Source organism: Streptomyces gelaticus (assembly GCF_014649535.1).
In the GTDB taxonomy this organism is placed as follows: Bacteria; Actinomycetota; Actinomycetes; order Streptomycetales; family Streptomycetaceae; genus Streptomyces; species Streptomyces gelaticus.
This window is the reverse complement of sequence record NZ_BMTF01000011.1, coordinates 115,343-173,013: the sequence shown is the minus strand read 5'-3', so window position 1 is coordinate 173,013 and position 57,671 is coordinate 115,343. Positions and strand designations below refer to the sequence as shown.

At 70.0% G+C, this 57,671-nt stretch carries 44 protein-coding genes (1 of these 44 cut by a window edge); 25 read left to right on the top strand and 19 right to left on the bottom strand.

Going from position 1 to position 57,671, the window contains the following annotated elements; genetic code table 11:
• Nucleotides 1-246 precede the first annotated feature (246 nt).
• The 4 genes from kdpF to IE107_RS18185 are packed head-to-tail and all read left to right on the top strand — an operon-like array spanning nt 247 to nt 4,823.
• Nucleotides 247-336, top strand: coding sequence for a K(+)-transporting ATPase subunit F (kdpF, locus tag IE107_RS18200; protein ID WP_078075662.1), 90 nt, complete (start codon nt 247-249; stop codon nt 334-336).
• Between the two features lie 7 nt (nt 337-343).
• On the top strand, nt 344-2,008 hold the full coding sequence (gene kdpA, locus IE107_RS18195; RefSeq protein ID WP_189544846.1) for a potassium-transporting ATPase subunit KdpA: 1,665 nt from the start codon (nt 344-346) through the stop codon (nt 2,006-2,008).
• Nucleotides 2,005-4,131 (top strand): potassium-transporting ATPase subunit KdpB, encoded by a 2,127-nt coding sequence (gene kdpB, locus IE107_RS18190; RefSeq protein ID WP_189544845.1) that lies wholly within the window; start codon nt 2,005-2,007, stop codon nt 4,129-4,131. The genes kdpA and kdpB overlap by 4 nt, the downstream gene beginning before the upstream one ends.
• A 23-nt stretch (nt 4,132-4,154) precedes the next feature.
• A complete protein-coding gene (locus IE107_RS18185) occupies nt 4,155-4,823 on the top strand; it encodes a potassium-transporting ATPase subunit C (RefSeq protein WP_189544844.1) in 669 nt (222 codons plus the stop codon).
• 52 nt (nt 4,824-4,875) lie between these two features.
• Here IE107_RS18185 and IE107_RS18180 read toward each other — a convergent pair whose 3' ends face one another.
• Nucleotides 4,876-6,306, bottom strand: a complete 1,431-nt coding sequence (locus IE107_RS18180; RefSeq protein WP_189544843.1) for a M1 family metallopeptidase — start codon at nt 6,304-6,306, stop codon at nt 4,876-4,878.
• Nucleotides 6,307-6,329: 23 nt separating this feature from the next.
• Nucleotides 6,330-7,232 carry a M20/M25/M40 family metallo-hydrolase gene (locus tag IE107_RS18175; protein ID WP_189544842.1) on the bottom strand — a complete coding sequence of 301 codons (903 nt, stop codon included), beginning with the start codon at nt 7,230-7,232 and terminating at the stop codon, nt 6,330-6,332.
• Between the two features lie 396 nt (nt 7,233-7,628).
• On the opposite strand from IE107_RS18175, the gene IE107_RS18170 reads away from it, so the two are divergent.
• The 5 genes from IE107_RS18170 (at nt 7,629) to IE107_RS18150 (ending at nt 13,158) form a co-directional block, all read left to right on the top strand.
• Nucleotides 7,629-8,357: an ABC transporter ATP-binding protein gene (locus IE107_RS18170; RefSeq protein WP_189544885.1), complete on the top strand. Its 729-nt coding sequence runs from the start codon at nt 7,629-7,631 to the stop codon at nt 8,355-8,357.
• Between the two features lie 180 nt (nt 8,358-8,537).
• Nucleotides 8,538-11,081, top strand: a complete 2,544-nt coding sequence (locus tag IE107_RS18165) for a DUF4118 domain-containing protein (RefSeq protein WP_189544841.1) — start codon at nt 8,538-8,540, stop codon at nt 11,079-11,081.
• A 111-nt stretch (nt 11,082-11,192) separates the two neighbouring features.
• Nucleotides 11,193-11,885: a response regulator gene (locus IE107_RS18160; RefSeq protein WP_189544840.1), complete on the top strand. Its 693-nt coding sequence runs from the start codon at nt 11,193-11,195 to the stop codon at nt 11,883-11,885.
• Nucleotides 11,886-11,982: 97 nt separating this feature from the next.
• Nucleotides 11,983-12,399 carry an OB-fold nucleic acid binding domain-containing protein gene (locus IE107_RS18155; protein WP_189544839.1) on the top strand — a complete coding sequence of 139 codons (417 nt, stop codon included), beginning with the start codon at nt 11,983-11,985 and terminating at the stop codon, nt 12,397-12,399.
• A 3-nt stretch (nt 12,400-12,402) separates the two neighbouring features.
• On the top strand, nt 12,403-13,158 hold the full coding sequence (locus IE107_RS18150) for a DUF3159 domain-containing protein (protein WP_189544838.1): 756 nt from the start codon (nt 12,403-12,405) through the stop codon (nt 13,156-13,158).
• 101 nt (nt 13,159-13,259) lie between these two features.
• Here the strand turns inward: IE107_RS18150 and IE107_RS18145 are convergent, their stop codons facing one another.
• Complete coding sequence (locus IE107_RS18145) at nt 13,260-13,937, bottom strand: potassium channel family protein (protein WP_189544837.1); 678 nt, start codon at nt 13,935-13,937, stop codon at nt 13,260-13,262.
• Nucleotides 13,937-14,605, bottom strand: a complete 669-nt coding sequence (locus IE107_RS18140; protein WP_189544836.1) for a potassium channel family protein — start codon at nt 14,603-14,605, stop codon at nt 13,937-13,939. Before IE107_RS18140 ends, IE107_RS18145 begins: the two co-directional genes overlap by 1 nt.
• A gap of 319 nt (nt 14,606-14,924) precedes the next feature.
• Here IE107_RS18140 and IE107_RS18135 point away from each other — a divergent pair, with 319 nt between their 5' ends.
• The 4 genes from IE107_RS18135 (at nt 14,925) to IE107_RS18120 (ending at nt 20,317) form a co-directional block, all read left to right on the top strand.
• Nucleotides 14,925-15,581, top strand: coding sequence for a GntR family transcriptional regulator (locus IE107_RS18135; protein WP_189544835.1), 657 nt, complete (start codon nt 14,925-14,927; stop codon nt 15,579-15,581).
• A gap of 89 nt (nt 15,582-15,670) precedes the next feature.
• Nucleotides 15,671-16,720: a 1-aminocyclopropane-1-carboxylate deaminase gene (locus tag IE107_RS18130; RefSeq protein ID WP_189544834.1), complete on the top strand. Its 1,050-nt coding sequence runs from the start codon at nt 15,671-15,673 to the stop codon at nt 16,718-16,720.
• Nucleotides 16,721-16,833: 113 nt separating this feature from the next.
• The gene (locus IE107_RS18125) at nt 16,834-18,882 is read left to right on the top strand and encodes an APC family permease (protein ID WP_189544833.1); all 2,049 of its coding nucleotides are present in this window, start codon (nt 16,834-16,836) and stop codon (nt 18,880-18,882) included.
• 106 nt (nt 18,883-18,988) lie between these two features.
• Nucleotides 18,989-20,317 (top strand): class I SAM-dependent RNA methyltransferase, encoded by a 1,329-nt coding sequence (locus tag IE107_RS18120; RefSeq protein ID WP_189544832.1) that lies wholly within the window; start codon nt 18,989-18,991, stop codon nt 20,315-20,317.
• 545 nt (nt 20,318-20,862) lie between these two features.
• Here the strand turns inward: IE107_RS18120 and IE107_RS18115 are convergent.
• The 3 genes from IE107_RS18115 to IE107_RS34985 all read right to left on the bottom strand — a co-directional run bounded on the left by IE107_RS18115 (nt 20,863) and on the right by IE107_RS34985 (nt 24,649).
• Nucleotides 20,863-21,930 carry a WD40 repeat domain-containing protein gene (locus IE107_RS18115; protein ID WP_189544831.1) on the bottom strand — a complete coding sequence of 356 codons (1,068 nt, stop codon included), beginning with the start codon at nt 21,928-21,930 and terminating at the stop codon, nt 20,863-20,865.
• A 794-nt stretch (nt 21,931-22,724) separates the two neighbouring features.
• Nucleotides 22,725-23,567: an IS5 family transposase gene (locus IE107_RS18110; protein WP_189544830.1), complete on the bottom strand. Its 843-nt coding sequence runs from the start codon at nt 23,565-23,567 to the stop codon at nt 22,725-22,727.
• Between the two features lie 158 nt (nt 23,568-23,725).
• Nucleotides 23,726-24,649 (bottom strand): hypothetical protein, encoded by a 924-nt coding sequence (locus IE107_RS34985; RefSeq protein ID WP_229867055.1) that lies wholly within the window; start codon nt 24,647-24,649, stop codon nt 23,726-23,728.
• Nucleotides 24,650-24,923: 274 nt separating this feature from the next.
• Here IE107_RS34985 and IE107_RS18100 point away from each other — a divergent pair, with 274 nt between their 5' ends.
• The 5 genes from IE107_RS18100 to IE107_RS18080 all read left to right on the top strand — a co-directional run bounded on the left by IE107_RS18100 (nt 24,924) and on the right by IE107_RS18080 (nt 33,690).
• The gene (locus tag IE107_RS18100; RefSeq protein WP_229867054.1) at nt 24,924-25,364 is read left to right on the top strand and encodes a GNAT family N-acetyltransferase; all 441 of its coding nucleotides are present in this window, start codon (nt 24,924-24,926) and stop codon (nt 25,362-25,364) included.
• Nucleotides 25,365-25,488: 124 nt separating this feature from the next.
• Entirely contained in the window at nt 25,489-27,099 is a 1,611-nt protein-coding gene (locus IE107_RS18095; protein ID WP_189544829.1) for a TIGR02677 family protein, read from the top strand.
• Entirely contained in the window at nt 27,096-28,328 is a 1,233-nt protein-coding gene (locus IE107_RS18090) for a TIGR02678 family protein (protein ID WP_189544828.1), read from the top strand. Before IE107_RS18095 ends, IE107_RS18090 begins: the two co-directional genes overlap by 4 nt.
• A complete protein-coding gene (locus IE107_RS18085; RefSeq protein ID WP_189544827.1) occupies nt 28,325-32,440 on the top strand; it encodes a TIGR02680 family protein in 4,116 nt (1,371 codons plus the stop codon). The genes IE107_RS18090 and IE107_RS18085 overlap by 4 nt, the downstream gene beginning before the upstream one ends.
• The gene (locus IE107_RS18080; protein ID WP_229867051.1) at nt 32,431-33,690 is read left to right on the top strand and encodes a TIGR02679 family protein; all 1,260 of its coding nucleotides are present in this window, start codon (nt 32,431-32,433) and stop codon (nt 33,688-33,690) included. Before IE107_RS18085 ends, IE107_RS18080 begins: the two co-directional genes overlap by 10 nt.
• A gap of 148 nt (nt 33,691-33,838) precedes the next feature.
• On the opposite strand, the gene IE107_RS18075 is transcribed toward IE107_RS18080, so the two are convergent.
• A complete protein-coding gene (locus IE107_RS18075; protein WP_229867049.1) occupies nt 33,839-35,365 on the bottom strand; it encodes an MFS transporter in 1,527 nt (508 codons plus the stop codon).
• A gap of 92 nt (nt 35,366-35,457) precedes the next feature.
• Between IE107_RS18075 and IE107_RS18070 the strand changes: the two genes are divergently transcribed.
• The 3 genes from IE107_RS18070 to IE107_RS18060 all read left to right on the top strand — a co-directional run bounded on the left by IE107_RS18070 (nt 35,458) and on the right by IE107_RS18060 (nt 37,557).
• Nucleotides 35,458-36,450, top strand: a complete 993-nt coding sequence (locus IE107_RS18070; protein WP_189544825.1) for a helix-turn-helix transcriptional regulator — start codon at nt 35,458-35,460, stop codon at nt 36,448-36,450.
• Nucleotides 36,451-36,810: 360 nt separating this feature from the next.
• The gene (locus tag IE107_RS18065) at nt 36,811-37,116 is read left to right on the top strand and encodes a hypothetical protein (RefSeq protein ID WP_189544824.1); all 306 of its coding nucleotides are present in this window, start codon (nt 36,811-36,813) and stop codon (nt 37,114-37,116) included.
• 21 nt (nt 37,117-37,137) lie between these two features.
• Nucleotides 37,138-37,557 carry an ankyrin repeat domain-containing protein gene (locus IE107_RS18060; protein WP_189544823.1) on the top strand — a complete coding sequence of 140 codons (420 nt, stop codon included), beginning with the start codon at nt 37,138-37,140 and terminating at the stop codon, nt 37,555-37,557.
• A gap of 217 nt (nt 37,558-37,774) precedes the next feature.
• On the opposite strand, the gene IE107_RS18055 is transcribed toward IE107_RS18060, so the two are convergent.
• From IE107_RS18055 to IE107_RS18025, 7 genes are all read right to left on the bottom strand, one after another.
• Entirely contained in the window at nt 37,775-39,457 is a 1,683-nt protein-coding gene (locus IE107_RS18055) for an SWIM zinc finger family protein (protein WP_189544822.1), read from the bottom strand.
• 275 nt (nt 39,458-39,732) lie between these two features.
• Nucleotides 39,733-41,613 carry a phosphocholine-specific phospholipase C gene (locus IE107_RS18050; protein WP_189544821.1) on the bottom strand — a complete coding sequence of 627 codons (1,881 nt, stop codon included), beginning with the start codon at nt 41,611-41,613 and terminating at the stop codon, nt 39,733-39,735.
• A gap of 4 nt (nt 41,614-41,617) precedes the next feature.
• Nucleotides 41,618-42,307: an HAD family hydrolase gene (locus tag IE107_RS18045; protein WP_268246604.1), complete on the bottom strand. Its 690-nt coding sequence runs from the start codon at nt 42,305-42,307 to the stop codon at nt 41,618-41,620.
• Between the two features lie 133 nt (nt 42,308-42,440).
• Nucleotides 42,441-43,574: an ABC transporter ATP-binding protein gene (locus tag IE107_RS18040; protein WP_229867048.1), complete on the bottom strand. Its 1,134-nt coding sequence runs from the start codon at nt 43,572-43,574 to the stop codon at nt 42,441-42,443.
• Nucleotides 43,571-44,398, bottom strand: coding sequence for an ABC transporter permease (locus tag IE107_RS18035; RefSeq protein WP_189544819.1), 828 nt, complete (start codon nt 44,396-44,398; stop codon nt 43,571-43,573). The genes IE107_RS18040 and IE107_RS18035 overlap by 4 nt, the downstream gene beginning before the upstream one ends.
• Nucleotides 44,386-45,312 (bottom strand): ABC transporter permease, encoded by a 927-nt coding sequence (locus tag IE107_RS18030; protein WP_189544818.1) that lies wholly within the window; start codon nt 45,310-45,312, stop codon nt 44,386-44,388. The genes IE107_RS18035 and IE107_RS18030 overlap by 13 nt, the downstream gene beginning before the upstream one ends.
• A complete protein-coding gene (locus IE107_RS18025) occupies nt 45,309-46,418 on the bottom strand; it encodes an ABC transporter substrate-binding protein (protein ID WP_189544817.1) in 1,110 nt (369 codons plus the stop codon). The genes IE107_RS18030 and IE107_RS18025 overlap by 4 nt, the downstream gene beginning before the upstream one ends.
• A gap of 264 nt (nt 46,419-46,682) precedes the next feature.
• Between IE107_RS18025 and IE107_RS18020 the strand changes: the two genes are divergently transcribed.
• From IE107_RS18020 to IE107_RS18005, 4 genes are all read left to right on the top strand, one after another.
• Nucleotides 46,683-47,441 (top strand): GntR family transcriptional regulator, encoded by a 759-nt coding sequence (locus IE107_RS18020; protein ID WP_189544816.1) that lies wholly within the window; start codon nt 46,683-46,685, stop codon nt 47,439-47,441.
• 478 nt (nt 47,442-47,919) lie between these two features.
• Nucleotides 47,920-52,035, top strand: a complete 4,116-nt coding sequence (locus IE107_RS18015; RefSeq protein WP_189544815.1) for an nSTAND1 domain-containing NTPase — start codon at nt 47,920-47,922, stop codon at nt 52,033-52,035.
• Nucleotides 52,036-52,315: 280 nt separating this feature from the next.
• Nucleotides 52,316-52,600, top strand: coding sequence for an LppP/LprE family lipoprotein (locus tag IE107_RS18010; RefSeq protein WP_189544814.1), 285 nt, complete (start codon nt 52,316-52,318; stop codon nt 52,598-52,600).
• Between the two features lie 38 nt (nt 52,601-52,638).
• On the top strand, nt 52,639-53,049 hold the full coding sequence (locus IE107_RS18005) for a CU044_2847 family protein (RefSeq protein ID WP_189544813.1): 411 nt from the start codon (nt 52,639-52,641) through the stop codon (nt 53,047-53,049).
• A 908-nt stretch (nt 53,050-53,957) separates the two neighbouring features.
• Here IE107_RS18005 and IE107_RS18000 read toward each other — a convergent pair.
• The 4 genes from IE107_RS18000 to IE107_RS17985 form a co-directional block, all read right to left on the bottom strand.
• Nucleotides 53,958-55,229, bottom strand: a complete 1,272-nt coding sequence (locus IE107_RS18000) for an ATP-grasp domain-containing protein (protein ID WP_189544812.1) — start codon at nt 55,227-55,229, stop codon at nt 53,958-53,960.
• Nucleotides 55,229-56,233 carry a prephenate dehydrogenase dimerization domain-containing protein gene (locus IE107_RS17995; RefSeq protein ID WP_189544811.1) on the bottom strand — a complete coding sequence of 335 codons (1,005 nt, stop codon included), beginning with the start codon at nt 56,231-56,233 and terminating at the stop codon, nt 55,229-55,231. The genes IE107_RS18000 and IE107_RS17995 overlap by 1 nt, the downstream gene beginning before the upstream one ends.
• A gap of 99 nt (nt 56,234-56,332) precedes the next feature.
• On the bottom strand, nt 56,333-57,604 hold the full coding sequence (locus IE107_RS17990) for an AMP-binding protein (protein ID WP_189544810.1): 1,272 nt from the start codon (nt 57,602-57,604) through the stop codon (nt 56,333-56,335).
• Nucleotides 57,601-57,671 carry the 3' end of an ATP-grasp domain-containing protein gene (locus tag IE107_RS17985; RefSeq protein WP_189544809.1) on the bottom strand. The gene runs 1,168 nt beyond the window's last position, so the window shows 71 of its 1,239 coding nt (coding positions 1,169-1,239); the start codon falls outside the window, past its right edge — the gene reads right to left on this strand; the stop codon is at nt 57,601-57,603. The genes IE107_RS17990 and IE107_RS17985 overlap by 4 nt, the downstream gene beginning before the upstream one ends.

Below are 57,671 nucleotides of genomic sequence, written 5' to 3'. Positions count from 1 at the left end.
GGACAGCGCACACAAGGGGCGCGTATGGGGCGCGTATAGGGCACGTATGTGCGCCGTCAAGGGGCCGTCGTTCCCCGTAAGGAAGCCATCAACGCAGGCCAGGACGACCGTCGCAAGAGGTTTGCTCAAGAGGTCAGACAATCCGTACCTCATCTAGGAGCACACGATGGCCGATGTGGCCTTCGTCGTCACCACGATCGCGGTGTTCGCGCTGGTGGCTCTTGTCGCCAAGGGGGTGGCGAAGCTGTGACCGCCGAGAACATCGTCGGCCTGGTCGTGGCCGTCGCCCTGCTGGGCTACCTGGTCCTCGCCCTTCTGTACCCGGAGAGGTTCTGAGCGCGATATGAGCCCCGTCCTCGCTGGTGTGCTCCAGGTTCTCGCGCTCGTCGTGGCGCTGGGGCTGGCGTACCGTCCGCTCGGCGACTACATGGCCGGCGTCTACTCCTCGAACAAGCACCTGCGCGTCGAGAAGTGGATGTACAAGGCCGTCGGCGCCGACCCGAACACGCAGATGCGCTGGCCCGCGTATCTGCGGGGGGTGCTCGCCTTCTCCGTGGTGAGCGTCCTCTTCCTCTATCTGCTGCAGCGGCTCCAGGGAGCGCTGCCCGGTTCGCTCGGCTTCGCCTCGATCGATCCGGACCAGGCGTTCAACACGGCGGCGTCGTTCGTCGCCAACACCAACTGGCAGTCGTACTCCGGCGAACAGGCCATGGGCCACGTCGTGCAGACCGGTGGCCTGGCGGTGCAGAACTTCGTCTCGGCCGCCGTCGGCATGGCCGTCGCGGTGGCCCTCGTACGCGGCTTCGCCCGCTCCGGCACCGGTGAACTCGGCAACTTCTGGTCCGACCTGGTGCGCGGCACCGTGCGGATCCTGCTGCCGATCGCCGCCGTCGGCGCGCTGGCGCTGGTGGCCTGCGGCGCGATCCAGAACTTCGCCGGCATCCACGAGGTCGGGCAGTTCATGGGCGGCTCGCAGCAGTGGAACGGTGGCGCCGTGGCCTCCCAGGAGGCCATCAAGGAGCTGGGCACGAACGGTGGTGGTTACTTCAACGCCAACTCGTCCCACCCGTTCGAGAACCCCAACGGGCTGTCCAACCTTCTCGAGATCTTCCTGATCCTGGTCATTCCGTTCGCGATGACCCGGACGTTCGGCCGGATGGTCGGCTCGCTCAAGCAGGGTTACGCCATTCTCGCGACGATGGGCGTCATCTGGCTGGGCTTCACCACCCTGATGATGTGGACCGAATTTGCCCACCACGGACCCGCGTTCGAGATCGCGGGCGGGGCGATGGAGGGCAAGGAGACCCGGTTCGGGATCGCCGGCTCGTCGATCTTCGCGGTGGCCACGACCCTCACCTCCACCGGTGCGGTGAACTCGTTCCACTCCTCGTACACGGGCTTCGGCGGCGGGATCACGATGCTGGGCATGCAGCTCGGCGAGATCGCGCCCGGAGGCGTGGGTTCCGGCCTCTACGGCATGCTCGTCATGGCGATCATCGCGGTGTTCATCGCCGGGCTGATGGTCGGCCGTACGCCGGAGTACCTCGGCAAGAAGATCGGCACCCGCGAGATCAAGCTCGCCGCCTGCTACATCCTGATCACCCCGGCGCTGGTGCTCTGCTTCACCGCCGCGGCGATGGCGCTGCCCACTCCGCCCCACTCCATGACCAACACCGGGGCCCACGGATTCTCCGAGGTCCTCTACGCCTACACCTCGGGTGCGAACAACAATGGTTCGGCGTTCGCCGGGCTCAACGCGGACACGCAGTGGTTCAACACCACGATCGGCCTCGCGATGCTGCTCGGCCGGTTCCTGCCGATGGTGTTCATCCTCGCGCTGGCCGGCTCGCTCGCCGAGCAGAAGCCGGTACCGGCGACCGTGGGCACCCTGGGCACGCACAAGCCGCTCTTCAGCGGACTGCTGGTCGGCACGATCCTGATCATCACCGGGCTGACCTTCTTCCCGGCCCTGGCTCTGGGGCCGCTGGCCGAAGGGCTGGCGTCATGACCACTCGTACGGAGCAAGAGGACTCGATGTCCACTGTCACCCCGACCCGGGCACCGCACCAGGACGCGCCCACGGGTCACCAGAGCGAAGGACGCGTCGGCGGGGGCCTGTTCGACCCCGCGCAGCTGATCCGCTCCTTCCCCGACGCCCTGCGCAAGCTCGACCCCCGGGTGATGGTCAAGTCCCCGGTGATGTTCGTGGTGCTGATCGGTTCGGTGTTCACGACCGTGCTGGCGTGCCTGGACCCGGGCGAGTGGTTCGGCTGGGCGATCGCGGCCTGGCTGTGGCTGACCACGATCTTCGCCAACCTGGCGGAGGCGGTCGCCGAGGGTCGCGGCAAGGCGCAGGCCGACACCCTGCGCAAGGCCAAGACCGACACCGTCGCCCGGCGGCTGCTCGGCAGGAACGAGGAGCGGGTGGCCGGCATCGAGCTGCGCATCGGTGATCTGGTGGTCTGCGAGGCCGGTGACGTCATCCCCGGTGACGGCGATGTCGTCGAGGGCGTCGCGAGCGTCGACGAGTCCGCGATCACGGGCGAGTCGGCGCCGGTCATCCGGGAGTCCGGCGGTGACCGGAGCGCCGTCACCGGGGGGACGAAGGTGCTCTCCGACCGCATCGTCGTCAAGATCACCACCAAGCCCGGTGAGACGTTCATCGACCGGATGATCGCCCTGGTCGAGGGCGCCGCCCGGCAGAAGACGCCCAACGAGATCGCGCTGAACATCCTCCTCGCGTCCCTCACCATCGTCTTCCTGCTCGCCGTCGTCACCCTCCAGCCCTTCGCGATCTACGCCGGGCAGCGGCAGTCGATGATCGTGCTGACCGCGCTGCTGGTCTGCCTGATCCCGACGACCATCGGCGCGCTGCTCTCCGCGATCGGCATCGCCGGCATGGACCGCCTCGTCCAGCGCAATGTCCTCGCCATGTCCGGGCGTGCCGTAGAGGCCGCCGGGGACGTGTCGACCCTGCTGCTCGACAAGACCGGCACCATCACCCTCGGCAACCGGCAGGCCGCCGAGTTCGTACCCGTGAAGGGCACGACCGAGGCCGAACTGGCGGACGCGGCCCAGCTCTCCTCGCTGGCCGACGAGACGCCGGAGGGCCGCTCGATCGTCGTGCTCGCCAAGGAGAAGTACGGGCTGCGCGAGCGCCACCAGGGCGAGCTGGCCGGTGCCGAATGGGTCGCGTTCACCGCCCAGACCCGCATGTCCGGCGTCGACGTGGACGGCCGCAAGGTCCGCAAGGGGGCCACCGGTTCGGTCGTCGCCTGGGTCGAGGAGCGCGGCGGCACCGTCGCTCAGGACGCGCAGGCGCTCACCGACACGATCTCCGGAGCGGGCGGCACGCCGCTGCTGGTGGCCCTGGAGGACGAGCACGGCGCCCGGGTCCTCGGCGTCATCCACCTCAAGGACGTCGTCAAGGAGGGCATGCGGGAGCGGTTCGACGAGCTGCGCCGGATGGGGATCAAGACCATCATGATCACCGGCGACAACCCGCTGACCGCGAAGGCCATCGCCGAGGAGGCGGGCGTCGACGACTTCCTCGCCGAGGCCACGCCCGAGGACAAGATGGCCCTCATCAAGCGCGAGCAGGCGGGCGGCAAGCTCGTCGCGATGACCGGCGACGGCACGAACGACGCGCCGGCGCTCGCCCAGGCCGATGTCGGCGTGGCCATGAACACCGGCACCTCGGCCGCCAAGGAGGCCGGGAACATGGTGGACCTGGACTCCAACCCCACCAAGCTGATCGAGATCGTCGAGATCGGCAAGCAGCTGCTCATCACCCGCGGTGCGCTGACCACGTTCTCGATCGCCAACGACGTCGCGAAGTACTTCGCGATCATCCCCGCGATGTTCGCCGTGGTCTATCCCGGCCTGGACAAGCTGAACATCATGCAGCTGTCCTCGCCCCAGTCCGCGATCCTGTCGGCCGTGATCTTCAACGCGCTGATCATCGTCGCGCTGGTGCCGCTCGCCCTGAAGGGCGTGCGCTACCGGCCCAGCAGCGCCGACTCGATGCTCCGGCGCAACCTCGGGATCTACGGACTCGGCGGTCTGGTCGCCCCGTTCATCGGCATCAAGATCATCGACATGGTCATCTCCCTCGTACCCGGGCTGCACTGAATTTAGGAATCGGCTGACCTGCCATGAACAACTCCGTAGCAAACACCGCCCGGTTGCTCTGGGCCGGGCTGCGCGCCCTGCTCGTCCTCACCGTCGTCTGCGGCGTGCTCTACCCGCTCGCCGTCACGGGCGTCGCCCAGGGTGTCTTCCCCGACAAGGCCAATGGCTCCGAGATCACCGCGAACGGCAAGGTCGTCGGTTCCGAACTCATCGGCCAGCGCTACGACCTGCCGCTGAAGGAGGGGCAGGAGACCGCGGCCCCGGACCTCAAGTGGTTCCAGCCGCGCCCCTCCAACGGCCTGGGCACCAACAGCGTCAACACCCAGTACAAGCTGATCCTCTCCGGCGCGACCAACCGCTCCGGCGACAACAAGGAACTCATCGACTGGGTCACCGCCGCCAAGGCCGCAGTGGTCAAGGACAACTCCGTCCCCGGCCACCCCGTCAGCCCCTCGGACGTGCCGGCCGACGCCGTCACCTCCTCCGGCTCCGGCCTCGACCCGGCCATCTCCCCGGCCTACGCACAGCTCCAGGTGCGCCGGGTGGCTGAGCGCAACCACCTTCCCGTCGACCAGGTGGAGAAGCTCGTCGAGCAGCACACCGACGGCCGGATCCTCGGCTTCGTCGGAGAGCCGAGGGTCAACGTCCTCCAGCTCAACATCGCCCTCAAGCAGCTGGTGGACGGGGCCTGAGGAAGGACGGGAAGCGTGGCGCGGGGCCGGACCCCGCGCCACGCACACCCGTTCACCGGGCCGACGTGCCCAGGGTGCCCGGGTAGAGGTACCCCTGCGGCGGGAGGACCGTGCCGTCCACCCATGCCGCGAAGAAGCCCTTGAGGTCCTTGCCCGAGACCTTCGCCGCCAGCGCCTCGAACTGCCGGAACGAGGCGTTGCCGTACGCGTGGTCGCGGGTCCAGGTCCGCAGCGTCCGGAAGAACGCCTCGTCGCCCACCGTGCGGCGCAGGGCGTGCAGCATCAGCGAGCCCTTGGAGTACAGTGCCGGGTCCAACTCCCTGCCCGGTCCCGGGTCGTAGAGCCTGACGGACCAGAACGACGGGTCGTTCCGGTACTCCTCCACCTCGGACCGGTAGTAGTCCCGGTCCAGGTCGGCACCCTTGTGCTCCTCCCACAACTGCCCCGCGTACTGGGCGAAGCACTCGGCGACGCAGCCGTCCCGCCAGTCCTTGAACGAGACGCTGTCACCGAACCACTGGTGGGCGTTCTCGTGGACCATCGAGGCGTCGAAGAGCATGGAGCCGTAGGTGGGGCGGCTCTGCGTCTCCAGGGCGAGGGGGCCGCCGGAGGGCTCCTTCGCGGCCCCGACGACGATCGCGCCCGCGGAGGAGAAGGGATACGGGCCGAACTTCGCGGCCAGGAAGTCCAGGATCTCCGTCTGCTGGGCCTCCGCCTCGGGGTCGATGACGGCGTCCGGGCTGTAGGCCGTGATGACCGGTGTTCCGGCGGACGTCCGGCCGCGGTGGACGGCGAACCGGTCGATGGCGACCGTGCTGAGGTACGTGGCCATCGGCCGGTCCTCGAACCAGCGGAAGGTCCTTCTGCCTTCCTTGAGGCTTTCCGGGCCGGGCAGACCGTTGCCGACGGCCGTCCAGCCGTCGGGGACCGTCGCGGTGAGGGCGAAGGTGGCCTTGTCGGACGGGTGGTCGTTGGCGGGGTACCAGGAGGTCGCGGAGTGCGGTTCGCCCGTCACGCTCGCGCCGCCGTTCCGCAGGGTGTGCCAGCCCTCGGGATCGGGCCTGCCCGCGTACTTCACCCGGACCTCGAACGTCGCGCCCTTCGCGACCGGGCGGGCCGGGGTGATGACCAGCTCATGGGTGCCGGCCCGGGAGAACGTCTCCGCCGGAACGCCGTCCACTTTCACCGAAGCGACGGTGAAGCCCTTGAGGTCCAGGCTGAACCGGTCCAGGCCGGTCAGGGCGCGGGCGGTGACGGTGGTGTCGCCGTCCAGGCGGTCGGTGTGCGCCGGGTCGTAGGAGATGCGGACGTCGTAGTGGGAGACGTCGTAGCCGGAGTTGCCGTCGTCGGGGAAGTACGGGTCGCCGAGGCCCGGTCCGCCGAAGGCGGCCGAGGCGGGGACAGCGGCCAGTACGGTGCCGCCCACGACCGCGGCCATCAGGGTGGCGACGGTGCTGCGGCGCCGGTTCAGGAGTCTGCGCATGTCTCGTTCCTGGGGATCGGGGGTCAGTGCCGGGGCTTGGTGGCGGCGAGCTTGTGCAGCACGCCGGCGATGGCGTCGGCGCTGGTCGTCTCCGTCTTCGGATCCACGTTGGCGAGGTTGTCGCAGGCCTCGTGGATGCAGTCCGAGATGCCGGTGCTGAAGCCGGACGACGGGATGCCGGCGTTGCCGAACGACTCGTGGTCCGAACCGCCGACGCCGATGTCGAAGGTGGGGATGGACCGCTCGGCGAACCACGCCTCGAAGGCCTGCTGGGCCTCGGTCTCGCCGTGCTCGTCGTCGTGGACCACGAGCCACTGCCGGGTGTTTCGGCTGCCGGCCTGGTCGAAGTTGAGATAGACGTCGATCCTGCTGCGCTCGGCCCCGGAAAGCCCGCTGACATAGCTCTTTGAGCCGATCAGGCCCTGCTCCTCCGCGCCCCACCACGCGAACCGCAGATGCCGCTCGGGCTTCGTGCCGGACGCGGCCACCTGGAGGGCGGCGGCCAGGACGGCGGCCGAACCCGAGCCGTTGTCGTTGATCCCCGGGCCCTCCTTCACGCTGTCGAGATGGGCTCCGGTCAGCAGCACATGGTCCGGGTCGCCGCCCGGCCAGTCGGCGATCAGGTTGTGGGCGGTGGCGCCGTCATGGGTGAAGGGGACCAGTCTCGTACGGAATCCGGCCCGGTCCAGGGCGCGTTTCACGTACGCCACCGAATCCGCGTAGCCCTTCGTGCCGTGTGCGCGGTTGCCGCCGTTGCGGTCCGCGATGCGCTGCAGGGCCTGCAGATGGGGCATCACCTGCTGCTCGGAGACGGTGGGCGCGGTGGGAGGCCGCGCGTCCGCGGTGGCGGCGGGGACCGCGGACAGGGTCAGGGAGATCCCGAGAACTCCGGCTGCCAGCCGGGGAAGGCTTCTGCGTGATGTCATGCGCACCTTTTCGAGGACGGGGCAGTTCGGGGTCGGGGCGCTCGCCCCGGTGGACCTGGACCAGGCTGGTCCGGCGGTGTCAGAAAGTTGTCGGGAAGTTGTCGGGGAGTGGTGTTGCTCCGCGACCGGCCGAGCTCACATGGGAGCTGACGGAGCGTCATAAAGATCCCTGGGGGGAAGATGCCCACCCTGTCCGGACACCTGCGGCACGTGCGGCGGCCTCCGGATACCGGCTCCGCGACGGGTTCGGCACACCGCCGAGAACGACCGCATCGGCGTCCGGCCGGACGGCGATGCGGCCCCGGCCATTGTCCAGCCCTGTGTGCATTGCACATACTGGCGGCCGACAGGACCGAGCACGTACGGGGGAGAGACATGACCGAGCGCACCGGCCGGATGGGCACCGAGGGGCGGGGTGGTACCGCGGTCGCCGGGGAAACGGCCGGCGGGCCCATGGTCCGGGTCGAGGACCTGCACCGCTCGTACGGCTCCGGCGCCGGAGCCGTGCACGCGCTGCGCGGGGTGTCCTTCGAGGTGCCGCGCGGCGAGCTCGTCGCGCTCAAGGGGCGCTCGGGTTCGGGCAAGACCACCCTCCTCAACCTGCTCGGCGGGCTCGACAGCCCCGACGCCGGCCGGATCACCGTCGACGGCACGGACCTCGCCGAGCTCGGCGAGAACGGGCTCCTGGAGCTGCGCAGGGACCGGATCGGCTTCATCTTCCAGTCGTTCGGCCTGATCCCGATCCTGACCGCGGCGGAGAACGTCGGCGTGCCCATGCGGCTGCGCAAGGCGGATCCGCGCGAGCGCGAGGAGCGGGTGGCGCTGCTGCTCTCCCTGGTCGGCCTCGCCGACCACGCCGCCCAGCGCCCCGGCGAGCTCTCCGGGGGCCAGCAGCAGCGCGTCGCGATCGCCCGAGCGCTCGCCAACCGGCCCGCGCTGCTGATCGCGGACGAGCCGACGGGACAGCTCGACGCGGAGACCGGACTGGCGGTGATGGAGCTGCTGCGGGCGGTGGTGCGCAGCGAGGGTGTCACCGCGCTGGTGGCGACGCACGACGCCCAGCTGCTGGGGCTGGCGGACCGGGTGCTGGAACTGAGCGACGGACACATCGTCGAGCACGCGTAGCGGAGAACGGGGGAGGGCTTCGAAGGGGGCCCGAGGTCCCTCCCGGGACCGTCCGTGGCGTCAGAATCCTGTCAATTCGGCCCCTCACCCCACCCCTCGCCTCATTTGTCGACAATGCGCGGGGTAGCTTCGAAGCGGCTGCCGTCGGACGCAGCCCGTTCAAGAGATGACAATGGGGCCATGGCACGCGGCAAGCTTCGGATCTACCTGGGTGCGGCACCCGGCGTCGGCAAGACGTACGCGATGCTCTCCGAGGCCCATCGACGCGTGGAGCGGGGCACCGACTGCGTCGTCGCCTTCGTGGAGCACCACGACCGGCCGCGCACCGAGGTGATGCTGCACGGCCTGGAGCAGGTCCGGCGCCGTGAGATCGAGTACCGCTCCGCCGTCTTCACCGAGATGGACGTCGACGCGGTCCTGGAGCGCGCCCCCGCCGTCGCCCTGGTGGACGAACTGGCGCACACCAATGTGCCGGGGTCCCGCAACGCCAAACGCTGGCAGGACGTCGAAGAGCTCCTCCAGGCCGGAATCGACGTGGTGTCCACCGTCAACATCCAGCACCTGGAGTCGCTCGGCGACGTCGTCGAGGCGATAACCGGCGTGCGGCAGCGCGAGACCGTCCCCGACGAGGTCGTCCGCAGGGCCGACCAGATCGAACTCGTCGACATGTCGCCCCAGGCGCTGCGCCGCCGGATGGCCCACGGCAACATCTACAAGCCGGACCGGATCGATGCCTCGCTGTCCAACTACTTCCGCCCCGGCAACCTGACCGCCCTGCGCGAGCTGGCCCTCCTCTGGGTCGCCGACCGGGTCGACGAGTACCTCCAGCAGTACCGCGGCGAGCACAACATCCGCACCACCTGGCAGGCCCGCGAACGTATCGTCGTCGGACTCACCGGCGGCCCCGAGGGCCGTACGCTCATCCGCCGCGCGTCCCGGATGGCGGCCAAGGGGTCGGGCAGCGAGATCCTCGCCGTCTACATCGCCCGCAGCGACGGGCTGACCTCCGCCTCCCCCAAGGAACTCACCGTCCAGCGCACCCTCGTGGAGGACCTCGGTGGCACGTTCCACCATGTCATCGGTGACGACATACCGTCGGCGCTCCTGGAATTCGCCCGGGGGGTGAACGCCACGCAGATCGTCCTCGGCTCCAGCCGCCGCAAGGCCTGGCAGTACATCTACGGGCCGGGCGTGGGCGCCACCGTCGCCCGGGAGTCCGGGCCGGACCTCGATGTCCACATCGTCACCCACGAAGAGGTCGCCAAGGGGCGCGGTCTGCCCATCGCCCGCGGCGCCCGGCTCAGCCGGGCCCGGATCATCTGGGGCTGGCTGGTCGGGGTCGGCGGCCCGGCCCTCCTCACCCTGCTCCTGGCCGGCCTGGACAGCGGCCCCGGACTCGCCAACGACGTCCTGCTCTTCCTCTTCCTGACCGTGGGCGCCGCGCTGCTCGGCGGACTGCTGCCGGCCCTCGCGTCGGCCGCCGCCGGCTCGCTGCTGCTGAACTACTGGTTCACTCCGCCCACCCACACCCTCACCGTGCAGGACCCGGAGAACTTCGTCGCCATCGTGATCTTCTTCGCGGTGGCGGTCTCGGTCGCCTCGGTCGTCGACCTGGCGGCCCGCCGCACCCATCAGGCGGCCCGGCTGCGCGCCGAGTCGGAGATCCTCTCCTTCCTGGCCGGCAGTGTGCTGCGCGGCGAGACGACGCTGGACGCGCTCCTCGACCGGGTCCGCGAGACCTTCGGCATGGAGTCCGTCGCCCTGCTGGAGCGCAGCAGCGACGTCGACCCGTGGACCTGCGCCGGGAGCGTCGGACCGGGGCCGGTGGCCCGGCCGGAGGACGCCGATGTGGACATGCCCGTCGGCGACCACATGGCGCTGGCGCTCTCCGGCCGGGTGCTGCCCGCCGAGGACCGCCGGGTCCTCGGCGCGTTCGCCGCGCAGGCCGCCGTCGTACTGGACCGGCAGCGCCTGGTCGACGAGGCGGAGGAGGCCCGGCGACTCGCCGAGGGCAACCGGATCAGGACGGCGCTCCTCGCCGCCGTCAGCCACGACCTGCGTACCCCGCTCGCCGCCATCAAGGCCGCCGTCAGCTCCCTGCGCTCCGACGACGTCGCCTGGTCCGACGAGGACCAGGCCGAACTCCTGGAAGGCATCGAGAACGGCGCCGACCGCCTCGACCACCTCGTGGGCAACCTGCTGGACATGTCCAGGCTCCAGACCGGCACCGTCACCCCGCTGATCCGCGAGATCGACCTCGACGAGGTGGTCCCGATGGCGCTCGGCGGTGTCCCCGAGGACAGCGTCGACCTGGACATCCCCGAGACCCTGCCGATGGTCGAGGTCGACCCCGGGCTGCTGGAGCGGGCCGTCGCCAACATCGTCGAGAACGCCGTGAAGTACAGCCGCTACGCGGAACGCGTCACCGTGGCCGCCAGCGCGCTCGGCGAGCGTGTCGAGCTACGGGTGGCCGACCGCGGCCCGGGCGTCCCGGACGACGCCAAGGAGCGCATCTTCGAGCCCTTCCAGCGCTACGGGGACGCCCCGCGCGGCGCGGGCGTGGGACTGGGGCTCGCCGTGGCCCGCGGCTTCGTGGAGTCCATGGGCGGCACGCTGGACGCCGAGGACACCCCCGGCGGCGGCCTCACCATGGTGCTGACCCTCAAGGCGGCATCGGGATACGTTCCGGTCAGCCCCGACCTGCCCGCGCGGGTCACCTCATGACCACGCGGGACACTTCAACGACCACGCGGTCCACCGCATGACCACGCAGTTCACCTCATGATCTCCGGTAGGTCCCGGGAGATCGCCGTACAGCAGAAAGGCAGGGCCCCCATGACCCGGGTGCTTGTGGTCGACGACGAGCCGCAGATCGTACGCGCCCTCGTGATCAACCTGAAGGCGCGCAAGTACGAGGTGGACGCGGCGCCCGACGGCGCGACCGCCCTCCAGCTCGCCGCCGCCCGCCACCCCGATGTCGTCGTCCTCGACCTCGGGCTGCCGGACATGGACGGCGTCGAGGTGATCAAGGGGCTGCGCGGCTGGACCCGGGTGCCGATCCTGGTGCTCTCCGCCCGCCACACCTCCGACGAGAAGGTGGAGGCACTGGACGCCGGCGCCGACGACTACGTCACCAAGCCGTTCGGCATGGACGAGCTGCTGGCCCGGCTGCGCGCCTCGGTCCGCCGCGCCGAACCCGTCGGGCAGCACGGCTCCGACGACGTCGTGATCGTCGAGACCGAGGGGTTCACCGTGGACCTGGCGGCGAAGAAGGTCCACCGCGAGGGACGCGACGTACGGCTCACCCCCACCGAGTGGCATCTGCTGGAGGTCCTGGTCCGCAACAGCGGCCGGCTGGTCAGCCAGAAGCAGCTGCTCCAGGAGGTCTGGGGGCCCTCGTACGGCACCGAGACCAACTATCTGCGGGTCTACATGGCCCAGCTGAGGCGCAAGCTGGAGGCCGACCCCTCGCACCCCCGGCACTTCGTCACCGAGCCGGGCATGGGATACCGCTTCGAACGCGGCTGAACGGGCGCCGGGAGCTGTTCTGCGGCTCCCCCCGATCACTCGTTCGAGTGAGACCGGGGCGCCCGCCCGCAGCAGCCGGGACCGGTACCCTTCGGGTATGAGTGCTGTTCCTCGATCCGACAAGCCCGGTAAGGCGGAGAAGCCGTCGGGCCGCTTCCGGCGGATGCTCGACCGGCTGTCCAGCTCGCGGGAGGACCTCGAGTCCGAGGAGCTGCAGGAGGACGCGCAGGCCTCGGGGTGCACGCGGATCTCCGAATGCACCGACCGCCAGATCGTGAAGGTGACTGGTACCTTGCGGACCGTCACCCTGCGGCCGCGCGCCGGAGTGCCCGCCCTGGAGGCAGAGCTCTTCGACGGCACCGCGCCGCTGGACGTCGTCTGGCTGGGCCGCCGCTCCATCGTGGGCATAGAACCGGGCCGCAAGCTCATCGCCTCCGGCCGGATCGCCATGAGTCATGGGCGCCGGGTGCTGTTCAACCCCAAATACGAACTCCGACCGCTCGGCAAGGAGTAGCCGGTGACGTCTCTCGACAAGCCGACGTCCGACACGGACCGCACCGACCAGCAGGCGACCGATGCGAAGGCGGTGACCGAGGCCGCGCTCTTCGAGGCGTTCGGCGGTGCCCGGGGCATGGTGGAGACCGTCCTCCCCGGGCTGCTGTTCGTCACCATCTTCACGGTCAACAAGGATCTCCACCTCTCGGCCATCGCGGCCCTGGTGGTGTCGCTGGTCCTCGTCGCCGTGCGGCTGATCCGCAGGGACACCGTCAAGCACGCCTTCAGCGGTGTCTTCGGTGTGGCCTTCGGTGTGGTCTTCGCGATGATGACGGGCAATGCCAAGGACTTCTATCTGCCCGGCATGCTCTACACGTTCGGCCTGGCCCTCGCCTACCTGATCACCACCCTCGCCGGGGTGCCGCTGATCGGCCTGATCCTGGGGCCGGTGTTCAAGGAGAACCTCTCCTGGCGCACCCGGAACCCCGGCCGCAAGAAGGCCTACGCCAAGGCCAGTTACGCCTGGGGACTGATCCTGCTCGGCAAGTGCGCGGTCCTCTTCCCGCTGTACTGGTGGGCCGACACCACCCAGTTCGGCTGGGTCCTGGTCGCCCTGAAGATCCCCCCGTTCCTGCTCGCGGTCTATCTGACCTGGGTCTTCCTCGCCAAGGCACCGCCGCCCATCGATGTCTTCGCCGAGATGGAGGCCGAGGAACAGGCCGAGAAGGAGCGCAAGGCGGCAGCTGCGGCAGCCGCGGCGCGCAACCAGGAGTTCTGAGCCGAGAGGTCCGAGCACCGCGCTCGCCGGACGTACGGAGAAGGGGCCGGGAACCGTGTCACACGGTTCCCGGCCCCTTCTCCGTACGTCCGCCCCGCAGGTCAGTCGTCCGAGTCGCCCCGCCGCACCGACAGCAGGTCCTCCAACTGCTCCTCGCGCGCCTGCGCGGCCACGAACAGCAGCTCGTCACCGGCCTCCAGGGTCTCCTCGGTGCTCGGCGTCAGCACACGCTGACCACGGATGATGGTGACCAGCGAGGTGTCCTCGGGCCAGGCCACCTCGCCGACCTGGGTGCCGGCCAGCGCCGACTCCGGCGGCAGCGTCAGCTCGACCAGGTTGGCGTCACCGTGGCTGAAGCGCAGCAGCCGGACCAGATCACCGACGCTCACCGCCTCCTCGACCAGGGCCGACATCAGACGCGGCGTCGAGACGGCCACATCGACGCCCCAGGCCTCGTTGAACAGCCACTCGTTCTTCGGGTTGTTGACCCGGGCGACGACCCTCGGCACGCCGTACTCGGTCTTGGCGAGCAGCGAGACGACCAGGTTCACCTTGTCGTCTCCGGTCGCGGCGATCACGACGTTGCAGCGCTGAAGCGCCGCCTCGTCGAGCGAGGTGATCTCGCAGGCGTCCGCCAGCAGCCACTCGGCCATCGGCACCCGCTCCACCGAGATGGCCGTCGGTGCCTTGTCGACGAGCAGCACCTCGTGCCCGTTCTCCAGCAGCTCGCCCGCGATGGAACGGCCCACCGCACCGGCCCCGGCAATCGCGACACGCATCAGTGACCGCCCTCCTCAGGCCCTTCGGCGAAGGCCGCCTCGACCTTCGCGATCTCGTCCGTACGCATCATCACGTGGACCAGGTCGCCCTCCTGCAGCACCGTCTGCGAGGTGGGCAGTATGGCTTCGCCCAGCCGGGTGAGGAATGCCACGCGGACGCCCGTCTCCTCCTGCAGGGTGCTGATCTTGTGGCCGATCCAGGAAGGTGTGGTGTGCACCTCCGCGAGCTGCACACCGCCGCTCGGATCCCGCCACAGCGGCTCGGCGCCCGAAGGCAGCAGCCGCCGCAGCATCTGGTCCGCGGTCCAGCGCACGGTGGCGACCGTGGGGATACCCAGACGCTGGTAGACCTCGGCGCGCCGGGGGTCGTAGATGCGCGCCGCGACATTCTCGATGCCGAACATCTCGCGGGCCACCCGGGCGGCGATGATGTTCGAGTTGTCGCCGCTGCTCACCGCGGCGAACGCACCGGCCTCCTCGATACCCGCCTCGCGGAGGGTGTCCTGGTCGAAGCCGACACCCGTGACACGTCGTCCGCCGAATCCCGATCCGAGGCGACGGAACGCCGTCGGGTCCCGGTCGATGACGGCGACCGTGTGCCCCTGCTGCTCCAGGGTCTGCGCGAGAGCGGCACCTACTCGCCCGCAGCCCATGATGACGATGTGCACCTTGCGCCTACCTCGCAGTCCTGGTCGTCCGGCTGACCTGCGAAAACACCCTGCTCACACTTCTTTCTCAGCTTGCCGGGCAAACAACGGGGCAACGGTCTGTCCCGTTGCCCAGGATGAGCTTATGCGGCCCGGAGTGCGAAGCCTCATCCGAGTGCGCTTTCGCCGCGGCCTGCCCGATGGGTGCCGAAGGCCGCTGATTGCGGCTGCCGACGTACGAATCCTTGAGTTTTCGCGGGCCCTTGAGTTTCCGCACGAACCCTTGAGCCTCCGCCCAGGCCTTGAGTCCGAAGAGAACAGACATCTAACATGTCAGTTCATGGAGACCTTGCGCCCCGTCCGGCGGACCCTGCTGCGGGACACCGCCTACGAGACGATCCGCGACGCCATCGTCCGCGGCGACCTTCCGCCCGGTGCTCCGGTCCGCGACGCCGACCTCGCCGAACGCCTCGGACTCTCCCGGGCCCCGGTCCGCGACGCGCTGTCCCGGCTCTCCGGCGAGGGCCTCGTCGAGTCCAAACCGCAGAGCTACACCCGGGTGACCCGGCTGGTGCCGCGCGACGTCCGGGACGCGGCGGCCGTCGTACGGGCCATGCAGGAACTGGCCGCCAGGGCCGCCGTACCGCGCCTCACGGACACGGACGTCACCGCGATGCGCGCGGCCAACGACCGGTTCCGGGACGCGACCGGCCACGGCGACGTGGCGGCCGCGCTGCGCGCCGACGACCAGCTCCACGACGTCCTCGTCACCGCCTGCGGCAACCGCGCCGTGGCCGCCACCGTCGAGCGCTACACCCCCTTGATCCGGCGCCTGGAGTGGCGGCAGTTCGGCACGGCCGGCTCCGCACACGGCTCCGCGGAGCTGCACGAGCGGCTGATCGAGGCGTGTGCGGGACGCGACACCGAGGCCGCGGCCCGGATCACCGCCGAGATCTGGCGCGCGCTCGAAGAGCTCGCCGACGAACCGCCCGAGTAGTCCGGCGACCGGACGACGGGCCGCCGCACCACCCCACTCCGCACCACCCCACTCCGCACCCCGCCGCACCACCGAGCCAGGGAGCCCGCATGACCACCACCACGTCCGCCTCCCCGTCCCTCTCCTCCTACGACCGCTACCCACTCCTCTTCGGTCCCTCGCCCGTGCACCGGCTCGACCGGCTCACCGAGCACCTCGGCGGCGCCGGAATCTGGGCCAAGCGGGAGGACTGCAACTCCGGCATCGCCTACGGCGGCAACAAGACCCGCAAGCTCGAATACCTCGTCGCCGACGCCCTCGCGAAGGGCTGCGACACCCTTGTGTCCATCGGCGGCGTCCAGTCCAACCACACCCGCCAGGTCGCGGCCGTCGCCGCCCGCGCCGGTCTCAAGTGCGTACTCGTCCAGGAGAGCTGGGTCGAGTGGCCCGACGCCGTCTACGACAGGGTCGGCAACATCCTGATCAGCCGGCTGGCCGGTGCCGACGTCCGCCTGGTGCGCGCCGGGTTCGGCATCGGCGTCAAGGAGAGCTGGGAGCAGGCGCTGCGCGAGGTGGAGGAGAGCGGCGGCAAGCCGTACCCCATCCCCGCGGGCGCGTCAGACCACCCGCTGGGCGGGCTCGGCTTCGCGAACTGGGCGTACGAGGTCGCCGAGCAGGAGCGCGCACTCGGCGTGTTCTTCGACACCGTGGTGGTCTGCTCGGTGACCGGCTCCACCCAGGCCGGCATGGTCGCGGGCTTCGCCGCGCTGGAGGAGGCGGGAGCCCGCCCGCGCCGCGTACTGGGCATCGACGCCTCCGCCGAGCCCGCCCGTACCCGCGAGCAGATCGCCCGGATCGCGGCCGGCACCGCACGGCTCATCGGGGTGCGCCGGGACCTCACCGTGGACGACATCGAGCTCGACGAGCGCTACCACGCGGGCACCTACGGCATCCCGGACGACACGACCCTCGACGCGATGCGGCTCGCCGCCCGTACCGAGGGCATGGTCACCGACCCGGTGTACGAGGGGAAGTCGATGGCGGGAATGGCCGACCTCGTGGCCCGCGGCGAGATCGCCCGCGATTCCACCGTCCTTTACGCACATCTGGGCGGTCAGCCCGCATTGAATGGTTACAGCGCCCTTTTCGCGGACGCCTAGTGCAAGGATTTCGTTAAGGATTTCGCGTCTTTTTCGGCCCGAGTGCAGGAGATTGCGGGGCCACGCGGGTGGTGCGTCTGCGACTTCCATACGGAACGCTTACGATCCTCTGCGTGTCCAAACTGACCGACCTGCCCAAACGGATTCTGATCGGACGGGCACTGCGCAGTGACCGGCTCGGAGAAACGCTCCTGCCGAAGCGCATCGCCCTTCCCGTCTTCGCCTCCGACGCCCTGTCCTCCGTTGCCTACGCGCCTGGCGAGGTTCTGCTCGTCCTGTCTGTCGCGGGCGTGTCGGCGTACCACTTCAGCCCGTGGATCGCCCTGGCGGTCGTGGTGGTGATGTTCACCGTGGTGGCGTCGTACCGGCAGAACGTGCACGCGTACCCCAGCGGCGGCGGCGACTACGAGGTCGCCACCACCAACCTCGGCCCCAAGGCCGGCCTGACGGTCGCCAGCGCGCTGCTCGTGGACTACGTCCTCACCGTCGCCGTCTCCATCACCTCCGGTATCGAGAACCTGGGCTCGGCGATCCCGTTCGTGGTCGAGCACAAGGTGCTGTGCGCCGTCGCCGTGATCCTGCTGCTGACACTGATGAACCTGCGCGGCGTCAAGGAGTCCGGGTCGCTCTTCGCGATTCCGACGTACGTGTTCGTCGTGGGCGTCTTCATCATGATCGCGTGGGGTGCCTTCCGCGCTCTCGTGCTCGGCGACACCATGCGCGCGCCCACCGCCGGCTTCCACATCAAGGCGGAGCAGGAGGGCCTCGCGGGCTTCGCCCTCGTCTTCCTGCTGCTGCGTGCCTTCTCCTCCGGCTGTGCCGCGCTCACCGGCGTCGAGGCGGTCTCCAACGGCGTCCCGGCCTTCCGTAAGCCCAAGTCCAAGAACGCGGCGACGACGCTGACGATGATGGGCGCGCTCGCCATCACCATGCTCGTCGGCATCATCGCCCTCGCCCTGGTCACCGATGTCCGGATGGCCGAGAACCCGGCGCACAACCTGCTCAAGGGCGGTGTGCCGGTCGGCCCCGACTATGTGCAGGACCCGGTGATCACGCAGGTCGCCGAGGCCGTCTTCGGCAACGGCAGCTTCCTGTTCATCGTGCTCGCCGCGGCCACCGCCCTGGTGCTGTTCCTCGCGGCGAACACGGCGTACAACGGCTTCCCGGTGCTCGGCTCGATCCTCGCCCAGGACCGCTACCTGCCGCGCCAGCTGCACACCCGCGGCGACCGCCTCGCCTTCTCCAACGGCATCGTGCTGCTCGCCGGCGCGGCCGCCATGCTCGTCGTCGTCTACGGCGCCGACTCGACCCGGCTGATCCAGCTCTACATCGTCGGCGTGTTCGTGTCCTTCACGCTCAGCCAGATCGGCATGGTCCGCCACTGGAACCGCCACCTGGCCACCGAGAAGGACGCCGAGAAGCGCCGCCACATGATCCGCTCCCGCGCGATCAACGCCTTCGGCGCCTTCCTGACCGGCCTCGTCCTCGTGGTCGTCATGGTCACCAAGTTCACCCACGGTGCCTGGGTCGCCCTGCTCGGCATGTGTATCTTCTTCGCGACGATGACCGCGATCCGGAAGCACTACGACCGGGTCGCCGAGGAGATCGCCGCCGACGAAACCCCGTCCGACGAGACGATCCGGCCCTCCAGGGTCCACTCGATCGTCCTGGTCTCCAAGCTCCACCGGCCCACCCTGCGCGCCCTCGCCTACGTCAAGCTGATCCGCTCCGACCGGCTGGAGGCGCTCTCCATCAGCGTCGACCCGGCCGAGACCAAGGCGCTCAAGGACGACTGGGAGCGGCGCGGCATCGACATCCCACTGAAGATCCTCGACTCCCCGTACCGCGAGGTGACCCGCCCGGTCATCGACTACGTGAAGGGCCTGCGCCGGGAGAGCCCGCGCGATGTCGTGAGCGTGTACATCCCGGAGTACGTGGTCGGCCACTGGTACGAGCACCTTCTCCACAACCAGAGCGCCCTGCGCCTCAAGGGGCGACTGCTCTTCACCCCGGGCGTCATGGTGACCTCCGTGCCGTATCAGCTGGAGTCCTCCGAGGCGGCCAAGAAGCGTGCCAGGAAGCGCGCCGAATGGAACGCGCCCGGCTCGGTGCGCCGCGGCCCCGTGGAGCGCAGGCCCAAGGAACCCAGCGGCAGGAGCTGACCGCCCCTGTCCGTTTCCGCTCGTGGTAAGCGGCCGGACGACACCCACGTAGACTCGTGGGTTGTTGTCCGGCCGTTTTTCCCTTGATCTCTGGAGCCACCCCCTCATGCAGAACGAACCCACGTCGTCGCTGGTCGGGGAGGAGTACGAGGTCGAGGTCGGCCCCGTCGCACACGGCGGCCACTGCATCGCACGCACCTCGGAGGGCCGGGTCCTCTTCGTACGGCACACGCTCCCGGGCGAGAAGGTGATCGCCAGGGTCACCGAGGGCGAGAGCGACTCCCGCTTCCTGCGCGCCGACGCGGTACGGATCATCGAGGCGTCCAAGGACCGCGTCGAGGCGCCCTGCCCGTACGCCGGTCCCGGCAAGTGCGGCGGCTGCGACTGGCAGCACGCCAAGCCCGGCGCCCAGCGCCGGCTCAAGGGCGAAGTGATCGCCGAACAGCTCCAGCGCCTCGCGGGCCTCACCCCCGAGGAGGCGGGCTGGGACGGCACCGTCATGCCGGCCGAGGGCGACAAGCTCCCGGCGGGCGAGGTGCCCGCCTGGCGCACCCGCGTCCAGTACGCCATCGACGAGGACGGCAAGGTCGGCCTGCGCAGGCACCGCTCGCACGACGTGGAGCCGGTCGAACGCTGCCTGATCGCGGCTCCCGGCGTCACGGAGCTCGGCATCGAGAAGCGGGACTGGCCCGGCATGGCCACGGTGGAGGCCATCGCCGCCACGGGCTCCCACGACCGCCAGGTCATCCTCACCCCGAGGCCCGGGGGCCGGCTGCCCCTGGTCGAGCTCGACAAGCCCGTCTCGGTGATGCGCGTCGACGAGCGCGACGGCGGTGTCCACCGGGTGCACGGCCGCGCCTTCGTCCGCGAGCGCGCCGACGACCGCACCTACCGCGTCGGCTCCGGCGGCTTCTGGCAGGTCCACCCGCAGGCCGCCAACACCCTGGTCCGCGCCGTCATGCAGGGCCTTCTGCCCCGCAAGAACGACATGGCCCTCGACCTCTACTGCGGCGTCGGCCTCTTCGCCGGCGCCATCGGCCAGCGCATCGGCGAAAAGGGCGCCGTCCTCGGCATCGAGTCCGGCAAGCGCGCCGTCGAGGACGCTCGCCACAACCTGAAGGACCTGGACCGGGTCCGCATCGAACACGGCAAGGTCGACCAGATCCTCCCGCGCACCGGCATCACCGAGTGCGACCTGATCGTCCTCGACCCGCCCCGCGCCGGCGCCGGCAAGCAGGTCGTCAAACACCTGACGGGCCTCGGCGCCCGCCGCATCGCCTACGTCGCCTGCGACCCGGCGGCCCTCGCGCGCGACCTGGCGTACTTCCGCGAGGGCGGGTACCGGGTGCGGACGCTGCGGGCGTTCGATCTGTTTCCGATGACGCATCATGTGGAGTGCGTTGCGGTGCTTGAGCCGGTCGCGAAGGGCTCCTGACCTGCGGTTTCGTGCGTGTGCATTATGCGCGTTGTGGACGTTACGGGCGACATCTTGACGCTGAAATGACGCTCGTGACGCCCGTTCTGACGGGGTGTCACCTGACTGACCGTGCAGGTCGTGCCAGTTGGAGGGCGCGCTCCCGCGGGCTGTCTTTGCAGAGACTTGAAGACAATAAGAACTCGCGCGGATTGGTGATGGGGCCGGCGCTGGTGGTAGGGCGGGCACAGTTCCGGGTGGTCCCGGAGTCGCGACACTCTGTGATCACCGGGGGGGCCTGTTCTGCCGTTGTCACTGTCCTCGCCGTTGTGGGAGCGGTTCTCGGCGTTGTTGCCCGGTTGGACAGGGACGTGCTGTCCTCGGTTCCCCAGCCATCCGCGTGGGTGGTCGTCGGCCCGGTGCGGGGCAGTGGATCGGGCGAACCGTGGGTACGGTCCGTGTTGTTGGGTTTCGCCGGACGGCTTCCGGCGGGTGGGCGGTCATGGCGTCGGGCGGGCCGGCCCGCCAGGGCTGTATGGACTGGACGGGCCGGTTGGGCTGGTTGGTCAGTGGGGGGACAGGGTCGCGATGTCGTGGCCGAAGGCGACGGTCAGGTGGGTGTTGTGCGGTGTCACCGCCACCGCCTCTATCGGTGCGGGGAAGGTCAGTGCCGGTCCTGTCTGCCGGTGGGTGGTCAGGTCCCATACGCGTACTGTTCGGTCGTCGCTGCCGGTGACCGCTATGGGGCGGCCGTCCATCACCCCCGTAGCCACCGTCGGCATCCAGCCGGTGTGACCGGTGAGGGGTTCGCCGACCTGCTTCCCGGTGGTGTGGTCCCACACCCGCACCGTCTCATCGTTGCTGCTGGTGACGGCAATGGGGCGGCCGTCCACCACCCCCGTCGCCACCGCCAACACCTCGCCGTCGTGACCGGTCAGGGGTTCACCGACCTGCTTCCCGGTGGCCAGGTCCCACACCCACACCGACCTGTCCCGACTGCTGGTGACGGCGATGGGGCGGCCGTCCACCACCGCCGTCGCCACCGCCCGCACCCAGCCGGTGTGACCGGTCAGGGGTTTGCCGACCTTCTTCCCAGTGGTCAGGTCCCAGACCCGCACCGTCTTATCGTTGCTGCTGGTGACGGCGATGGGGCGGCCGTCCACCACCGCCGTCGCCACTGCCCGCACCGAGCCGGTGTGGCCGGTGAGGGGTTCGCCGACCTGCTGTCCGGTGGTCAGGTCCCAGACCCGCACCGTCTTATCGTTGCTGGCAGTGACGGTGATGGGGCGGCCGTCCACCACCGCCGTCGCCACTGCCCGCACCCAGCCGGTGTGGCCGGTGAGGGGTTCGCCGACCTGCTGTCCGGTGGCCAGGTCCCACACCCGCGCCGACTTGTCCCGGCTGGCGGTGACGGTGATGGGGCGGCCGTCCACCACCCCCGTCGCCACCGCCGACACCTCGCGGTCGTGACCGGTGAACGCACGCCGGAACGGGGCATCGACATTGCTACCGGTGGCCCAGTCCACCCTCCACCGCGCCGCCGGTTCACCCTCCACCGGCACGGCACTGATCCGCGCCGACAGGTCCCGGTCCCCGTACCGGGCCGCGTCCAACGCCAGCAACTGCCGCCGCACCCCAGGTGTCGCTCCCCGATGCACATGCGCCGACGCCCGATACACCGCCGCCGCCAACCGCGCCCCCGAACCCACCCCCGAATCCAGCAACCCCCACACATGATCCGGATCACCGTTCACCAGCAACCCCGGATCCGACCACCAGGCACCCGCCCCGGACAGAGCCGTTGCCGAACCACCCTCACGCGCACCGTTACTCATAACCAGCACCGTAGACGCCCCCACCGACACCCACCGGCCCCGGTAAACCCTCACGCGGAAGATCCGTAACCCGTTACGTACATCTACTGATAACCACGGCCCCGAAACAGCCACACACCCACAGCACTCACCGCCGGCAGCAGCCGGCCAGCCGCACCACGACCCGACCAGGACCCCCAAGCCCGGCCTGCCCCCGCAAGTTCCCGCCTTCCCGACCGTGCCGCATCCCACGGTGTGGAACCGTGTGGAACCGCCCGGGGCGCATACGGACCCCGGCGCCGTCGATTCGCACGCAGGGCCACGAGCAGGACCAGGACGAACCGCCCCGGGCCAGCCCTACGGGTGCGGGGAAGGTCAGTGCCGGTCCTGTCTGCCGGTGGGTGGTCAGGTCCCATACGCGTACTGTTCCGTCATCGCTGCCACTGACAGCGACGGGGCGGCCGTCCGTCACGGCTGTCGCGACCGTGGTGACCGGTCGGGTGCGGCTGGACAGCAGGGGACCGATACGGCGGCCCGTGGCGGGGCCGGTCAGCCGCAGCCACCGGCCCACCGAGACCACGATCACCTGCAACGGTGTTGCCGTTGGTGTGCAGTCATGGGCGGCGGTGCGGTCGTCCGTCCCAGCGGTGGGTCATCCACGCCCGGCGGATCACGCTGCGGACGGTGATGACGGTGTCGGCGAGGTCGAAGAACGCGTCGATGACGACGGCCCGGCGCTCATAGCAGCGGGCGAGGCGCTGGAAGGCGTTCTGCCAGGCGTGGGTACGCTCCACGTGCCACCTCTGGCTGGCCTGGATCGGCGCCTTCTCGCCCTTGTGCGCGATCCGGCCGTGCAGGCCGCGTTCGGCGAGCAGGGCGCGGGTCTTGTCGGAGTCGTAGCCGGCGTCCAGGTGCACGGTGATGTCGTCGGGCAGGGGTCCGAGGTCGTCCAGCAGGTCCAGGGTCGGGGCGAGCAGCGGGGAGTCGTGGCGATTGGCTCCGGCCAGGACGCGGCCCAACGGAATGCCGTAACCATCCGTCATGCCAGAACGTTTCAGGCCCTGTTTGCCGCGGTCGACCGGCGAATGCCCGGTTACTTCGCCGCCTCCGGGAGCCTTGGTGATGGCGCCGTCGACGGCGATCCGGTCCAGGACGAGGCCGACGATCCGGTCGTAGCACTCCAGGGCGATCCGCTTGAACTCGGCGAAAACGCCCAGTCGTATCCACTCATCGCGACGGCTGCGGAACGTGGTGGCCGAGCACGTCGTATCCGCTATCGCCTCGTAGGAACAGCCGAAACGCAGCAGTTGCAGCACCTTGTCGAAGACGACCCGGTCACTGATGCGCCGACGGTGGCAGCCCAGCGGATGGTCCGGGTGATAGACCGGCCGCGCGGGCAGCAGGAGCGCGAACTGGTCCCAGAGCGGTTCGGTGAGCCACGACGGCAGCACAGGCACAGGTCTCCTCAGTGATCACAGAGCGTTGCAACTCCATGATCACCGGGACTGTTGCCCGATCTGCCGCCGGTATCCCCAACCGCACCTATCCGCGTGACCTCTAAGCCGAGTCCCTGCATGCCGAAGTTCGGCGGGCCGGACGTTGGCGGAGCGGGCGCTCAAGAGGTCGGTCCGTAAGGGCTCCAGTGCCCGAGGAAGGGCCTTAGGTCGTCGGCTCGCGGTTCGGGGACGTCGGGCAACCGGGGTGGTGAGCTCAGCGGGTCGAGGCGCTCGACGGTGGTCGCTGCCCAGCTGATCCATGCTTCAGCGTCGGTTCTGGCCTGCCCCGGCGGCATGGCCTCGACTCGCACGCGCACAGCGCTCACGTACTCGGTCAATCCGGTGGCGTGGCGCCAAGCCGCTTCCTGCGCTTCGAGGTGCCTGATGCAGTATGCCTCCGCATACCGGATGCGGGCTTCTTCCATGGCGGCTTCCCAGCGGATGCGCTTCTGGCGTGCCGCTTCGATCTCGTCCTGGCGTCTGCGTTCAGCGGCCTCGCCGCGGAGAGTGACCTCTTGGGAGATCTCGGCGAGCTGCTCTTCGAGGGAGTGGCCGGGGGTGTCGGCCGATTCGCTCGCCCGGTGTGGCTGGCCGCCGCTGAGGACGAAGCGGAGCCGTTCGGACGGGGTGTGGTCGAAGCGGGGGATCCTGACCCAGGAGCTGGGTTCGAAGCCCACGATTGTTTGCCGGTCTTTCCCACACTCAGAGCATCGCCTGCCGTATGACCCGGCCGAGAGGGGGTCGGGATACGTGTAGTGCGCCTCCGTCTCGATGATGTGGCCGCAGTACAGCCGTACACGCCACCGCATGATCTCGTGGTCGGCTTTCTTGAAGGACTGCATCAGCTTCGCGACGTTCTCGAACGCCTGGCGACGACGCTCCGCCCTCTCCGGATCTGCCCGGCACTTGGCGTAGTCCTCCTCGACCTGACGCCGAGCCCACTCGCTGATCTCCTTGCTCTGCTTCTGACGGCGGTGGTCCCCGCGCGTGAGTTCATACTCCTCCAACGGAACCCCACTGCTCCGGTACTCGACTTCGCGCATGACGGCAAGCGTAGAAGCGGCGTCCACGCGGCTGTGGAGAAGATCGGTCTTGATCAACCAGCTCGCGGATTCTGCCCATGAGTGACCGCCGGAATGTGTACTGGCCCAGAGGGGCCGGATGGTTGATCGGATTTGCGGTCACAGGAGTCACTGCGGGCTGTCTGGCGAGTTCCCGCCAGTTAGCCGGTTTTGATCAATCGGTGGCTCGGCACTGACGCTGTTGGGCAGTATGCCGTCCTGGGGCATTGTCGGTTGAGGGAACCGGAGGGGGAACATGGCGATCAGAGTGCTGCCGGTGTCTGCGGAACAGTTGGAGCTGCTGGACGCGGTTGTCGCTGTGGGCGACCGATACACGAAGTATCTCGGTCTGCTCACACCGCCTGCCTACCGTAAGCACGCCGAGGACGGCGGCCTGCTGGTGGCTGTGGATGACGAGGAGGTCGTCGGTTACGCGCTCTTCGGGCTGCCTGAGCGGAGTCCGTATGTTCGTCTGGCTCATTTGTGTGTGGCCGAGGAGCATCGAGGCAGGGGTGTTGCTCGTGAGCTGATCGAGGCGATCCGCGCGCGGCATGCTCACTCTGGTTCCCACCTCGAAGATCTACCGAAGGCCGTGCGATGGTCGCGTGCGTACGGGCCAAGGGTATCGGCGGTGTCCGACATAGGGCCGGGTTCGGGTCAGACCGCCCCTGCCCTGGCCGGATACAGCCAGTGGTGATCGAGAACAGTTTCCGCGAGCTCAGGCTTCGCCCTGCCCTTCCGAGCCGATCAGGGCGGCGTGAATCAGCTGGGTACTTCGGTCTCCCTCCGCGGTCGCCGCGCCCCAGGGATAATGGCGGGCGATGACCGTCACCGCCCCCAACGCTTCCACCGGCCCGCTTCCCGAGCCGTCGGGCTTTGGCCCCTTCGCTCACCTCACCGTGCCGAACACCCCGCTCTACCGCCACGTGATGCGGGCGTTCCTGATGGCCAAGGAACGGTTCGCGGTCCACTTGCGGCCCGAGGACGTGCACACCGCGCTGCCGGCGGACATCCGTCCCGCCGAGCTGGACGCCGTCGCCGGCGCGCTCGACAAGCTCGTCGGCTGGGGCAACCTGCGGGCGGACCCCGACACCGCCCGCGTGACCGCAGTCGAAGACTTCTACCGAAAGCGATTCATCTACCAGCTCACCCGGGAGGGAGAGGCCGCCGAGGAGGCGCTGTCCGCCTACGACGAGGCGCTCGGGCGCCGCGGCGCCCTCCAGGCTGTGGCCCTGCACGACATCGTCACTCAGTTGCGGGCCCTTCTCGTCCTGGCCGCCGAGGAGGAGCCGGATCCGGCCAAGACTCATCTGGCGCTCGACACGCTGGCCAGCCGGTTCGCCGCGCTCGCCGACAATGCCCGGGCCTTCATGGGATCGCTCCAGCGGACCATCGACCTGCACGACGTCGAGGAGGAGGTCTTCCTCGCGTACAAAGACCGGCTCATCCAGTACCTGGAGCGGTTCATCCAGGATCTGATCACGCTCGGCGGGCGGATCGCGCGGCTGATCCTGGAGCTGGAGGAGGACGGGAGGGTGGAGCCCCTGCTTCGGGCAGCTGCGGGGCGGGAGGCCACCGACGCTTCGCCGGAGGAGGCCCCGGACGCGGAGCAGGAGGTGTACGAGCGGTGGGCCGCCCGCTGGTCGGGGCTCGGCGCGTGGTTCATCAGCAGGGACGGGCGCGAGTCGCAGGCCAGACTCCTGCGCGGCCGGGCACTCGGTGCGATTCCCCAGCTCCTGGCCGTCGTACGAGCGCTGAACGAGCGCCGAGCCGGCCGCTCCGACCGGTCGGCCGACTTTCGTACGCTCGCGTGCTGGTTCGCCGAGGCGCCCGACGACGACAGCCGGCACCGGCTGTGGCGGGCCGCCTTCGGCCTCTATCCGGCCCGGCACCTCACCGTCGACGCCGACACCCTCGCCGCCCGCGCGGCGCGGCCCGTCCCGGCCGCCACCCCGTGGGCCGATGCCGACCCGTTGCGCATCAGCCCACAACTGCGCCGCACCGGCAGTTACGAGCGGCGTGGCAAGCCCCGCAAGGTCGAGGACCGGGAGGAGCGGCGGCGCCTGCTCGCCGAGACTGCGGTCAAGCAGGCCGCCGAAACGGCCGCCGCCCGTGCCCGGCTCGTCACCCATGGCGTCACGCGCCTGTCCGGTCTCGGCGAGCTCGACCCTGCCTCTTTCGGGCTGTTCCTCCAGCTGCTCGGGGACGCCCTGGCCACGTGGCGGCCCGGCATGCGGCACACCACGGCCACCAGCAATGACGGCTCCATGGAGATCAAACTCACCGCACTCGCCGACGGCACGACCGCCGAGGTTCGTACCCCCGGCGGAGTCTTCAGCGGCCCGGACCACCTCATCGAGATCGTCGACCTCATGGAGGGAGACGGTCTGACGGGCGGAGACGGCCTGACGGACGGAGAACCCGGCCGATGACCACACCACTCGCCGAGGTGCTGGACGGCCAGCACGCCGCCGAACTGCGCAAGGCGGCCCGCGCCCTGCTCAAGCAGCCACTTCTGCTCGCGCGCGGCCGGTACGCCGACGAGTTCCGCCTCGCCCGCCGGCACGCACCGGAACTACGGGAGTGGTTCGACCGCAACACCGGCTGGGCACTCCAGGTGGACACCGAAGCCGCCCGGCTGCGCAAGAGTCCCGGTGTCCTCACCGACCCCACCCACCCCGCGCGGGACACGACCCGCGGTGCCGCCCCCTTCACCCGCCGCCGCTACGTTCTGCTCTGTCTCGCGCTCGCCGCCCTCGAACGCGGCGAGGCCCAGATCGCCCTCGGGCGCCTCGCCGACCAGATCGTCCTCGACGCCGCCGATCCCCGACTCGCCGCGAAGGGGATCGAGTTCGCCCTGGATCGTCGTGACGAGCGCCTCGACCTCGCCGCCGTCGTACGGTTACTGCTCGACCTCGGTGTGCTGCGGCGGGTCGCGGGTGAGGAGGAAGCTTACGTCAGCGGGGCGGGCGACGTCCTGTACGACGTCGAACGCCGAGTCCTCGCCGGACTTCTGGCCTCCCGCCGCGGTCCCTCCACCGTCCACGTGGAAAACTTCGACGACCGCCTCACCGAACTCGTCGCCGAAACCGCCCTGGACAGCGACGAACTGCGCTTCCGCGCCATGCGCCGCTCACTCACCCGCAGGCTGCTCGACGACCCGGTGCTCTACTACGACGACCTGACCGATGCCGAACTCGGCTACCTCACCCGGCAGCGCGGCTTCCTCACCGCCCGGATCACCGAGCTGACCGGACTGGTCGCCGAGGTGCGGGCCGAGGGGATCGCCATGGTCGACCCTGAAGACGACCTCACCGATCTCCGCATGCCCGAACAGGGCACCCACGGCCACGTCACCCTGCTGCTCGCCGAACACCTGGCCGCCGCCGACGGCCCCGTCCATCTCGACGAGCTTGCCCTCCGAGTCCGTGAACTCGCCTCCCAGCACGGCGGCTTCTGGTCGAAGTCCGCCCGGGAGCCAGGCATGGAGACCGAGCTCGTCGAACAGGCCGTCACCCGGCTCACCGCGCTCGGCCTGGTCTCCCGTACTCCGTACACGGTCGTGGTGCGACCCGCCCTCGCCCGGTACGCGGTCGGCGAGACCGTCATCCGCGAACCCGGCTCCGCCCCCGTGCCTCCGCAGCGAAAGGCCACCTCGTGACCCGCCTCCCCACCCCGCGGCGTTCCCGCTGGCAACCCCTGCGCATCGGGCTCGTCGACCTGTTCCACTACGACGTGGAGGAGTTCCACTTCCGGGACGGGCGCCTGCTGCTGCGCGGCAACAACGGCACCGGCAAATCCAAGGTGCTCGCCCTGACCCTGCCGTTTCTGCTCGACGGCGACCTCAGCCCGCGCCGGGTCGAACCCGACGGCGACCCGGGCAAGCGGATGGAGTGGAACCTGCTCCTCGGCGGCGAGCACCCGCACTCCGAACGGCTCGGCTACACCTGGATCGAGTTCGGCAGGCTCGACGACACGACCGGCGAGCAGCACTTCCGTACGCTGCTGTGCGGGCTCAAGGCCGTCAGCGGGCGGGGCATCGCCCGGCACTGGTACGCCGTCACCCGCCAGCGCGTCGACCACGGGTCCACCGGACGCAAGGAGGAGACCTTCCGGCTGCTCGATGCCACCGGCACAGCCCTGTCCCGGGACCGCCTTGCCGAAGCCGTTGCCGGGCACGGCATGGTGTACGACCAGGCCAAGGTGTACCGCAGGGCAGTCGACGAAGCACTCTTCGGCCTCGGTGAGCAGCGGTACGCCGCCCTCGTCGACCTGCTCATCCAACTGCGCCAGCCCCAGCTCTCCAAGCGGCCCAACGAAGCCGCTCTCTCGCGCGCCCTCACCGAGGCGCTGCCGCCCGTGGACCAGGCCGTCATCGCCGACGTGGCCGAGGCGTTCCGCTCCCTGGACGAGGAGAAGGACGAGCTGGCCGCCGCGTCCGCCGCCGAGCGAGCCGCCTCCGCCTTCCTGGAGCACTACAGGCGGTACGCCCAGATCGCCACCCGGCGCCGCGCCAGGCTTCCGCGCACCGAGCACTCCCGCTACGAGCGCGTGCAGCGAGATCTGGCCGAGGACCATGAGCGTCGAAACCGCGCCGAGGAGAAGCGAGCGGCGGCCGAAGAGGAGATCGGCTCCCTGGCTGAGACCAGCGAACGCTTGCGGGCCCAGGAGAAAGCGCTGCGCGCGGCGCCCGAGATGCGCGACGCCCGAGAGCTGGAGCACGCCGCGCAGGCCGTGCTGCGAACGACGCAGGAGGCCGACCGGGCGCGGGGGGACCTGGAGCAGGCGGACGCCCTCCACACCAAGGCGCTCGGGCGGCTCGGCACCGCGGACAACCGGCTGCGCGCCGCACGGGGCCGGGCCGAAGTGACGTACACCCACGCGCGGGAGCAGGCAGCCGCCGCGCACGTCGTCCTGCCGGCGGACGTCATGCTGCCCGAGCCCGAATCGCAGCGCGCCGTCGAGGACGCCGCGTCCCGTACCCAGCGGGCGCTCGCCCACGTCGAGGGCCGCCTCGCAGCGTCCGAGCGGGCCGCCGACGCGTACCGTCGGGCGTCGGGCCGTCTCGACGAGGCGGAGACCGACCTCGCACTGGCCGCCGAGACGCACGGCGAGACGGAGGAGAATGCGGCGCGGGCAGGCCGGGCCCTCCTGGACGACGTGCGCGAGCGCGCCCGCGCCTGGAAGGAGCTGGCCTACTCCGACGAGACGGGCCTCCTGGACGACCTCCAGGAGTGGACCCGTCACCTCGACGGTCCCTACCCGGTGCGGGTCGGTGCCACCCGGGCACACACCGCCCGCTCGGCGGACCTCGCCGACCAGGCGGCCGAGGCCGCCCGCGAGACCACGGAGCTGGCAGAGCGTACCGCCGAGACCCGTCGCGAGCTCGCCGCACTGGAAGCCGGCACCGGACGCGAACCCCAGCCCCCGGCGACGCGCACCCCCGGCCTGCGCGAAACGCTGCCGGGCGCGCCGCTCTGGCGCCTGGTCGACTTCCGTGACGAACTACCTGAAGCTGACCGTGCCGGGCTCGAAGCGGCGCTCGAAGCCTCCGGCCTCCTCGACGCCTGGGTGCTGCCAGACGGCTCCGCCCTCGCGGTGGACGGACACGACGTCCTGTTCTCCCCATCGAACAGGCCGGTGAGCGGCCCTTCGTTGACAGACGTGCTGTGCCCGGCCCTGGACCACGGCGATCGACAGGCCGCCGCTGTGGACGAGGTGACGGTGACCCGACTGCTCGCCGCCATCGGCCTCGACGGCCGGGGAGAAGCCGCGACATGGGTGGCACCCGACGGGCGGTTTCGGGTCGGCGCACTCACCGGTACATGGGCCAAGCCCGCCGCCACGTACATCGGCGAGGGCGCGCGCGAGGCGGCGCGCCGGGCCCGCGTTGCCATGCTCGGTATCGAACTCGCCTCCCTGCGCGAGGAATCGGAGAATCTCGCGGTTCGGTCCGAGGCGATCGCGGTACGTCGGCGCACGCTCGACGCCGAGCTCGCCGACGTCCCCGACGAGTCGTCGCTCACCAGGGCACACGCCCTCGTGAGCGCCGCCGCCGAGACCGTACGCAAGGCTCGTGCCCGGTATGAAGGGCGCGCCACCGAGGCCACCGAGGCGGCTGAGCACGCCGAGCGGGCCGCCACCGAACTCGCCGAGGCCGCCGCTGACCTGGGGCTGCCTGCCGATCGGGCCGGACTCACCGCCGTGCGTCACGCCCTCGGCTCCCTCGCCGCCACGCTGGCGGCTCTGTGGCCCGCGCTGCGCGAACAAGGGGAGGCCGCACGGCAGGTGGACGACGAGCGTGCCGAGGCGGCCGAGGCGAAGCAGCGGGCCGTAGACCTCGCCCAGAGGGCCGAAGAGGCGGCGCGCGAGGCGGCGGCGGCCGACGAGCGGCACCGGACCCTGCGCTCCACCGTCGGCGCCGCCGTCGCCGAACTCCAGCGGCGCCTCGTCGAGACCACCGAGGCACAGCGGATCTGTGAGGCCGACCAGAAGAACGCCCGGCAGCGTCACGCCCAGGCGGACCGGGAGGCGAGCCGGGCCGAGGGGCGGATCGAGCAACTGGAGAAGGACCTCGCCGAAGCCGTCGACGCACGTGCGGAGGCCATCGCCGCGCTCCAGCGCTTCACGGCCACCGGTCTGGTCGCGGTCGCGCTGTCCGAGGTCACCGTCCCCGCTTCGGACGAGGGCCACTGGGCTGCGACCCCGGCCATCGCGTTCGCCCGCGCCATCGACTCCGGCCTGTCGTCCGTTGACGACACGGATGCCGCCTGGGAACGCGTCCAGCGTCGACTCAGTGAGGAACTCAAGACCCTGCAGGACACCCTGTCCCGGCACGGGCACAGCGCGTCCGCCCGCATGGTCGAGGACGGCGTGGTCGTCGACATCGTCTACCAGGGTCGCGAGCGTGCCGTACCCGAACTCGTCGACGCGCTCGCTACGGAGGTCGGCGAGCTCACTCGCATCCTGTCCGCGCACGAACGCGAGATCCTCGAAACCCACCTGATCGCCGAGGTGGCCGGCACCCTTCAGGAACTCATCGGTGCCTCCGAACGACAGGTGCGAAACATGAACACCGAACTGGAGGATCGTCCCACCTCCACCGGTATGAGACTCCGGCTGGTGTGGCGGGCCTCGCGCAAGGCCCCGTCCGGACTGGCCCAAGCCCGCGAGAGGCTGCGCCAGTCCGCGGACGCCTGGACTTCGGAGGACCGCGCGGCGGTGGGAGAGTTCCTCCAGGCCCAGATCGCCCGCCAGCAGTCCGACGACGGCTCGGGCAGCTGGCTCGAGCACCTCACCGCCGCGCTCGACTACCGCTCCTGGCACGAATTCGGCGTCGAACGCCACCAGCACGGGCGCTGGGTACCGGCCACCGGCCCCGCATCCGGCGGCGAACGCGTCCTCGCCGTGTCTGTACCGCTGTTCGCCGCCGCCTCCTCGCACTACGCCAGTGCGGGCAGCTCGCACGCGCCCCGCCTGGTCACCCTCGACGAGGCGTTCGCCGGCGTGGACGACGATTCCCGCGCCAAGTGCCTCGGCCTGCTGAGCGCCTTCGACCTCGATGTGGTCATGACCAGCGAACGGGAGTGGTCCTGCTACCCGCAGGTGCCCGGCATCGCCATCGCCCAACTGTCCCGGATCGACGAGGTGGCGGCGGTCCTCGTCACCCGCTGGGAGTGGGACGGCACGCGACGGCAGCGCCGCGAGGACCCCATACGGCACGCGCCCCAGGACGCGCCCGGCGTAGAGGAGCCCGAGCCGCTGTGGAACTGACCCACGAGCCTGAGCCCGGCACCGAAGCAGTCGACAGCCTGCGGCTCGCCCGGCTGCTCGGCACACCGGACCTCTCCTGGCTCGTCGAACGGGCGCGCCGACGACTGGTGGCCGGGCAGCCCCTGACTGGTTCCGTGTCCCTGGCCGATCCCACTCCGGCCCAGCGGGCAGCGGCCGAACGACTTCTCGCCCGGGCCCCCGGTGGCGGCAAGTCCCTGACCGTACGGCTGGAAGCGGTCGACGCTGTACTGCGCCGTTCGGGCGCAAGCCCGAATGGCCTCGCCGCCGCGGTCGCGGCGCTCACCGGGCCTGTCACATCGCTCGTCCAAGCCCGCCAAGAGGAGGAGGACGCCTGGAAGCGGGCGCACACGCCGCTCGACGAGCTTGTCGCTACGGTCCCTGCGCTTGCGGAGTGGGCGGCCCGGATACGCGCCGACGGCCTGGCGCGGCGCCTGGGGCGCACTCCAGACGTCACGTTCGGCCTGCTCACCGGGGTGTGTACCGCCCTGCGCGCGCTCCCCGCCGTCCCGGTCGTCTCGCTCCCTGCCTTCGCCGCCCGGGTCCTCGGCTGGGCTCACGCTCTCGATGACGGCACACCGCTGGCCACCATTACCCTGTCCGGGGCTCGTGCGCTGACCGGTTTCCACGATGGCCAGGGCACCGAATGGCGACGCGAGGCCTGGGCCTCGGTGGGACTGTTGCGGGACGAGCTGTCCTCGACCGTCCTGACCCTGAACCTGCGCGGCACCCCAGCCCTCGACCGCCTGGCCGAAGACGGCGAACCCTGCGTGCTCACTCTTCGTCAGCTCACCCGCAAGCCTCCGGCCGTCGCCGCTCCCATGGTGCGGATCTGCGAGAATCCGACCGTCCTCGCGGCGGCGGCTGACGTGCTCGGTCCTGCCTGCCCGCCTCTGGTCTGCCTTCAAGGCCAGCCTTCCGCCGCCGCCCTCACACTGCTCCGGGGGCTGCACGACCACGGAGCGACCCTGTACTACCACGGGGACTTCGACTGGGGCGGGCTCCGGATCGCCGGCGTCCTTCGCCGACGCGTCCCGTGGCGGCCCTGGCGCTACACGGCCGCGGACTACCGCGCTGCCGTGCTCCGCTGCGCCTCACCCCCACTGTCACCGCTCGTCAGCACCCCGACGGAGACCCCCTGGGAGCCGGCACTCGCTGCGGCCATCGCCGAACTAGGTGTTCGTGTCGAGGAGGAGAGGGAACTGGAGCTGCTGTTGTCCGATCTCGCGTGAGGATCGTGACCGCCCGGCTGGGCAAGGGCCCGACTGCGGACTCCAACCGCAGTTGGGAGAGCGTCCGCTCATCGCGGCGGCATCGACCTGGGGGTGGATAGCCTCGGCGAGCACGGCTGCCGAGGTGATCACTGAAAGGTCGGCGACGCTAGCGGCGGTGAGTGACTTGTGGACCTCGCGGTCGCATTTCGCAGTCTTGGCAGGCCTTCGCCGTGAAGCGATGAAGGCACGTTGCTCGCGCGGCCACCCCGATTTCGGAAGGCTTGGGCAGTGCCTGGACGAGCAGCGTGACGACGAGGGGGAACGTCACGATGACTGCGATGCTGAGGTAGAACGCCTTGGGGTAGCTGTCCAGGACCGGCGGGTTTCCGAGCGTGCCGAAGAAGACCAGGCCGACGAGCGAGACACCGAGCGCCGCCCCGCCCTCCATCGCGGTGGACAGCACGCCGGAGGCCGAGGAGGCGTGCTTCGGGTCGACGCCCGCCATGGCCGCCGCGGGCAGCGGCGCCGCGACCAGGCCCATGCCGAAACCGGCGACCAGCAGTCCGGGTGCCACCCAGCCGGCCGTGCCGTCCGTGCCGAGCTGCGAGACGATCACGCCGACCGTTCCGTATCCGACGGCCACCAGCCCGGCGCCCAGGGCGATGACCTGGTTCCCGATGCGCGCGGCGATCCTCCCCGCGAGGAAGGACGAGCCGAAGAAGCCGGCACTCATCGTGGTGAAGAGCAGGCCGGACGCCAGGGGTGCCCAGCCGCGGCCTTCCTGCATGTAGATCGCGAACAGCAGGAAGAAGGACCCCATCGACATGAAGTACACGAAGTACGCGGTGATGCCGATGGTGAATCCCCGCGAACGGAACAGCCCCGGGTCGATCAGCGGCGCCCCGCCCCGCGCGGCCACTCGTCGCTGATGGGTGATGAAAAGGGCGACCAGCGGCACGGCCACGACCAGCGACAGCCACGTCCACAGCGGCCAGCCCTGCTCCCTGCCCTCCAGCAGCGGCAGCACCACCGCGGCGAGGCCCACCGTGGCCAGGGCGGCGCCCACCAGGTCCAGTTCGGCGCCGGCCCCGGTGCGGATGTCGGGCACGGTTCGCGGCGTCAGGGCCAGGATCACCAGACCGATCGGGAGGTTGACCAGGAAGACGCTCCGCCAGCCGAGCCCGGCGAGGTCGAGAGCGATCAGCACGCCGCCGATGAACTGCCCGCACAGTCCGGACAGCCCCAGCATCAGCCCGTAGGCGCTGAAGGCACGGCCCCGCGCCTCACCGGTGCAGACGTGGCTCACGATGGCGAGCACCTGCGGGGCCAGCATCGCCGAGGAGAGACCCTGGACGATGCGGGCGACGATCAGGAACCAGATGTTCGGCGCGAGGCCGCAGGCCGCCGACGAGACGGTGAAGAGCGCGAGACCGATCAGGAACATCCGCCGGGGGCCGAAGATGTCGCCCATCCGTCCACCGGTGATGAGCCCCACGCACAGGGACGCGCCGTAACCCACCATGACGAGCTGTGTCTCGGGCGCGCCGGCGTGCAGGTCGCTCTGGATCGAGGGGATGGCCACATTGGCGATGAAGAAGTCCAGGAAGGCGATGAACCCGCCGGTCAGAACGATGGCTAAGGGTGCCCAGGGCGCGCGATCGGCTGCGCGGCCGGCAGTCTGCGGACTGGTCATGACGTGGTCTTCCATCCTTCGTCGGGTGAACGGGACGACGCTAGGCCCGGATCACTGACATCTGCTGTCAGTGATCCGGGTACTGTTTTTCCGTGCGTGCGAGTCGGTTGGTGAGCGCCCTGTTGCTCTTGCAGACGCGCGGCCGGATGACCGCGCAGGAACTGGCGGACACCCTGGAGGTTTCGGTACGCACCGTCTACCGGGACATGGAGTCGCTCTGCGCCTCCGGCATCCCGCTGTACGGCGAATCCGGACCGGACGGCGGATACCGGCTGCTGGAGGGGTACCGGACCCGGCTCACCGGGCTCACCGCGGACGAGGCCGGGGCCCTGTTCCTGACCGGACTGCCCGGCGCGGCTGCCGACCTCGGCCTCGGCGCCGTGGCGGCGGAGGCACGGTTGAAACTGTCCGCGGCACTGCCGCCCGAACTGCGCGAGCGTGCCGAACGGTCCCGGCAGCGGATCTACGTCGACATCCCCGGCTGGTACCAGGGCTCCGAGGAAACCCCTCGACTGGCCGAGGTGGCGAGCGCGGTGTGGGGCCAGCAGCGCGTGCGGATCCGCTACGAACGCTGGGCAACCCCGCACGAAGTGATCAGGACCGTGGACCCTTACGGAGTGGTCCTCAAGGCCGGCCGCTGGTACCTGGTGGCCGGGTCCGCGCACGGCGTGCGGACCTACCGGGTGTCCCGGATCAACGAACTGGAGTCCCTGACCGAGACGTTCACCCGGCCTGCCGGATTCGACCTGGCGGCCCACTGGCACGAGTACCTGGCGACCTTCGACGCGCGCCGCTTCCTGGACGAGGCGGTGCTGCGCCTGTCGGCCGAGGCGTTCGAGGGCATCGGGCAGGTGCTCGAGCCGGCGGCGGCCCGGGCCGCCGCGGAGTCGGCGGCGGAACCCGACGCGGACGGCTGGACACAGGTGATCGTCCCCGTCGAATCCGCCGAACGGGCGCTCCCCACGCTGCTGTCGCTGGGCGTGGGGGCGGAGGTGGTGGGGCCGCCGTCGCTGCGGGAGAAGATGCGGCGCACGCTGGCCGGGATGCTTGCCCGGTACGAGGGCGGAGGCCAGGCGCAGGAGTGAGGAAAGCCTGCCCCGGCCCTCGCCGCCGGGAGCAGACGGACAGTCCTCGTCGTCCTGGTGTCCGATCAGTGGTTCCGGCTCCGGGAGTGAAACGGACGGGCAGGTTCTGCAGTCCGCGCCTGACGACTCCCAGCCGCCGCGCGAGGTCCTCCCGGCCACGTCGAGCTCCATGTCGGGCCTCACGCGAAGGTGTGAAACCACCATGCCCCGCAAGAGTCGCCCACCCCCGTGACGACGGGCGAAGAACCGTTCCGCGCGTCAACTCCAGCCTTGAACGGCCGCACAATCCCGTCCTCTGCGCATGCCATCGTGTCCGCCGGGCGCCACAACGTCCGCCCCACCAACCGAAAGTGAGGCACCGTGAAGAAGTCCATCGCCTGCTGGACCGCAGCAGCGGCATGCGCCCTGCTCGCCCTCACCGGAACCGCCGAAGCCTCCGACACCGCCATGGCCAAGCCCAAGACGTGGTACTCCACCGCCGTCTGTGGTGTCGAGAAGATCGGAAGCGGCGACCACGGAGACAAGCAGCTCAAGGGCACCGGAAAGGGAAAGAGCAAGTCGGAGGCCGAAAAGTCCGCCCAGCGAGATGTACAGGACCAGATCAGCAAGAAGTACGGAAAGGGGTACCGGGCGCACCACTGCACCTTCCGCAGCTCCAGGCGGTAGGTCCCGCGCCCGTGGAAACACGTGAACAACAGAAAGCGTAAGAAACTGCCGAAGCGGCTTGCCGCGGCTGCCGGTGACGGACGCGTCGGCCTTCTCCAGCGGCTCCTCGCCCAAGGGGCTGATCCCGACACCCGCGACCCTGACGGAGCCACACCGCTCTATCTCGCCGCCGTCCAAGGCGAAAACCGTTGTGCCGAGCTGCTCCTGGCGGCCGGGGCCTTGCCCAACGCCGAATCCCGGGGGTGGCGCAGCGGACTGCCACTTGCCGCAGCCGCTGCCAAGGCGAACCTGCCCCTCGTCGAGCTGCTGCTGTGTCATGGAGCCGACCCGCACCTGCGGGAGTCGGGGGGCGGCTCGGCGCTCGACTGGGCACAGGGCTGGAGCGACGACACCGAGGAGCGGCAAGCCGTCCTGGCGCGGCTGCGCAACCTCACCGTTTGAGCCGTCCCCACCGGACGGTCGGCAGCTCCGGTGAGCCGGGTGCTGCTGGGGATGCGGAGCGCGTGGCGATTCTGGAGTCGATTGAGTAGGGCTTCTGAGCTGGGGTTTTGCTCATTCGGCAGTCACTTCCACCTGTTCTCGAACTGGCAACAGGTGGAAGTGGGCGGCCATAGCTATGACTGTTTGACGTGCTCGAACTGTGGCCGAGTTCAGGGCGCTACAAGCCGTGGCGGTCCAGCAGCGCCAGCAGATTGCGCTTGCGCTTCTGGGCGGTGCGGAGGGTGGCCATGTAGGAGATGAAGGCGTCCTCCGTACCCAGGGAGCGGTGGCAGGTGCGCGTGCTGAGCAGGAGTTCCGTCAAGTGCTCGTAGGTGGCGTCGCCGGTGCGGGTGAGGAGAGGGGCGATCAGGCGCAGGTAGACGGTCAGGGCGTCGGCCGGGCGGTGGTCCCGGATGCGATCGGCGAGGGTGAGCCACTGGCGGTCGCCGGCGTAGCCTTCCACGGCTGCCTCCCAAGCCGCTTCGTGGTCGCCCTCGTCCAGCAGGGCGTCGAGCAGGGCCGAGCCTGAGAGGCCGAGGTTCATGCGGGGCCGGACAGCTGTGCGCAGTGCGTCCAGGGCCTGTGCCCGTTCGGTTTCGTTCCAGCAGTCGGCCGCCCGGGCCGCCGTACGCAGGTCCTGGTACGTGGCCAGTGAGCGGCGGCGGAGCAGGACGTCGCGGCGGACCGCAACCACGTCTGCTGCTCGGCCGGCCCGGGTGTAGCGCTCGCAGACGAAGTCCACCAGACGGGTCTCCGGGCCGCGGTCTGGTTCTGCCTCATGGAGCCCGCGTTCCGCCCAGTGCAGGGCTTCGGCCTGGCGGCCCGTCCGCTCCAGTTCCTGGGCGATCCGCAGGTGCGTGGCGCCCGACGGAGCCAAGTCCGCCGCGAGGAGGGTGACCAGCGCGTCCACGCTGCCCTCCGCACGCATCAGCTGTTCCATGAGGTACCTCTCCGCCCAGCCCTTCGGGTTGTCGCGCAGGGCCGCAGCGGCCCGTTCGTGCGCCCGCGCCAGGCCTGTAGCGCCCAGGACGCCCGCGTAGTCCGGCAGGAGGATGTCGTTGGCGTCGCTCAGGTCGCCCAGAAGGTGGTCCACCAGCCAGTCGGCGGTCAGTTCCGGGTCGGGGCAGGCGGCCAGGCAGGCCTCCAGATGCACTGCGGCAAGTCCGTTCGCCACGTCGCCGATGCTCCCGTCGAAGTCGTCGATCTCCCCGTACGTCCGGGCGAGGGCCTCGATCGAGTCCCGGGCCACCTCCACGGCTTCCGCCGCCCGGCCGGTCTCCGTCAGGGTGCGCAGTGCGGACACGGCCTCGGCTGCCTGGAGCCCGTACCTGCGGGCGTCCGCGCGCTCGACGTAGCCGTGCCGGGCGAAGGGCCGGGTGTCGAGCAGACCCAGGATGCGCTCGCGTACGGCGCTGGGGTCGTCACCGGCGGCGGCCGCCCGCAGTTCCAGTCGACGGCGCAGGTCGCGGTCGCCCGCGATGTGCTGCCGTACCAGGGCGAGGAGTTCGTCCCGGCTGCGGGATTCCAGCCAGGTGGTGAGCTGCCGGCCTCGTGACGCAGCGGCGGTCCGTTGCAGGGGTACGGATTCCGCCTGCCGCAGGACGGTCAGTCCCACCGCCACGCAGTGCTTGCAGAAGTTCCCTTCCTGCCCGTACGGGCAGTCGCAGCGGCCGGTGACCCCGCTGGCGTGCTCCGTCAGCTCGACCTCATAGGCGTCGGTGCCGTCGACGGTCGCAGTGATCGTCCTCTCTCCGATCTCGAGCGCGGACACGGAGGACAGGTAGCCGAGACCACGTTCGAACGACCGAGAACCCGCCAGTCGGCGTAGCTTCTCCTCGCTGAAATCCAATGTGTTGCTCATGGCTCTCATTCAACGGCACCGGGCACGCGCGCAAGCACGGTTGAGGAGCGCCCGGTCGCCTTGCGAGCGAGGACTTCAGGCCCTGGGCCGCTCGGTAGCGGCAGGGAGTTCTTCGGCGGCTCTGAAGCCTGACTCTCTTCCCTCAGAAACGGCAGGCAACGGCGTGAAGGCCCTTGCCCGTTCGGGCGGGCGGCTCGCCGGGACGGGCAGGCGGGTGATCTGCCGCGGACTGGAATCCGGCCGGCCCACGGCAGTACCCGATCAGCGCCTATTGATCAGAATCTCGAAGGGTTCTCGTTGAGCGCTGCGTGCACTGTCCCCGCGTATCGCTGGGCGAAGCCCGTGTCACTGTCAGCGGTGATGGTGATGTCGTACCGCCCGCCGTCCGCAGGCCACCTCAGGCCGACTTGCTCGCGCGGGCCGACCGGTTGAGTGCGCGCCGTGCCGCCGAAGTCGTTCGGGGTGACCGTGAAGCACACCGTGGCCGTGCCGTCATTGCTCAGCAGCAGATCGACCCACGCCTCGTGATCACTGCTTCCCAGGACTGCCGCCGCCCGAGGCACAGCGGCTTCGGTCCGGTCGGCCCCCGCCACCGTCCCCGCGAAGCGGCAGACGAAGCCGTCGGCGCCGTGGACCGTGAAGTCGTACCGTCCGCCGGTGCGTACCGCGTCCCAGACATAGGCGGCGGTGCTGTGCGGCTCGACGGTGAACGGCGTTCCGGCGAACGGTCGCGCGATGTTCGGGAACACCGTGAAGGGGAAGGCCACCGTTCCCTCGTTGGCAAGAGTGCACAGGACCTTGCCGGTGGCGCGGTCCATGGTGATGTCGGCCCAAGGGCGGTAGGGCAGCGGACGACGCGGGCGTGCGCCCGGCTCCTGGGCGGGCACGATCTGCGCGCCCGGCGCCGGGAGCTCTACCGCCGGCAGTTCCGACGCCGCATCGGCTCGCTTCACGAGTGCGTGTGTGTCCGGCAGTACGGGGATCGAGAAGTCGGGGCGGGCGAAGTCGAAACAGCTCGTGAGGTCACCGCACACGGCTCTGCGCCACTGCGAGATGTTGGGCTCCCGCACGCCGGTGACGAGCTCCAGGAAGCGCAGCACGGAGGTGTGGTCGAAGACCTGGGAGTTGACCCAGCCGCCGCGCGACCATGGCGACATCACCCACATCGGGACGCGGTTGCCCAGCCCGATCGGTTGCCCGTCCACGAACTCGTCAGGGGTTCCCGTGGGTGGGAACGGCGGCACCACGTGGTCGAAGTAGCCGTCGTTCTCGTCGTACATCACGAGGAACACCGTGTGCCGCCATACCTCCGGGTTCGCGAACAGCGACTGGAGAGCGGTGTTCACCCAATGCGCGCCATAGGCGGGGCTGGCGGTCGGATGCTCGCAGAACAGGTAGGGCGAGACCAGCCAGGACACCGTCGGCAAGGTGCCGTCTTTGCAGTGCGCATCGAACGCCGACAGGTCCCACTTCGTCATCGCGTTGATGTGACGCGGGTCGTTCTTGTCGAAGTTGTGGAACTGGCCGAAGTACTCGAGGGCGTTGTCCTCGTAGTTGCCGTAGCGCTCGTCCAGGCCGGGCGTATGGTAGACGCGCCAGGTGATGCCGGCGGCCGACAGGCGCTCTGCGTATGTGGTCCAGTCGCAGACCGGGCTTTCGGGCAGCGGTGTGTTGTCGATCCACGGACCGGTCGTGCCGTCGCGGCCCGGGCCGACCGTGCCGGTCCACAGGTAGAGGCGGTTGGGACTGGTGGGCCCGGCCAGTGAGCAGAAGTACGCGTCGCACAACGTGAAGGCGTCGGCCAGCGCGTACTGGTAGGGGATGTCCTCACGGGTGAGGTAGCCCATGCTCTGCTCACCCTTGGCGGACGTCCAGCGGTTCATCGCGCCGTTGTTGATGGCTTCGTGACCGCTCTCCCAGTCGTGCGGCAGGCCATCCGCGTTCTGCGCGTCGAACTTCGTGGAGTCCATCCGGTACGGCAGCAGGAACCCGCCGTCGGGCCGGGCCAGGGCGGGCTGGCGGAAGACGCTGTCGCCGTTCGGGAACGTCAGGGCCTGGCGGTCGTCGAACCCGCGCACACCGTTCAGCGTGCCGAAGTAGTGGTCGAAACTGCGATTCTCCTGCATCAGGATCACGACGTGGCGGATGTCGTCCATGGCATTAGTTCCTTTCCGCCGGCGTAAGAAGGAAGGCGAGCAGGGCCAGGTCGGCGCGCTCCAGGGAGTCGAGGATCGTACGGCCGGCCGCGGGCCGGATCGGTACGGTGGAGGGCACGGCCAGCACCGCGCACCCGGCTGCCTCGGCCGAGGCGACACCCGTGGGCGTGTCCTCGACGACCACGCACGCGTACGGTTCGACGCCCAGAGCGGCGGCCGCGGCGAGGTACGGGTCGGGCGCGGGCTTGGTGCGGACGGTGTCCTCGACCGCGAGGGTCAGAGCGAACCGGTCCTCGCCCAGCGCCTTGCTCACCAGGTCGACGACATGGCGCGGCGAAGCGGAGACGATCGCCGCGGGGACGCCGGCCGCGGCCAGTTCGTCCAGCAGGCGCAGTACGCCCGGGCGCGGGACGACCTCGCGGGCGACACGGGCGGTGAACGCGGCGTCCAGCTCGGTGGCGAGTTCGCCGGGGCCGGGGGCCGCCGGGCCGCCGGTGCGGTGCAGGTGAGCAGCGGTGTGCGCGGTCGGGCGGCCCAGCACATGCGGCATGTCCGCGTCGATCAGCGGGCGCCCGAGCCCGTCGGCGACCTGTTGCACTGCGGCCCACCACAGCCGTTCGGTGTCGACGAGCGTGCCGTCCATGTCGAAAAGGACAGCGGCGGGAAGAACGGGTGCTGCTGTACGAGGGTTCAAGGCGAGTTTCTCCGGTGATGCGGCGAATGATGCAGGGAACGGGTGGATGTGCAGGCTTACCGCTTCGGTCGCAGGGCGTCGGGCGGTCGATCCGGGCCGACGGCGTCGTCCGGGCGGGCGTCGGCGGGAGTCGTCAGCCCCTGTCCCCGCCGCCGTTCCCCCGGCGGCGGTCCACGAGCACCGGGCGGTCCGGCAGCCTCAGCGTCACCGCCGCACCGACCGGGAGTGTGGTTGCGGTGTGGGTCGGCACATCGGCCGTCACCTCGCCGCCGTCGGCCAGCCGCACGGTCAGCCGCGTCGTCGCGCCCAGGAACGACGCCCCCACGATCCGGGACGTACCCTCCCCGTCCGCGGTGACCTCGACCGCCTCCGGCCTTACCAGCACGTCCACTTCACCCTTTCCACCGGCGACCTCGGCGGCGCCGGGCAGCGTCCCGTTGACCGGCAGGGTGCGGCCGCACACGTCCACGGTCCCGTCGTCCGCTCCGGCACGGGCCGGGATACGGCTCATCACGCCGACGAATTCGGCGACGAACGCGGTCGCAGGGCGTTCGTACAGTTCCGCCGGGGGCGCGCACTGCTCCAGTCTTCCGGCGCACATCACCGCGACCCGGTCGGCCATGGAGAGGGCTTCTTCCTGATCATGCGTCACGAACATGGTGGTGATGCCGAGTTGCTGCTGAAGACGGCGGATCTCCTCACGGAGCGTCAGGCGTACCTGTGCGTCGAGTGCCGACAGCGGCTCGTCGAGCAGCAGTACGCGTGGCCGCAGCGCCAGAGCCCGGGCCAGGGCGATCCGTTGCTGCTGGCCTCCGGACATCTGGTGCGGAAAGCGGCCGGCGTGCTGCGGCAGTCCGACCAGCTCCAGGAGTTCGGCGGCGCGAGCCCGTCGCGTGGCTCTGCCGATACCGCTCATCCGCAACCCGAAGGCGACATTGTCGATGGCGGTCAGGTGGGGGAAGAGGCTGTAGGACTGGAACACCATGCCCGCGTTGCGGCGGTGCGCGGGGACGCCCGTGATGTCCTCGCCGTCCACGAGCACCTTGCCCGAGTCGGGCCGCTCGAATCCGGCCAGGGTTCGCAGTGCGGTGGTCTTGCCGCAACCGGACGGGCCGAGCAGCGCCACCAGTTCGCCCGGCTCGACCGTCAGGTCCAGGCCGTCCAGCGCCGTCGTGGCGCCGAAGGAGCGACGCAGCCCACGGAACTCGACGGTGGCGCCGGTCCGCGTCCGGCTGATGGTCTCGGGATCGGTCATCAGGTCGGTCATGAGGTCTCCTTGGGACGGCGAGCGCGTCCGGCTGTGGCGATGATCAACAGCAGCACCCAGGTGACGAGCAGGCCCATCACCGATACGGCCACCGACATCTGGGCCTGCGATCCGCTGATGGCGAGGATCCACACGGCGAAGGGCTGGTAGCCGAGGATCGCGGCGACGGTGTACTCGCCGAGCACCAGCGCCAGGGTGAGGAACGCCGTGTTGAGCAGCGCTCCGCGCAGGTTGGGCAGAACGACATGCAGAAGGGTGCGCGGCCATGGCGCCCCGCAGGCCCGGGCGGCCTCGACGAGCACCCGCAGGTCGATGGCCGCGAGCCCGGTGTCGAGCGTGCGGTACGCCAGCGGCAGCGCCATCAGCGTGTACGCGAGAACCAGGACGAGGGGGAACTGCGGATTCTGGAGTTCGACCAGGACTTGGAAGAGGGGCGTTCCGACGAAATGATCCGATCCCCAGCCCAACACCGCGCTGAATCCCGCGACAAGGGCAACGGCAGGTACGACCAGCGGCAGCAGACACACGATCTCGACGAGGGTGCGCAGGCGTGGTGCGGCCAGCCGGACCGTGATCAGAGCGGGCACGAGCAGCCCCAGAACGAGCACGATGGTGGCGGCGGCCAGCTCCAGGGTCAGAGCCAGACTGTCGGTGAAGCCGCCGGCGGTGAGGATGCCGGTGTATGCCTCGAAGCCGATGTCCTGTCCTGGGACGCCGGCGCCGATGCTGAAGGCGACGGCACATGCGAGCGGGACGAGGAAGTACGCACCGGTGAGCGTCAGCACGGCGGCGCGCCCGTATCGGAGCGTGTTCAGGCGAGCCATCGCGCGCTCCTTCGCTGCAGCGGAAGCTGAATGGCCATCACGAGCCCCGCGACCAGCACCATGTCGACACCGAGTGCGAGCGCGATGTTGCCCTGGCCGACCAGGACGTTCCCGGACAACGCGTCCGCGATCTGCATGGTGACCAGTGGTACCGAGCTGCCGACCATCGCCGCGGCGGTCGCGTAGGCGCTGAACGCGGTGCCGAACAGCAGCACATAGCCGCCGAGCAGCGACGGCATGAGGACCGGCAGCGCGACATGCGTCCAGTACCGGAAGGCGTTCGCACCGTTGTTGTGGGCGGCTTCCCGCCACTGCCGTCGCAGCCCCTCCAGAGCCGGGGTGAGCGTGAGCACCATGAGTGGAACCAGGAAGTAGAGGTAGACCAGGGTCAGACCCCAGAAGCTGTACAAGCTCCAGCCATGGCTGAGCAGGTTGAACCGGCTCGTCAGGACACCGGCGTTGCCGAGCGTGGCCACGAACGCGAACGCGAGCGGCACCCCGCCGAAGTTCGCCAGTACGCCCGACCCGGCCAGGACCGCCTCGCGCAGGGCGCGGAATCGCGAGGTCACGACCACGTGGGCGATCGGCAGGCCGACGACGGTGGCGATCAACGCGGAGACGGCGGAGAGTTTGACGCTGCCGAGCAGCGCGGTCAGGTAGGGCCCCTGCAGCGAGGAGCTCATGTTCGCGCCGGTGAGGCGGGCCCCTCCCGGCGCGGACTGCGGTGTTGTGAAAGCGCCGAGGACCATCGTCCCGAGAACCACACCGAACACCACGGCGGTGAACACGAGCAGCGGCGCGGCACCGAGCCACCTCGCCGAGCGTGGAATGCGCCGCGAGGCCGACCCGAGCCCGGCCCTGTTGCTGAAGGAGCGGGTCCGGGTGCCACCTCCGGCCGTCTGGACGGCGCTCATCCGGCGACTGCCTGGGCCCAGCCTTGGACGACGGCCTGCTTGGCCTTGCTGATCTGACCCTCGGTGGGGAAGGCGGGGGTGCCATTGCCAGGTGTCTGCGGCAGTTCGGTGGCGAAGGTCGCGTCGAGAGTCCCGGACTTCTGCATCTCGGGCATCAGGACCGGCCGGGCGTGGCCCTTGAGCCACAGGTTCTGGCCCTCGGGGCTGTACAGGAACTCCTGCCACAGACGGGCCGCAGCCGGGTGCGGTGCCCACTTCACAATCGCCTGCGAGTAGTACTCGGCGTACACGCCGTCGGACGGGATGCTCACCTTCCAGTCGACGCCCTTGGAGCGGAGCTCGTCCGCGTACCCGGTGTTGAGGTAGTCCCAGGTGATGCTGATCGGCGTCTCGCCCTTCTGGATGGTGGCAGGGCTCGACTCGACAGGATTGAAGTTGCCGGCCTTCTTCAGGTGGGCGAAGAAATCCAGGCCGGGCTTGATGTCGTCGAAGGAACCCTTGTCGGCGAGTGCCGAGGCGTACACGGCGCCGAAGGCCGAGCTGGACTTCGTCGGGTTGCCGGTCAGTGCTATCTGGCCCTTGTACTGCGGATCCAGCAGGTCCGAAAACGTCTTCGGGCACTTCTTGACGCGGGCCGCGTCACAACCGATGGAGACATAGCCGCCGAAGTCGTTGTACCAGCGAGCCCGAGCGTCCTTCTGTGCCTTCGGGATCTGGTCGAACGCGCTGACCTGGTACGGCGCCAACAGATTCTGCTCGGCGGCGCTGATGGCGAAGGCACTGCCCACGTCGATGACGTCCGGAGACCGGTCCTGGCCCTTGCGGGAGGTCACCGCGTTGATCTCGTCCTGGCTGGAGGCGTCGGGATTCTCGACCTCGACCTTGATTCCGTACTTCTTCTCGAAGGTGTCGATGATCTCGCCGTAGTTCGCCCAGTCACGGGGAAGGGCGATGGCGTTCAACTTGCCCTCCTTCTTCGCGGCAGCGACAAGGGCGTCCATGCCGCCGAAGTCCGCTGCCGAAGTGGCGGCCACGGCCTTGCTGCCGCCGCCATCGGTCTCATTTGTGCTGGTCAAGCCGCATGCGCTGAGCCCAAGCGCGGCCATGGCGACGGAGCAGACAAGGCCCGCAGAGCGAGCGCGGTGCAGTCTCACAGGGTTCTCCTGGGAAGAGGTGGAGTTGTCTGTACAACTTGACTCATTACCTCGGGGGGCTGTGTACGGGAGGTGAACGCCGATGTACGAGCCGGGGAGCTTCTCCGGAAGAGATCGCGGGTCACGCAACGAGAGCGCCTTGCCGGTGAGCCACGCCCGGGGAGCGGATAGGGTCACGTCAGAGCGTCGATGGGCGGCTGAGGGAAGGGGAACGACATGGCAGTCGCGGGGGGCGGCACCGCCGAAGCCCGGTATCGGCAGTTGGCGGCCAGCTTGCGTGAGGCCATAGCTGCCGGCGCCTTCGGCGCGGACGGCCGTCTGCCCAGTGAGGAAAAGATCGCCCAGCAGTACGGCGTGTCACGCGGAACCGTCCGTCAGGCATTGGCGGTGCTGCGAGCCAACGGCCTGGTCACATCCCGGCGTGGCACGCGGCGGGTCGTGCTCGGCACCGCACGTACCCAGAGCTTCTTCGAACTGCTGAGTTTCACCCGCTGGGCACGCTCACTCGGAGAAGAACCGGGAGGCCGCACGATCGATGTCACTAGTTGTCCGGCCAACCCGCTGGAGTGCGAGCAACTCAATCTCGAACCCGGGTCGCAGGTATGCCGGGTGCTGCGGCTACGGACGCTGTCACGTGTCCCGATCATGATCGAGCGGACCCTCTACCCCGAGCACATCGGTGCCATGATCGCCGGCCTTGATCCCCATGCGATTTCACATACCGAACTGCTGACGGAGGAGGGAGTGGTGTTCGCAGACACAGAACACACCATTGATCTCGTCCACGCCGACGCCGACGATGCGCGCCTGCTCGGCTGCAACCAGGACGCGCCGCTGATGCGAGAGCGCCGGCGGGCCACGGACCACTCGGGCAGACCGTTGCTGTGGTCGGACGACCGCTTTCTGCCGGGCACGGTTGCCTTTACGGTGCACAATTCAGTGGCGACAACGGCTCTGTCGCGCCGGCGAGGCTGACTGATCGCTCCGCCAGGGGCCGAGGCAGCCTGCTGGCCTGACCAGCACCCGGCGTCCCGGTCATGCCGACCCACGGGCGGGAATGGCCACTTGACCGGGTTGAGGACGGCTGCACCATCAGTGCCCGTCGGTTCGACCTGTTCTCGGTGGGTGTAACAGGTAGACGTCGACAACGCTGCCTGAGCTGCGGATTCCCGAGGTTCGGCGGTGGCCTGCCCGCTGGTATCGGTATCACCGCAACGGCTCGGGTTTGCCCCGTCCGATCGCCCTGGAGGGCGTAACGCGACGTGACGGATTTCGTGCTGATGACCGTCGTCTCGCCTGTCGTGATGACGCTGCTGCTACTCAACAAATGACGTGCGTCTGGCACACTGACCGACAAGTCGGCGACGGGGGGCAGGTGGAGGAGCCGGTGGGACGGGGGGACGACAAGTCTGCGGCAGAACGCGCCATGGTGCGAATGCTGCACTCCGGCGGCGTGCCGGAAGGCGCTGGTGTGCTGCTCGGCCCCCGCCACGTGGTGACCGCTGCGCACGTCGTCGAGACGATCACCGGCTCCTCCGCTCCGGGGCAGGTCGTTGAAGTCGACTTCCCACAGCTGGCGTTGGGCCGGGCGTTACGGGCCGAGGTGACGGTGGGCAGACCCGTCGGTCCGGACGGCCCCGAGGACGTGGCATGTCTGAAGCTGCTGGACGATCCTGTGCCCGGCGCGGCTCCACCGCCCATCTGGCGCGAAGGGCGGCTGCCGCCGCAGGCGGAATTCCAGGTCTACGGGATGCCGGTGCACCGTGACGACGGATTGTGGGTGGACGGGAGCGTAAAGGGGGCAATCGGGGGTCACTCGTACCAGTTGGATGTACAGCCGCACGCCAAGTGGGGCATCCTGCCCGGGTACAGCGGCGGGGGCGTGTGGATCGATGGTCAGGCGGCTGTCGTTGCCCTGGTCAGGTCCAGCGAGAGCAAGGTTGAGTACACCACCGCCTACGCGATCCCGATCTTCCGTGTCATCGACCTGTGCGGACTGTCCGACATCGTTCGCCCTCCCTCCCCATACCGTGGTCTTGCCGCTTTCGGTGAAGCGGATGCGGAGGTCTTCTTCGGCCGCGACAAGGAGTCCGAGACGGTCTGCCGCAGGGTGAAGGGGAGTGCCCTCACCACTGTGGCCGCCCACCCAGGGATGGGGAAGTCCTCACTGGTCAGGGCAGGCGTCACCCCACGGCTGCGGGCACAGGGGCACCAGGTCGCCTTCCTCGACACGGGCATGGCCGGGCTCTCTCCGGCCCGCCGCGTGGCCACGGCGCTTGCCGCGTTGCCCTCTCCGTTGGTCGGGGAGTGCAGAGCGGACTGGGACGTCGACCGGCTCACCCGGGTGATAGAGGAGCAAGGGCTTGCGGGGGCACTGTCCGGGCTGTCCGCCGCAGGGCCGGTAGTCATGGTCGTCGACCAGCTCGAAGAGCTTCTCCTGCGAGCGCCGGACGACGCGAAGGCCCTGTTCGAACTGCTCCTTTCGGAGGCGCAGACCTACCACGACCGCGGCTATCGACTGCGGATCCTGACCTGTCTGCGCTCTGACTTCGGGGACTTGGCGGCTGCCCATGTCCGCGAGGTGACCGAGAACGTCTTCCATCTGCATGCGATCTCCGCCGACGGACTGCGTCAGATCGTCGCGGAACCGGCCCGGCGGGTTGGCTACGTACGGTTCTCCGAGCAGGTCGTGGACCAACTCGTGGAGGACGCCGCCAAGACCGACGGCCGGCCGTCCAGTGGAGCCAACCTCCCCCTGCTGCAGTTCACTGCCACCCGGATGTGGCAGGAGGCCGAAGCGCCGGTCGTGCAGTTGGAGGACTACCGCAGGATCGGAGGTCTCGCCAAGACCCTGCTGACCTATGTCGAGGAGCAGGTGGCCAGTCTCTCGACAGCCGAACGGGCGCAGCTGCCAAGGTTGTTGACCAGGCTGGTGCGGGTGGGGCCGGAACCGGGTCAGGACACGAGGGCGACGGTCTCCGCCGACGACCTCGACGACGTCCTGAGTGACCTTGCCCGGCGTCTGGCGAGAACCGCCCTTCTGGACATTGACGAGGACCCGGAAGGTCGTACGACCGTACGACTGGCGCATGACGCACTGATCACGCGCTGGCCTCTCCTGGCCGACTGGCTCCACCAGCGGCGCGACTTCCTCGTCTGGCGTGACGGTTCCCTCCGTCCCGCCCTGGCCCGGTGGCAGCGGGACGACGAGCCGGAGGCATATCTGGGCGGCCAGGAGCTGGAACGCGGCGAACGCTTCGCGGAGTCCTACCGGGTCGAACTCGACGCGGCCGAACTGCTCTTCATCGCAGGCAGCCGCGACCACGCGACAGCGCAGGCCCGACGCCGCAGAAACCGCCGGTTACGGAACGCGGGGGTGGTCGTCGCCTTGCTCATCCTGGCGGCCTTGCTGGTGGTGGTACTCACAAAGGTACTGCCCGAGCAGTACCGCAAGGCAGGCGCGGATGCACTGGCATCGGCGGCCGAGATGCGCCGGGGTGACAACGAACCGGCAGCCCTGGCCCAGGACGCCTTCGTCATCCACCGTGCCAAGGGGCAGGTTGGAGTGCAGCACGTCCTGGCCGATCTGCTGGAGAACCACGGCACGGCCACCTTCCTGCCCGCGGCCTCGAACGTTTCCCAGGCCCAGGTCGCGGGTGACCGATGGGTGCTCGTACGCGAGGAGAGCAGCAGGTTCACCGCATGGGACGTCTCCAGGCCCGCACGCTCACCCGCCGTCGACGAGACCGGCGTCGTGAGCCTGGCCGTGAGCGAGGACGGCCGTCGGGTGGCGACGGGGCGCGGCGACGGCGTCGTCACGGTACGCGAGACCGGTTCCTGGCGGCTCGTCGGCACGTGGCGGGTTCCCGAGAGCACTGACTCGCGCAGCGGGAAGGTCACTGCCGTGGCCCTCGACGCGACGGGTCGGCATCTGTCGGCGGTGCGTGAGAAGTCGGTGCGCGTCGGCTGGTGGGACGTGGCAAGCGGATCCGGCACGGCCTGGGAGGCTTCCGAGGTGACGGGCGGCGCGGTCTCCACCCTGGGGTTCACCGCCAGTGGCAGGGCCGTGGCCGGCCTCGACCGGCGCCAGGGCGCCGGAGGCTGGCGCCTGTGGGATCCGAGGTCCCGCCGGGTGACCGAGCCGGTGCTGCCGCCCGCCGCCGAGGCCAATGGCGATGAGCGGCCCGGCCTGCCGTGGGGCGTGGAGCCGCAGGAGATGGTCGTCGGCCCGCGCTCGTACGCCGTCACGTGCCGAGGTGACCGCACGGTCCTGCTGGAGCCGGATACGGGTCGTCCCGTCGGCAGGTTCGCCTCGTACGGCATGTGTCTGCCGGTGGCCGCTCTCGCAGGCGACCGTGTGGTCTATCTGCAGACAGTGGCCAGTTCACGGCCGGACGACCGAACGGCCGCGTACGACCTGGTCCTGTATCAGGGACGGGAGCTGTGGGCACGGGCTGCGGGTCGGTCCGAGGGGGTACCCACCGTCGGCGCTTCGGGGGGTCTGTTGGCCGAGGCGAGGGGCAGGAGTGTGCGCGTGACCCGGCTGCCCCGGGAGCGCGAGCGTTCCTTGGCCCGTGTCGTCGGCATGCGCTTCCTGCGCGGCGACGACGCCTTGCTGACCCTGCGCGGGGACGGCACCCTGCAGCGGACGGGCCCGGACGGCCGGCTCAGGCAGAGCCGCACGACGGGTCTGACCGGCCCGTTGGCGTGGGCCGTCGACTCCACCGAGTCCACACTCGTCATCACGGGGAAGAGCGCCGGGCAGGGACAGGGCCGGGCCTGGACGACCGTGCGTTACTCCCTGCCCACGCTCACACCCGTGGGTCCGCCCATACTGCTGGAGCTGCCCGAGGTCTCGGCTCGCGCCTACCCGGCCGTCCTCGACGACGGCCGCCTGGTCGTGCGCCAGGGCCGGTCGCTGCGGGTGCTCGGAACGACAGGTGCGGAGATACGTGCATGGGAACTGGACGGTGAGGACGAGTCTTCCGCCGAGGGCCTGTTCGCCCGTCCGGGCCGTCCGCAGGTCGTTGTCTCGTCCGGCAGTGGGAACGCCTTTCAGCTCATCGACCTCGACCGTGGGACGATCGGGCCCCCGCGCGGCCCGTACCCCGTCGGCCGAGCGGACACGATCATCTTCGACCCGGACGAACCCGATGTGGCCGTCATCGCCGGCAGTGCCACGACCGACGGTTCACAACCGATCGCCGTGTCGGCCCGCGTAGACACCGGAGAGCCCGTCGGGGAGCCGCAGTACCTGCCCGCCCACGCCGCGCTGGACGGCGCCGGGGCTGCGGCCTTGACCCGGTCCTGGCCGCGTCGGCTGGCCAGTTGGTCGTTCCCCGCCGGCAAGCAACACCCGAAGGTGGTCTCCGGGCAGCATCTCGACCCGCCGACGGTCCTGCTGTCCGACTCCGGGGACCGGCTCGCGGTGCTGAGAATGAACTCGGACGTCAAGGTGCTGCTGGCCGACCCGGAAACCTGGCGCCAGAAACTGTGCAGGCTGACCGAACTCACGCGCGGCGCCGACCCGCCGCGCTTTCCCGACCTTCCCTTCGCCGACCCCTGCTGACGTCCTCTCCCCACCCCCCTGGAGTCACCCCGTGCGACCTCCCACGTCGGGACTGGCGGCCTTACCACTCCTGGCCGTTCTGCTCGTCGGCTGCAGCGGCGACGCCCCAGCTCCCGCGCCGAGCGCACCCCCTGCCCAAGGGGGCTGGTCCCTCGCCCCATCGAGTCCCGCGTCACAGGAAGAGAATGGCCCCGACGGGCCCTTCGACCTGACCGCCGCCAACCAGGCCATTCGCAGGGACGGTTACCAGTCACTCGTCACGAAGGCGGCGCCCGGACCTTTGCGGGCGATCGAGAGCGTGTGCCGGGACAGCGGGACCGGACGCTGTCTGCGGATCTACTTCTTCCTGGACAACCGGATGCTCGGCGCGGTGGACGCGGGCAAGGCAGAGATCGTCTCCCAGGACGGACGCCAGGTCCGGCTGGAGTTCCCGCAGTACAGCCCCGGCGACAGTTACTGCTGCCCGACCGGAGAGCCTCGGTTCCACAGGGCCACGGCGGAGGGAGGGAAGTTGACGATCGATCCGCCGGTGCCCAGCGACGCCAACGGCGAGCAGAACATCTGAACATCCGAGAAGTTGACGAGCTACGAAACGGAGTTCCCATGTCCGACCAGGTGGTGTACCTCACCTTCGGTGAGGGCGGCGTCCTGCCCATCCAAGCGGAAACCGAAGCCGACGCCGCTGTTCCGCCGCCGCGCGAGGAACGCGGTACGAACGGATCCCCGTTCGGTCCCGAGGGGCCGCGGCCCGTCGGGCGAGGTGAACGGGCGAACCAGATCCTGGGCCGTGCCGGATCGTCCATCGAAGAGGCGCTGGACCAGATCCGGGAGTTCGGGGCTCAGTCGCTCACGCGTCTGACCGACCTGCCGCGAAAGCCCGACAAGGTGACGATCGAGGTGGCCATCAAGCTGTCGGCGGAGGCAGGCGTGATGGTGGCCAAGGCTGCGACGGAGGCCAACTTCCGGGTTGCCATGGAATGGGACTCCGCCGCCACCCCACAGGCCGAGCAGTAGATGCCCAGGTGCCGACCGTGCGTGAGCTCGGAGGTCACGGTGCGACGGACCATCTCATCGACCACCGGGCCTCGCTGCCCGCGGTCAACGCCCGACTACGCCGGGCCAGCTGGCCGACACCAGGCGTCACAGCGGACCAGGACGGCCACGAGATGCCCCGGCTGCACGGGACGGTGGGACGAGAGCGACTCGATCGAGGTCCTCGGCCACAGCCGGCCGTACGTCCATGCGGGCAGAGGCCGTGCGTGGCGCCGTGAGGCCACCGGGGACGAGATGGCGGGCGTCCGGCCCGGGCGGTTGTCCCGCCGCTGAAACCCGGCCGCCGTCGGCCGGTCTGCCGACGGCGGTGGCCCCGGAAGAATTCCCGGCGACCGACGGCGGCGGCGCCGTCGCGGTGTCAGGAACCGTCGCAGGGAACCGCGCACCGGTTCAGCCGGCGCACCACGGAACTCGGCATGTGTGGGGTGCCGTTGCTTCCGGACACAGAGCCGCAATCACTGCCTTGCGGATCGCTCGCCAGGTCCGCAGGGAACACGCCAGTTGGACACGTAGTTCGACTGCTTCCCGCTCGCCGCTGTGCTGACCGGGATGTTCGAGGGCCCACTGTTCCGCCAGGAAATCGTACATTTCGGCGGTCGTCAGGCCGCTGTCGGGACAGGTGCGTGCAACGTCCGCCCTGACGATCCGGGCGCTCCGGAGACCCGCACTCCGGTCGACGAGTTCCCTGACCCATGCCAGCCCCTGCTCGTCCGCGTACAGGCCGAACCTCAGAATTCGCGTCCTCATGACGACGTGAATCTACTGATCGTCAGCCTTCGGCAGCAACAGCGTTTAACCTTCATGGCACAGCACAGGAGGCAGGCATTCCGACGCGACGTACGGTTTTGCGCTCGGTGCCGCGGGTGTCGTCACAGCGTGCGTGAGGGATCGGTCAGGGACAGGTCCAGGGAAAGGGCGGCGCAGGCCTCGGCGGCCGTTTCGCGGGCGAGGGTCAGGGCCTCCTCCGCGGTGGTTCCGGTCGCGCGTACCTTCACTGCCCGGTCGTTCGTCGAGGCCAGCGGTCGCACCGGGTCGCCCTCCGCGCGCAGGGCGGTGACCTGGACGTGTTCGCCGCTGGGGAGGTCCGCGCCGGTGAAGGTGGTCGCCTCGCGAGCCGCCCCGAACCACACAGCCTGGTAGGGGCGTCGGGGCGCGTGGGTCCGGAGGGCGGAGAGCGCCTCGTCGAGGACGTTCCGGCCGAGGGCCTGGTCCGGCTGGACCGTGTCCAGATCGACGCCGGTCGCGGCATGCACCATGAGCCAGATGTCGTCACCGCCCACCCGGGCGTGCGTCTCGATCGGGACCGGTCCTCCCGGGCCCAGGATCACCTCGGTGTGGCTCGGCCCGTACGTCAGGCCCACCGCGTCCAGGACGTCCTCGGCGCACCGGGACACGGCGGCCGCCTCGTCCTCGGAGAGGGGGGCCGGCATGACATGGCCGAGCTCGACCAGGGTGGCGGGATCCGAGTACTTGCGCGTGATGGCCAGCACGAGATGCCGGCCGTTCTCCGAGAGCGCCTCGACGCTGTACTGCGGCCCCGTCATGAACTTTTCGACCAGCACGTCCTGGCCGTGTCCGGACGCCTCGTGGTGGGCGGCGGCGATCTCCTTCTCGTCGCCGACCATGACCGCCCCCGCGCTGCCGGTACCGGACACCGGCTTGAAGACGCAGGGCAGTCCGATCCCCAGGGCGGCGGCGCGCGCCTCGTCGAGGCCGGTGGCGAGCCGGAACGGCACCGGGTACAGGCCCCGTTCGTCGAGCGCCCGGCGCATCAGCGCCTTGTCGGCCACCCGCTCCATGGTCGTCGGCGCGTGGAAGGGTATGCCGATGGCCGACATCGCCACGGCCGCCTCGTACGCCAAGTGGTCGACCAGGGCCAGGGCATGAGTCAGCGGCACCGCGGCGTGCACGGCCCGTACGGCTTCGGTCCACGCCGTCGCGTCGGCGTCGTCGGCCAGGGCGACAACTGCGTGGGCGTGCTCGACGCCGTCGCAGGCCGCCAGCCGCGACCGGGGGACGAACAGGGTGATCCGGACGCCGTCGCCGAGTGTCTTGAGGGCCCGGTCGGGGATGTCGAAGAGGTCACCGAAGACGGCGAGGTGGTGTTCGGTGTTCGCGGGGGGCGGAGGGGCTGCGGACATCATCGGTCTCCCGGCTGCTCTTCGGTGGGGTCGGTGCGGGTGCCGACCACCGTGGGTGCGGTACCCGGTGACGAGTCGGCTCCCGTCTGCCGTGCCGTCCTGCGCCGCTGGATCAGCTCGAACAGGTCCTGGCACTCCTGGGCGCCCTCGGCGGCGTACGGGCCTAGTTGCTCCGCCGCCGACGCGAGGGCGGCGTGGAAGCCGGCGGCCCGGTCCGCATCGACGAGCGAGTCGAGTCCCTGGAGCGAGGACATCAGTTCCTTGCGGCGGGCGCTGCCCTCCGCGTTGGCGCGCTGGATGTCCCAGTAGATCTCGGGCGGGGCCGCCAGGATGCGACAGGCCAGCGCCGCCAGGGTGCGGGCCGGGGGCGGTGCGATCCGCATCAGGGCGGCCACGTCCACCGGCGCGGCCAGGAGCGCGTCCACGAACGAGAGGATCGCAGCATGCGGCAGCGCCTGGAGCACGGACATCGCCGCGTCATGGCCGGCCGGGTCCATGACGGAGACCGTCATGGACCCGGCTCCGAGACGCGCCGACAGCCGGCTGACATGCGGGTCCGCGCCGGACGCGGACTCCGGGGCTATCACCACCACCGACTGGCCCCTGGACGGCAGAGTGGGCGAGAACATCGGGTTGACGCCACGCAGCCGTGGGCGGAACCCGAGTTCCGACGCGGCCTCGAACAGCGGCAGCTGGACCGAACAGGTCGACACGATCACCGCCTCGGGGCGGGCCGACTCCGCCAGCCACGGCAGGCACGCCGCGGCGACGTCCTCGGGCAGGGCGAGCACCACCTCGTCGGCGGCGGCGACGGCCGAGCGCAGGCCCGCCGAGGGTATGCGCACGTCTTCGTCGTGGTCCGTGCCGGCGGAGAGGCCGGCGGTGGTCACGGTGTCCCCGGCACCGGTCAGATGGGTGCGGTACCAGCGGCCCACCGTGCCGGCCGCGCCCAGCAGCACGATCCGCCGGTGGGCCGCCGCAGGTCCTGCGGTCGTGTCGCTCATGCCTCGCCCTCCCGTTGCCGGCCGCGCCGCCCGGAACGGGGCACGCCCGGCTCGGCCAGGGTCTGTACCCGCGCCGCCGCGGTCTCGCCCTGCACCACCCTAGGCGCGGTCATCGCCGTCCTCCTCGCTCCAGAAGAACGGGGCCTTGGCACGGGCCGTGATCCGTGGTGCCGTCCCGGCATCGACCGTGAGGCCGGCGAAGACCGCCGATCCGACGACCTTGCGGAGGGTCTGGTGCCGGCCGAGGGCGGTCCGTACCGCCTCGTCCGTCAGGCCGTGCAGGGCGGCGCCGCGCAGGGTCAGCCGCAGCAGTCCCCGCTCCGAGCCGTACGCGACCTGGTAGCGGGCGTCCGGCGGCAGGCCGAGCGCGGTGTCGAACATGGAGCGGGTGACCACGGTGCCGATCAGGTTGGCCGACACGTCGTCGCGGGCCCCGATGCGCAGCACCTGGGCCGTCGAGCCGCAAGGGCATGCGGAAGGCCGGAGGCTGGCACGGTCGCCGACGAGATAGCGCACCAGCGCGGTGCCGGTGTCGGCCAGCACGGTGACCGCGAGCATGCCGGGGACACCGTCCGGCAGCCGCCGGCCGTCGTCGTCCACGACCTCGGCGATCACGAGGTCCTCGTGCACATGGTGGTCGGCGCCGCTGAGATGGCTGCACTGGTACCCGATGGGCCCGGTCTCGGTGGTGCTGTACGCGAAGGAGCGCACGGCGCAGCCGGCCGCGGCGAGCGCTTCGGCGGCCGGCGAGGCCATGCGCTCGCCCAGGTAGTACAGCGTGCGCAGCTTCTGCATCTCCGCAGGGATCTCGGTCAGCATGCGCTCGACGTATCCCGGCAGAGCGACCATCGCGCCGACGTCGAGATCGGTGATCAGCTCGGCGAGATGGTGCGCGGGCATGGACGTCCCGGCCGGGAGCACGGCCGCGCCGCGGCGGGAGAGCACCGCATCGGCGAAGCCGAAGCCCCCGAACAGGTCGCCCGGAGCAAGCGAGTTGAGGACGAAGGGGTTGGTGCCCAGTCCGTCGAGGCACAGGCCGCGCGCGCCGATCGCCTCGACCCGCTCGTTGAAGGGGCGGTCGTGCAGCAGGGTCCGTACCCGGCCCGACGAGCCGCTCGAACGCAGCACCAGGCGGATGTCCCCCTCGGTGATGCGGTTCGGAGTGCCGGGATCCATGCTCCACTCGGCGAGCCGGTCGCGGCTGGTGAGGGGGACCTGCGGCAGGCCCTCGGGGGTCAGGGAGCCCTCGTACGGATGCAGCGCCGTACAGGTGCGTGAGCGGCGCACGGCGTCGCGCATGAGCGCCAGGTTCTCCGCCTGGACGGTCAGCAGCTCGGGCCGTGGCAGTGTGAGATCCGCGAGGAGCCTCACTGTTCCTCCATCCGTAGGGTGATGGTCCGGCAGGCCCCCTCGGCGGCCGCGGTGGCCGCGGCGGTGG

What these genes read in the sequence shown, in the direction of transcription:
- IE107_RS18055 (WP_189544822.1), bottom strand. Translation starts at nt 39,457, where the DNA reads ATGAGCAACACATTGGATTTCAGCGAGGAGAAGCTACGCCGACTGGCG.
- IE107_RS18035 (WP_189544819.1), bottom strand. Translation starts at nt 44,398, where the DNA reads ATGGCTCGCCTGAACACGCTCCGATACGGGCGCGCCGCCGTGCTGACG.
- IE107_RS18145 (WP_189544837.1), bottom strand. Translation starts at nt 13,937, where the DNA reads ATGCGTGTCGCGATTGCCGGGGCCGGTGCGGTGGGCCGTTCCATCGCG.
- IE107_RS18075 (WP_229867049.1), bottom strand. Translation starts at nt 35,365, where the DNA reads ATGACCAGTCCGCAGACTGCCGGCCGCGCAGCCGATCGCGCGCCCTGG.
- IE107_RS18095 (WP_189544829.1), top strand. Translation starts at nt 25,489, where the DNA reads ATGACCGTCACCGCCCCCAACGCTTCCACCGGCCCGCTTCCCGAGCCG.
- IE107_RS18040 (WP_229867048.1), bottom strand. Translation starts at nt 43,574, where the DNA reads ATGACCGACCTGATGACCGATCCCGAGACCATCAGCCGGACGCGGACC.
- IE107_RS18050 (WP_189544821.1), bottom strand. Translation starts at nt 41,613, where the DNA reads ATGGACGACATCCGCCACGTCGTGATCCTGATGCAGGAGAATCGCAGT.
- IE107_RS18005 (WP_189544813.1), top strand. Translation starts at nt 52,639, where the DNA reads ATGTCCGACCAGGTGGTGTACCTCACCTTCGGTGAGGGCGGCGTCCTG.
- IE107_RS18170 (WP_189544885.1), top strand. Translation starts at nt 7,629, where the DNA reads ATGGGCACCGAGGGGCGGGGTGGTACCGCGGTCGCCGGGGAAACGGCC.
- IE107_RS18090 (WP_189544828.1), top strand. Translation starts at nt 27,096, where the DNA reads ATGACCACACCACTCGCCGAGGTGCTGGACGGCCAGCACGCCGCCGAA.
- IE107_RS18020 (WP_189544816.1), top strand. Translation starts at nt 46,683, where the DNA reads ATGGCAGTCGCGGGGGGCGGCACCGCCGAAGCCCGGTATCGGCAGTTG.
- IE107_RS18100 (WP_229867054.1), top strand. Translation starts at nt 24,924, where the DNA reads ATGGCGATCAGAGTGCTGCCGGTGTCTGCGGAACAGTTGGAGCTGCTG.
- IE107_RS18030 (WP_189544818.1), bottom strand. Translation starts at nt 45,312, where the DNA reads ATGAGCGCCGTCCAGACGGCCGGAGGTGGCACCCGGACCCGCTCCTTC.
- IE107_RS18130 (WP_189544834.1), top strand. Translation starts at nt 15,671, where the DNA reads ATGACCACCACCACGTCCGCCTCCCCGTCCCTCTCCTCCTACGACCGC.
- IE107_RS17995 (WP_189544811.1), bottom strand. Translation starts at nt 56,233, where the DNA reads ATGAGCGACACGACCGCAGGACCTGCGGCGGCCCACCGGCGGATCGTG.
- kdpB (WP_189544845.1), top strand. Translation starts at nt 2,005, where the DNA reads ATGACCACTCGTACGGAGCAAGAGGACTCGATGTCCACTGTCACCCCG.
- IE107_RS34985 (WP_229867055.1), bottom strand. Translation starts at nt 24,649, where the DNA reads ATGCGCGAAGTCGAGTACCGGAGCAGTGGGGTTCCGTTGGAGGAGTAT.
- IE107_RS18185 (WP_189544844.1), top strand. Translation starts at nt 4,155, where the DNA reads ATGAACAACTCCGTAGCAAACACCGCCCGGTTGCTCTGGGCCGGGCTG.
- IE107_RS18175 (WP_189544842.1), bottom strand. Translation starts at nt 7,232, where the DNA reads ATGACATCACGCAGAAGCCTTCCCCGGCTGGCAGCCGGAGTTCTCGGG.
- IE107_RS18155 (WP_189544839.1), top strand. Translation starts at nt 11,983, where the DNA reads ATGAGTGCTGTTCCTCGATCCGACAAGCCCGGTAAGGCGGAGAAGCCG.
- kdpA (WP_189544846.1), top strand. Translation starts at nt 344, where the DNA reads ATGAGCCCCGTCCTCGCTGGTGTGCTCCAGGTTCTCGCGCTCGTCGTG.
- IE107_RS18025 (WP_189544817.1), bottom strand. Translation starts at nt 46,418, where the DNA reads ATGGCCGCGCTTGGGCTCAGCGCATGCGGCTTGACCAGCACAAATGAG.
- IE107_RS18000 (WP_189544812.1), bottom strand. Translation starts at nt 55,229, where the DNA reads ATGTCCGCAGCCCCTCCGCCCCCCGCGAACACCGAACACCACCTCGCC.
- IE107_RS18180 (WP_189544843.1), bottom strand. Translation starts at nt 6,306, where the DNA reads ATGCGCAGACTCCTGAACCGGCGCCGCAGCACCGTCGCCACCCTGATG.
- IE107_RS18120 (WP_189544832.1), top strand. Translation starts at nt 18,989, where the DNA reads ATGCAGAACGAACCCACGTCGTCGCTGGTCGGGGAGGAGTACGAGGTC.
- IE107_RS18135 (WP_189544835.1), top strand. Translation starts at nt 14,925, where the DNA reads ATGGAGACCTTGCGCCCCGTCCGGCGGACCCTGCTGCGGGACACCGCC.
- IE107_RS18160 (WP_189544840.1), top strand. Translation starts at nt 11,193, where the DNA reads ATGACCCGGGTGCTTGTGGTCGACGACGAGCCGCAGATCGTACGCGCC.
- IE107_RS18165 (WP_189544841.1), top strand. Translation starts at nt 8,538, where the DNA reads ATGGCACGCGGCAAGCTTCGGATCTACCTGGGTGCGGCACCCGGCGTC.